We start from the raw sequence: 57,671 nt of genomic DNA, 5'->3' as shown, positions 1-57,671 counted from the left end.
CGAGCGCGGCGCGGTCGCGGATGTCGGCCTGTTCAAAGGCATAGCGCGGGCTGTCCGCGACCTCGGCCACATTGTCGAGGCAGGCCGCATAGGTCAGCGCATCCACATTGACCACCTCATGACCCGCCCGGATCGCCTGCCGCACCACCGCCGAGCCGATAAAACCCGCGCCACCCGTTACCAGTATTTTCATGGCTCAACTCCTCATCTGTTGACCTCCGCCGCCAGTGCGGCACGAGGCTCTTGGCTCTCTTACGAATAGGGGCCCGGTGCGACCCGGCCAAAGGGTTTGTGACGCAACCGCAGAAAAGGGCTTTCATAATAGCGGAAACTCAGTTCCGCCAACATCATTGTCCCACCCCAATACAGCAGCACGAACATCATGGTGTCCGGCGCCGGACCGCCATGAGCCGCCAGCAGGCTGACCACATGCAGCACCAACAGATGCAACAGGTAGATACCATAGCTGACCCGGCCGATCCGCACCAGCGGTGCCAGCCGCAGCAGCGGGTGCATCCAGCCATCTTCGCGCAGGACCAGCGTCGCCAGCAGACCGGTCATGGCCAGATGCACCAGCAGATAGGGCAGCCCCGTCAGCACCTGCGGCAGCACCGCGGCCAGCCCGCCGACACCCGCCAGCAGTACGACCGCCATTCCCCGGCCGGAAAACACCCGCCACAAGATCTCAAACCCGCGCGCGTCGTGCAACACCACCGCCAGCCCCCCGCCCAGCAGGATCGGCGCATAGGTGGCGTCCGGCAGCCGGATCCGGAACGGTCCCAGCTCGAAGGCGGACATTCCGACCACCTCCAGCGCGCCGGTCGCTGCCACCACATTCAGCACAACTCCCCCGACCAGCACCGGTCCCCAGAAACGAGGCGGCAGCCAGACCATCAGCACCGGCCAGATCAGATAGAATTGCTCTTCCACCGACAGAGACCAGGTGGGAAACAGGGTCGGGATATGATCGGTCAGGAAATTCGCAAGGAACAGGTAATACCCCGGCCAGAGCGCCGCCGCGCCGGGCATCTCCCGGATCAGCACGAAATAGCCCCCCACCCCGGTGACCAGCAGATAATACAGCGGCAGGATGCGCAAGATCCGCCGCCAGTAAAACCCCCGGAGCGAGATCCGTCCGGTCCGCGCCCGTTCGCGCAGCAAAAGCGTGGTGATCAGGAACCCCGAGAGCACAAAGAACAGATCCACCCCGAGATGGCCCCGCGACAGCATCCCCTCTGTCGTCGCCAGCGGGCTGTGATGGATCAGGACCATGAGGATCGCCAGCGCCCGCAGCCCGTCCAGCGCGCTGAAACGCGCGCCGCTCAGATAGGCGCGGTGGGCCGCGGCGGCACGGGGATCTGACATGCCCCGCCCGCTCTCAATAGTGAAAAGGGCTGTCGAAATCCGCCAGCGTCGGCGCGGCGGCATCCTTCTGCGACAGGATCGGCCTGACATCTGTGGCCTCACCGCCTGCAAACCAGTCGATGCCGCAGCTGTCCCAGCGCACGGCGCCGTCACATTCGGGCGCGTAATAGTCGGTGCATTTATACAGGATCTCGGTATCGGGCGCGCGGGAGATGAACCCATGCAGGAAGCCTTTGGGCACCAGAAGCTGGCGGCCGTTTTCCGCGGTCAGCTCGACCCCGACCCATTGCCCGTAGGTGGGCGATCCCTTGCGAATATCCACGGCCACGTCAAACAGCGCCCCCCGCCCGCAGCGCACCAGCTTGTCCTGGGCATGGGGCGGCGCCTGGAAATGCAGCCCGCGCACGGTGCCCACCTCGGCCGACAGGGAGTGATTGTCCTGCACGAAATCCAGATTGATCCCATGCGCTTCCATCCGCTGCCGGTTCCAGCTTTCCGAGAAAAAGCCACGGGCATCGCCAAACCGCGCAGGGGTCAGGATCTTCACGCCGGAGAGTTTGGTGTCTTCGATCTGCACAGGCGTTCCCTTTTTAAATACCCTTGCGCGCAGCACATACCCGGTTTTTTGTCGGCTGGAAACCACCAGCCTCCATCGCAGGAGCAGCCAGAGAGTATGTTTGACATCGAACTGGCCCGGCCCGGGATCGACATCAAACATCTAAAAAGTCATGCAATGTTCTGTGAGAAGCCCAAATATGCGGCTTCGTGCCGACTAGGCCCATGCACGGGTCGGTATTTGCGAAAATCGGGGTTGTACTGCCTCTGGTCCGGCCTTAGCAAAGGCTCAGTTTTAGGACCTTCACGATATTGATACCTTCACGATTTAGGCAAGCCCTCGTGCAATCAAGTCCACAAAAATTCATGGGACAGCCCCCTTCGGGCCCACCTAATAACCACGGATTATTTGGATAACTGAGGACTTTCATCTTGCTGAGCCCCCACAAAACAGAGCTATCAGCAAACGTAAAACCATGCTGTATGATTAAGAAAGCCCATATTGTCAGCATCCGTGAAAAGCGCCTTGGATGAAGTGGCTGCGCGAGAAGGTGCTTCTCTCGCGACAGAGAAGCCACGCCACAGAGCCGTCGATGTGTTGCGTCACCTGCCCGCTGTCAGCGTGATCTTTCTGCGTACGTGGTCTGCATCACGCTATCCCGCTGAAATGCGCCAAGGGTAATGCCTATGGGAAAACAACTCGCACGGATCGCAAGCGTTTTTTGGGGACAGGTTATTGTCGCCTTGGCCGCATTCGCGGGAATCCGAACCTATACCGAACTGATGGACAAAGTCGATTTCGGTCAAGCAATGCTCCTGGCTGGCTTGATCGCGCTTTTGGATAGCATTATCCTGATGTCGCTGAACCAGACACTCATGTCTCGTTGCGGACCTGTGGAATGCAAGGAGACGCGGCGGCATATATCTATTGGGCTGGCGCTTTATGTGGTGCGCATGGTTCTGGTTGTCATCCCCGTCGCCTGTCTTGCGGTTATGGCAGGGCTGAATTCTTTTTGGGCATTGCTTCTTTTATCGGTCGGGATCTACCTGATCTCTGAGGCCCTGAAATTCAGCGCCCTGAGCCTGATTGTGCTGGACCGCCGATATGGGATATATTCATTTTGGACGGCCGGAGAGGCCTTAATAACCCTAGCGGGGATATCACTTTCGCTCTGGTTCTGGCGCGCCGATGCGATTGGATTCGTGCTCGGCCAAACCGCTGCCCGAGCGGTGAATACGGCATTGTTCATGCTGCTTCTTGCTCCCGGTCACCTGCGGTCTGTAGACCTCAAGCTGGCGCAAAAAGAACTGGCCCCAGCCCTCGCCTATGGGCGGCCGGTCGCGCTAATGGGGCCTCTTGGCTGGATCTCGACCTATCTCGACCGCTATATTCTCGGGGCGTTTCTGGGGACCGGAGCCACGGGCGCATATGTCGCTGTCACTGGGTTAGTCGCAAGGCCATTCGCCCTGACGACATCGGTTCTGTCCAACTACTTTCGGCCGCTGTATTTCCAAGGGAGCCTGGCGTCCGAAGGCGCAAAAGGATGCTATCGTATATTGCGGACCTGGCTTTTGGCGGCCTTGGGCATCGGCCTGATGGGTGTTCTGGCCTTCTGGGTTCTGGGCGATTTCATCGTGCGCATAATGCTTGCAGCAGACTTTCGTGAAGGCGCGCACTTGTTGTTGGTGCTGTTCGGATTGTCTCAAACCTTTGCCATCGCGACCCATGCTGCTGACAATGCAATGCTGGCGCTGCGATGCAGCGGTCGCCTTTTGCAGATCCAAATTCTGCTCTCGATCGGAACACTTGTCTTGATCCCCGTGGGGATCGTGTCCTGGGGCCTTGTCGGCGGGGTTATCGGACGCATCTTTGCCGAGGCTCTCAAGCTTGGTGTGACGACCGCAATAGCCGTGAGGCTAATAAAAAAGATGGACGGCATGGCAGGTGTTCTGGACGTTGACACTGCGGAGGGTGAAGAAAAATGAAGGTAGTAATAGGCACGACTACTGGCTTCCATCTGCGCCGCCTCGCGGTGGAAATGAACCGTGCGGGGGTTGATCTGAGCTACTTCAGCTCCATGCCCAGATTTCGCTTGCGCCGCGATGGCCTCGCCGCACCATGGGCGGTCAGCTTGTTCCCGAAATTACTACCCGATTCAGCGCTCGCCCTGGCGCGGCAGCTTCCGCAGCCGATTCAGATGCGAGCGACCGAAAGAATGCTCGCTCGGGTCGATGAGGCCTTAGCGCGGCAAATGGTGCCTGCCGACATATTTATCGGCCTTTCTTCCATGGCTGTGCGCTCTGCCGCGCGCGCGCGCGAACTGGGAGCAAAGGTCATCATCGAACGAGGCTCCCGGCACGTTCTGTCGCAGAATGATATCCTTGTACAAGGCGGTGCGAAGCCTTTGAGCCAACTTTATATCGAACGTGAACTGGCCAGCTACGACGCTGCGGACATCGTCACCGTGCTATCGAGCCATGCCGCTGAGAGCTTCCTGGAGCAGGGCTTTCCACGTGAAAAACTGTTCGTCTGTCCCCTCGGCGTAGACCTGAAGGCATTCATGCCCAGCCCACGCCCCACAGGGCGGCTAAAACTGCTTTTTGTCGGACAATGGAGTCTGCGAAAGGGTGTGGATACCCTAGTCACGGCGGTGCGCCAGCGGCCAGACTGGAAGCTGACACATGTTGGATCTATGGCAGACGCGCCATTTCCCCAAGGCGACCAATTCCAAAGCTTGGGGCACCGTGACCATGGCGGCCTGGCCGAAGTGATGCACACACATCACATCTTGGTCCTACCCTCTCGGGAGGACGGGTTCGGAATGGTGCTACTCGAGGCCCTAGCGGCAGGCAGGCCGGTCGTCGCCAGCCACATGACCGGCGGCCCCGATATTCGAGAGATGATCACGACACCGGACTGGGTCGAATTGGTTGCACCGGGCGACGCAAACGACCTTCTGCGCGGACTGGAGGTAATGGCCGATCGCGAGGCTACGCTTGAAGGTGACAAAAACCGGAGCCTCCTGGAACCCGCCGACCTGGATCGGTTGAGCTGGAGCGGATATGCACAGCGTTACATGGATTTTCTTGGCATCCTTGGTACAATGAAGGGAGCGCGCACATGACGAATCCTGCATCTCGCAATTTTCCCCGCATCCTCATTATCGCAACCTGGTTCGGACCGCTGCCCGACTACTTTCCGCAGTGGATGCTCTCCTGCCGGTTCAATCCCAGCATTGATTGGCTGGTTGCAACGGATGCTGACATCTCAGATATGGAGCCCCCCCCCAACGTCCATTTCGTGCAGATATCGATGGACGATTTCGCGGCCCGCATTTCCGAGGAGGTCGGCTTTCAGGTTGCAATGGAGCGACCATACAAGGCCTGTGACCTCAGGCCGCTCTACGGGTGCCTGACCGATTTGGCTCCCGGAACGTGGGATTTCTGGGGGCATTGTGATCTCGACATGCTGTTCGGCGATATTTGCGCCTTTTTGACACCCGAGTTGTTGACCACAAATGACCGGGTTTTCGGCGTCGGACATTTCAGCCTGTACAGGAATGACGACGAGACGAATAATTTCTTCCGCAAACCCCTTGACGGCTTGGACTATCGCCAGATCCTGACGGATCCACGCCCGCGCGGCTTTGACGAACATATCGGCGTCAATCGGATCTGGAAGCATCATAACGGCAGGTTTCACGAGGATGAAAGCGTTCTCGCAGACATCGACCCGAATATCTATCGCATAAGGCGCACCTCGAACTACATCTGGGTCAAGAATATGCGCCATCAGGTTTTTGGCTTCAACCGCGGGCGCGTGATGCGCTATTGGTTGGCGTCTGGACAGGTAAAGTCAGAGGACTTCATGTATGTCCACTTCCAGAAACGCCGGTTCACATTGCCGCCGCCCCCGACTGGGTGCGAACGGTTCTGGCTGACGCCAGACGGGTTTATCCCCATGGAAGAAGACACAAACCTGACAGACAACAGCGTCACCCCCAGCATGATACGTCAGCTTAGCCCGGTCCCGCTCCTTCCTCCGCGCAAGGAAATTTCGCATCGCCTCCGACACACGATCCGCCTCCTGCGTCACCATGCAAGAGGCCTAATGCATTGAATAATAATGGGGTTTGGAGATCTCGGCAATTGGGCCTGATGGAATCGAGAGCACACGACATCCTGCGGATGTTTCTGCTTCTTCAGGTCATTTTGGGCCATATGGCGCACATAGCACTGCCCAACATGTCCCAGCTCTTCAATGATCTGGAGCAGACATGGCCCGAGGTGATGTTTCGTCTTGCTTGGCGGTTCGGACCTCAGGCTGCTTTTCTGTTTGTATTCTTGAGCGGCTTTATGGTAGCCGGTCCGCTTATTGAACATATGCAACAAGGGCGCGTTCCTGCCGCTCGGGACTTCTTCAAGAGACGGATGCTCCGCATTGCGCCAATTGCAATAGGGGCCATTCTCCTGACGGCTGGTATTGACGCGCTATCGCGGTTGGCACCTGGCGCTGAAGCCCTGTACCGCCAAGGCTATGCATACGACCTGGTCTCCACGTTCACTCTCCAGAACTTCTTTGGAAATCTGCTCTTCTTTCAGCCCATTTTCGTAGACAGCTTTGGATCCAACGGCCCCCTTTGGACGCTAGGTTATATTGTCCAATACTATATCCTGGGTTGGATTTTCTGCTGGGCATTCGCGCGCATCGGACCGAAGGCCGTGATCGGTCTCGTTGCTGCTTTGGTGCTGATGTCGCTGGTGCGGGCCGAATGGGCTGTGCTGTTCATCGCGTGGCTCGCTGGAGGGCTCACACGTGGCCTTGGGGGCCGACATTCGAAGGTCTCCCGTCTGTGCCTGATTGCAGCGGGCGTGTTATTTGTTCTCTCCAACCTCCTGCCCCCGCTGATGGCAGCGGTGGCCAGCATTCCGGTTGGCATGCTCCTAGCCGGTGGCGCTCTTCCGCACGTCAGCTTGCCCAGCTGGAGCACACCTCTCTGGCTACGCCGACTCTCGAATGAGAGCTATACAATATATGCGATTCATCACCCTGTGCTTGTTTCCACTTATGTATTGGGCTTTCAGGGACATGCTGGACAGGGCCAGGAATTTGCACTCTATGTAGCAACATCGGGGCTAGCAGTCGCACTGGTCTCTGTACTGTTGGCATGGGGCGCAAGGAAGGCTGCTATCTGGCCCCGTGACAAACAACCCTCACCGGAGGACTCCCGATGAACAACCCAAAGGTCACTGTCCTGATGCCGGTTTATAATGTCGGCATCCACCTTCACGCGGCGGCCAAGAGCATCTTGACGCAGACCTTTACTGATTTTGAATTCATAGTTGTCGACGATGGCAGTGAGGATGGGAGCCCCGAGCTGATCGAGCGCATGGCGGATCCCCGCATTCATCTCATCCGTGCACCGCACGGCGGCCTTGTCGCCGCGTTGAATTTGGGCATGTCACACGCCAAGGGAGAATACTTGGCACGGATGGACGCCGACGACATCGCGCACCCCGAGCGCCTAGCCCTGCAGGTCACGCACCTGGACGAGCGGCCCGACATAGGGCTGGTCTGCAGTAACGTGACGATCATCGACGGAGAGGGAAACGTGACCGGCAAACAGGTCGAGCCGAACTGTACCGCTGAAGCTCTGGTCGAGGGACTGCTGTATCAACGCCGGATGAAGCCGATCATCCACCCTTCCGTCATGATGCGCCGCGAGGTTTTTGAAACGCTGGGGGGCTATCGAGACTTCAAGAGCGCTGAAGATCGCGATTTTTGGCTTCGCGCAAGCGACAGCTATCGCTTCAGCCGCCTAAACCAAGCTTTGTTATCCTACCGCATTCACGCCACTGGAATATCGCGTGAAAAGGGAGCCGAGCAAGCAGTGTCCAGCGCGATGGCAGCGTTGAACTATCTCGTCTACCGCGGATCCAAAGTCGACCTGTTCCAGGATCAACCAGAGACATTTCAGGCGACGGCAAAGACGGTTCGCACAAGAATGGAAACCGAGGTTTTAGACGCCGCCGTCGCGTTTCGTGCGGCAAGAGATGAGTTCCGAAACGGAAGTCGGATCAAGGGGTGCATCGCCGGGATTGCAGCACTCTTGCGGCACGGCAGGCGCGCACTACCAAATGGGAGTGTGATGGGCACTCGGACCATCATCAATGAACTCTCGGCCGATCTGATAGGAAAATTGTTGGGGGCACAGGGCTTGCAGCAACCCCGATCCCAAAAGGTTAGCTGAGCAGCATGGAATACCTGGCTTCCTTTCTTCTATTTTTGTTATGTCTTTGGCTTTTTTTTAGAATGACACGGGCGCGAGATATCTTGGATTTCCATCTGGGAGTTATCGCGACATTTTCCATCGGATACTACTGCCTCCCGATCTGGTTCAAAGAGCTCTCACCCCTTCAGATATTTAGGTCATATGAGGTGGCGATTATCGCCTTCATGTTCCTGCTGTTTGCGGTCTGCATCACCATAGGCGTATGGGTGGGAAGACGGTCGATCCCAAAGTCTGTAGCGATCATGACGCCAACTTTGGACCGGCTGCTACATCGCCGCATGTTGGTAACAACGAGCGGCGCGTTCTTATTTTACATATACTATTACTCGACTCAAACCCTGACAAGCTATTCAGCGGACGATTTCGAAGCCTTCTTCAACAATCGAGGGCCGTTTCACGCAATATTTTCCCTGCTTTCAAAGTTCTCGCTTGCTTGGATGGCGATCGCAATTGCGCATACATGGAGTCACAACAAACGTTCTGAACTCGTTTTGTACTCTGCAATGTTCGGTTTCTGTCTGCTCATGCTACTTCTGGTCGGGCAACGGTTGGCGCTCCTCACCCCTCTTGCAATGCTGGCAGCGGCTCTTTCTCTGTCGGGACAGTCGAAACGCGCTGTATCCATGTTGGGCGTCACGGTTTTAGTCTTACTTCTGGTTAGCCCAATCGCCGTTTTTATCCGTGAAAGTCTGGCAGACAAAGAAAATGAAACCGCTCAGCATGCGTTGATGGAATTCAGTTATGGCGACGATGCATTTTCATCTATATTTCAATCCATAATTGATCGGGGCGATCTCATTTATGTCGCTGTAAGAATGAAACCACAAATTGACGCAGATCCGTTACCAGGGCCCATATATTATACCTCCGTGCTCTTGAACGCCATTCCGAGAGCATTTTTCCCAGGAGGGTTCAAACCTTATCCACTTAGCACAAACGGATTTCCTTCGGGAGAGCTGTCAATATACTCTTGGCAACATATATTAGGTGCTAGCACCGGAAGTTTAAGCGCGTTCGGTGGAATTGTTGCCTATCGTGAATTCAGCTGGGCTGGCGTTGTTTTGAACGGTATGGCCACAGGCATTTTGTTTGTGTTCTTTGCCCGGTGGCTTGGCGCCGGAGGTCTTATATTGCAGGTGCTCTATCTTCAGGTTTTTGTCGCCAATTCAATATCAAAGGTACCACCCAGCTTCTTCGAATCCCTATTGTCCTTGATGCCAATGCTTCCGTTCATTGTCGTTGCAGTTTCGATCAACTGGATTATTGCACGATTCGGAATATCTCGACGTTCGACAACATCTTCCCCTCGGGTCAGGACTCATAGCCAATAGATGACAGTTGCCGCGAGTGCGATGGCTGAGAGGAACACCTTGGGGCAGCGGTCGTATCGGGTTGCGACACGCCGCCAGTCCTTGAGCCTGCCGAACATGATTTCGATCCGGTTCCGCCGTTTGTATCTGCGCTTATCGTAATTCACGGCTTTCCTGCGCTGTTTCCGGCCTGGGATGCAGGCGCGTATCCCTTTGTCTTTCAACGCTTCTCTGAACCAGTCAGCATCATATCCTCGGTCTCCCAGCAGCCATTCCACCTTTGGCAAACTGCCCAACAACGCGCGGGCACCTATGTAATCGCTGACTTGTCCTGCCGTGACGAAGAGGTTGAGCGGTCGGCCCTGACTGTCGCAGATGGCGTGCAGCTTGGTGTTCATGCCGCCCGTTTTCGGGGGATTGGATCCCCCGGATCAAATCCTGATCCTTCAATCTCCGACCAATCAGGCGTCCGCGCCCCCTTTTTTCGCGCCCATGCTGGTCGCTGTTCGGTGTGCCTTCAGGTAGGTTACATCGATCATCACGGTCTTCTCTTCGGTATGCTCGGCCGCCAGTCCCGCCATCATCCGGGCGAAGACACCCTTGTCGCTCCACAGCTTCCAACGATTGTAGAGTGTCTTGTGCGGCCCGTAGGCGGCGGGCGCATCACGCCACCTTAAGCCATTACGATTGATGAAGATAATCCCGCTCAACACCCGCCGATCATCGAGGCGGGGCTTGCCGTGGGACTTCGGAAAGAAGGGCTCAAGGCGCGCCATCTGCGCATCTGTCAGCCAGGAAAGATCAGACATGTTCACCGCTCCATTTTCGAAGCCGTGAATCGCGCGCCTACGCGGAAATCAATGGGTCCTGACCCTAATCTTTCACTATACAACGCCCAAGCAGAAGCACTGCTTCCCCTAATTGCGAATAGAATGTCCAATTTAGAACGCCCGACCGTTTAGCTGCTGCACAATAAATACCATCCTTGACAGAGTGCTATACAAAAGGACTTGCATTTTACGTTTAAGCTCAATATTTTCGGGGGTGTCTTTGTGGTGCAAATTGTTTTCCTTCGTACGCCTAGGGTTTTTCGTTTCCACTGAGGGGGACACATAAAACTGTCATCACATTAATAATTTTGTCATTTTCATGACCAACGCCAAATTCATGCTGCGGGCAGATTTGGTGTTTCCCTGACCATTAAATAGAAAGTTGGAATACGTGAAGATTTTACGGATCATTTCCAGCGTCGACCCTGCACATGGCGGGCCTGTCGAGGGAATGCGGCAGTCGGCTCTACGCCATCGGGACCTGGGCATTGAAACAGAAGTCCTGTCGGTGGATTCACCAGACAGTCCACATGTAACGGCTTTCCCCACGAAGGTTCATGCGATGGGTCGGATCACTGAACGGTACGGTTATTCTTCAGGTCTCGGCCGCTGGATTTCCGGGCATGCGCAAGAATACGATGCGGCGGTGGTGCATGGAATGTGGAACCACGCGGCGGTGGGCGGCGGCCGCGCTCTTGTCAGGACCGGCCTTCCCTATGTCGTCTTTACCCACGGCATGATGGATCCATGGTTCAAAACGGCTTACCCGGTGAAGCACTTTGCAAAGCAGCTCTTTTTGTGGGCATTGCAGGGACGCGTCCTAACAAAAGCACAGAAGGTCCTTTTTACATCCGCCGAGGAAATGCGGTTGGCCAAGGAGGCTTTCCCAAGAATAACCTATCAAGGCCAAGTCGTCGCTTACGGATCTGCTGTTCCGGACGTTTCAGATCATACTGTTGCGGAGAAAGAGTTTCGGGCGTTTTGCCCCGATCTGGGGTCAGCGCCTTACCTTCTGTACCTATCGCGCATCCACCCCAAGAAGGGTGTTGATATTCTGCTGAAGGCCTTTGCTCAGATTACCGCGTCTCGTCCAAAGCTGCATCTCGTCGTCGCCGGCCCCGGCGAGGCGAGGCTGATGGATTCTATGCAAGCGGAAGTCCAGACTTTGGGCCTTACTGAACGAGTCCACTTTCCAGGCATTGTGACCGGTACTCCAAAATGGGGAGCATATCTTGGCGCCGAGGCTTTCGCACTCCCGTCGCATCAGGAAAATTTTGGCATCGCTGTCGCTGAGGCCTTGGGCTGCGGCACGCCCGTGATTACCACGGACAAAGTGAATATCTGGAGAGAGATCAAAGTTGCGGACGCCGGGTTCATTAGCGGCGACAATGTGGTCGATTTCACCCGCGCGCTGCAAAAGTGGGTAGACTTGGCTGATGAGCGCAAAGCCGAGATGCGCATCGCCGCTAAAGCGTGCCACACACGACAATTCTCCGCCGAGGCCGCGTCTGTTGCCCTCAAAGAAGTGCTTGAGAGCATCAGCACGCGATCCTCTCCAACTCTTTAGCTCTGCGAGTTCCATAGTGTTAGCTATATCCGCTCGCTGTCCGACCTCGCAGACCTTATTCAGGAACCATGAGACAAGTACGCCATGAAATTTCATAGAAGGGCCGAAACTTTTGTACCGTCGGCATGCGCAGGATGCACAAGTCTCCCCTACCTGACTTTCAAGGCCGCAGTGGCCAAGAAGGAGTGTCTGTGACCGAACCACTTGATGCCACTAAAGCCGACCCATTCGCCGGCGCCCCGACCTTCTCCATGCGCAATCGCCTCGAGCGGGCGGCGTTCGCTTTTGTGTGGCTGCTGCTCGCATCCTGGACCCCACCGCCGCTTCGGCGATGGCGCCTGTGGATCTTGCGCCGCTTCGGCGCCCAGCTTGCCTCCACCGCGAACGTCTACGGCAGCGCCCGCATCTGGCTGCCACGGAACCTGACGATGGCCCCTCATTCAACCCTCGGCCCCGGGGTTCAATGCTACTGCATGGCGCCAATCCGGATCGGCTGCCACGTTGTCGTGTCGCAACGCGCGCACCTGTGCTGCGGAACCCATGACATCCTCGACGCCCGCTTCCAGCTGCGCGTCCGACCAATAGAAATCGGCGATGATGCGTGGATTTGCGCAGAAACCTTCGTCGGCCCCGGGGTAAAAGTCGGTGCGGGCGCCGTTTTGGCCGCGCGCGCCGCCACGTTCATCGACCTAGATGACTGGACCGTCTATCGCGGCAACCCAGCCACAGCGGTCAAGGCCCGCCAGCAGTTTCAAAGGACCAGATAATGCCCGACATGCTTACCGCCCTGATCCTGACATACAACGAAGAGCAGCACATCGAACGCTGCATCCGCTCGCTTTCCGGTGTCACCGACCGAGTCTGCATTGTGGACAGCTTTTCGACGGATCGCACCGTGGAGCTGGCACAGGCGCTGGGGGCCGAGGTCATCCAGAACCCATGGAAGAACTACGCGACACAGTTTCAGCACGGGCTGGACAGTTTCGATATCCGCAGCGACTGGACCATGCGGATTGACGCCGATGAATATCTGGAACCCGCCTTGCAAGAGGCTCTGCGCGCATGGTTCATCGCGCCCCAGCCAAGCGTGAACGCATTGTATCTGCGCCGCAAGATCGTGTTTTTGGGACGCCCGATCCAGTACGGTTTTTTTTACCCTGCCATGATGCTGCGGGTCTGGCGCACCGGCGAGGGGCGGATCGAACGGCGCTGGATGGACGAGCATATCGTGCTTGATGCACCGATCAGTGCCACCCTGAAGGGAGACCTTGTGGACCACAACCTGAATGACCTCACGTGGTGGATCAGCAAGCACAATGGCTATGCCAGCCGCGAAGTGTACGACATGATCGAAATCCTTGAACGCAGCCGCCGCGAGAAGGATACAGGCATGGTCGCCATGTCTGGTCAAGCGGCACGCAAGCGGTTCTTGAAGGAGCAGGTTTATGCCCGGCTCCCCTCCACTCTGCGTGCAAGTTTTTACTTCTTCTACCGCTATGTCCTTGGACGTGGGTTCCTCGACGGCAAGGCCGGGTTCTTTTTTCACTTTCTGCAAGCCTACTGGTATCGCACCCTTGTCGAAGCAAAGCTACACGAATTGCAAATGCGCGCAGATGCTGTTGGTCTGACACCTTACGAACTGCTGTATAGAGAAGGGGTTTTTACTGAACCGGTGCAATCCGGTTCTACTTGACGATCAAAATTTTGGTCAGGCTTGGGATAGGCACGCGGATCAGCTCTGTGGTCAAACCTTTGCCTGTTTGCGCACCCAGCCAAGGAAGGCCGCGTCGGGTTTGCGCAGACGCGGCCCCCCGGATCTGGCCCAGACCGCGCGCCAGTCGGCCTCCAGCGCATGCACATCAACCCCCGGCATCAGACGGCGGACCTCGTCCCGGGCGGCCTCTGTCACAGTGGGGGGCGGGCCTTCGACCACCGCATGTTTCTGCGTGAACCGGATCAGATCGCCCGGCATCTCCGTCAGCGCATAATCCGGCAGCGGCTGGCTGTCGATCATGTCGCGGATCATCTTGCGAAACACCCGCCGGGGTGAGGCGGAACCGGATTTCTTCAAGAGGGTCTCGACCGAGATCTGCCAGCTGTCCTGCCGGCCGCAGTGCTTGCGGGCCAGTTCATAGATGCGCCGTTGCAGCGGTTTCCGAAGCCGGAAATAATCGCGGCTGAGCGTCAGCACCGATTTCGACAGCACCGCACGATAGAGCCAGTCCGACAGCGTCACCGCCACCGAAACCATACGCCCCCCCCGCGCCTTCCTCACGATCTCCCAGCTCTCGATCAGGCCAAAGCCCGAGGTGATCTCCTGGCCGCCGGTGACGATATTGGTGGTGATGCGCGTGCCCGCCAGCCGCTCAAACGCCTCGCGCAGGCGCCGGTAGGCATCACCGCTGGTCTCCCGGTTGCAGGCCACAAGCAGGTCATGCGCAGTGAGATGCAGCGTGCGGCTCACCTGACGGCCCGCGTTCAGGGCGGCCATCAGCTGGCTGACGCAAAAGATCAGGATGTCCTTGTCGTGGATCGTCGCCAGCCCCTTGACGCTCGGCGTCACGGTGATCTCGGCCCCGTTGTGTTCGTAATTCAGAATGCGCCGGTCGGGCCGGGTGGCCAGCGAAAACAGCGGATGCTCCATCGATGCGAGATCGTTCTTCGGCATCGCATCGAAGATATCACAGAGGAAATAAGCCCCCTGACCCTCCGGCGGATAACCGCCAGCCTCGCTCACCGCGCCCGTCATATCCTCGTCCTGCTGCTCGTGTGGTGCCCGCGTCAAAAGCGCAGATTCGTTTCGTGGTTTTGATTACACCCACCCTAGGGTTATCCACAGCCCCGCACAACGGGGGTTCAGAGTCAGCAGATCGGGGGTTCGGAGTCATTACAACGGGGTTTCAGAGTCACGGACCGTTCAAAAACGCCGGTCTTGGTCAGTAAAAAAAGGACTTTGCCACAGCACGAGGAATCCCTTAACTACAAATAACACAAATTTAACATACCAGAAATTTTTGATCTTTCCGGAACCGCCCTTCAAAGCGCCCGCCCAGCTTGATCCAACCTCTGGATTTGCTTAGAAAATTCAATCCAGGTCGTCATAATGCTTCCACCTGCTGCCTTTTGTGCTATCTTACGAAAAAGGCGATACACGGGCTTCTCAGATCAGAGGACAGATCACAGGCCTGTGCCGTGATCTGAGAAGCCCCTCCAGCATGAGGCAGTAGCAGGATGGCCAGAGATATCCACATGAAGGCAGGCAGCCCCCTGCCACCCTATTTCAATATTGACCCCGACGCAGCCGCCGCTGATCTGGATCAGGCCACCGATACCGCCCGCTTTGCCGAGATCGCCCAGGCCTGTGCCCGCGGCCGCACTGATCTGGCCAGCCGGGGCCTCAATGAGGAGGGGTCGAAATCCCTGCGCCTGTTCTCGACCTGGGAAATCACCCGCTATCTGATCCCGGTCGCCCAGGCCCATTTCCGGCGGGTGCTGAAGGCCAATCCCGATCTGCCCCAGGGCCGGTCCGAGACCGAGGGCGGCGCCAAATGGTTCACCCTCGACGAGGTGCTGCGGCTGCGGGCCTTCTTTGCCGCGCAAGGGTCGAAGGCGAAGAACTACCTGCCCTACCGCCCCGAAGGTCTGCCCGCGAAACTGGTGGCGGTGGCGAATTTCAAAGGCGGGGTCGGCAAGACCTCGACCGCGGCGCATCTGGCCATGTCGGCCGCACTCGATGGCTACAAGGTGCTGGTGATCGACCTCGACAGCCAGGGATCCATGACCTCGATTTTCGGCGGCAAGGTGGAGGACGAATGGCAGACCGCCTTCCCGCTGCTGGCCCGCCACTACGGCGATCACCTCCGGCTGGAGAACCAGCGCCGTCTCGACCGGGGCGACGCGCCGCAGCCGCTGGACGAAAGCCTCTCGGCGGCGATGGAGATGACGGCGCAGGACGTGATCCAGCCCACTCACTGGCCCAATATCGATCTGATCGGCGCGCAGCTGAACCTCTACTGGGCGGAGTTCCAGATCCCCGTCTGGCGGATGGCCGCGCGCTCGTGGAAGCTCTGGGATGCGCTCACCGACCGGCTGGAGGCGGATGGGGTGCTTGATCAATATGACGTGGTCTTCATCGACACGCCCCCGGCGCTTGGCTACCTGACCATCAACGGGCTCTCGGCCGCGGATATCCTCCTTGTGCCGATGGGGGCGTCTTTTCTGGAGTTCGACTCGACGGGGCGGTTTTTCGATATGTTGCATTCCACCTTCGCCTCCATTGAGGAGGGCGAGAACCTCGCGGCGCGGGCTCTGGGCCGGCCCGAGATCGGGTTTGAGTGGGATGCGGTGCGCGCCGTGATCACCCGCTATGACAGCGCTCAGCAGGGCGAGCTGGCGGGGTTGGTTCAGGCCTATATGGGCCCCACCCTGTCGCCGCACCGGCAGGATTTCACCGCGCTGATCGGCCAGGCCGGCGAGCAGGTCAATGGCATCTACGAGGCGGACTACCGCGATTTCAACCGCGAGACCTATGCCCGCGGCCGGGAGACCTTTGACGAGACCTATGCGGCCTTCAAGCGGCTGTTGACCGGCGTCTGGCGGCGCGAGGAGCTGGCGTTGCAGCAGGAGCGCGCGGCTTCCTGACCGGGGCCTAAGGATTTGCTGCGAGGCTGGAAGCGCGCGGCTGACGAGGAAGGACGACGACAATGGCAAAACGCAAACGGCTGACGCCTGCGCAGCCCACCTATCTGAGCGCCTCTGATGCGGCCCCAGCCCCGGCGCCGGGGCCGCTCTCCGTGGGCGCCGCGCCGATTGCGCAGGTGGCCTCTGATACCTCTGCGGCGGCGGCGCTGCAGGAACTGTCGGGCGTGTTGGAAAATGCCCGCGCCCGCGGGTTGATGATCGAAGAGTTGCCGTTGGATGCCATCGACGAGACCTATCTGGTCCGCGACCGCATTGTTCAGGACGAAGAAGACATGCAGGCGCTGATGGAATCGTTGCGCGCCCGCGGTCAGCAGACCCCGATCGAGGTGGCCCGGATTGAGGGCGCGCGCGGAGTTCTGAGCCATGGTCTGATTTCGGGATGGCGGCGGCTGACGGCGTTGCGCAGACTCTATGAAGAGACATCAGAGCCTGAATTCGCCCGGATCAAGGCGCTGGTGGTGCGCCCCGAAACTGCGGCTGACGCCTATCTGGCGATGGTGGAAGAGAACGAAATCCGGGTCAACCTCAGCCATTATGAACGGGCGCGCATTGCCATGCGGGCGCTGGCAGAGGGGGTTTACCCGGATCAGCGCAAGGCGCTGCTGGGCTTGTTCATGAATGTCCCGCGGGCCAAACGCTCCAAGATTTCCAGCTTTGTCACCGTGGTGCAGGCACTGGATGCGGTGCTGCGCTATCCGACCGCGATCCCCGAAAAGCTTGGCCTCGGGCTGGCGCGTGCCATTGAGGAAGACCCCGAGTTTGGTGCCCGTCTCGCCGAGGTGTTGCGCCAGCACCGTCCGCAGAGCGTGAGTGAGGAACTGGCGCTTTTGTCCCATGAGTTGGCCGCACAGGTTGCGGCTCTAACCCCACCTGCAGAGTCTGTTTCCAATTTTGCCGCCCCCCTGCCCTCCTCCGCTGCAGAGCCTGTCGCTTCGCCTGCGCCGTCTGCGCTGCCCCGCATTCGCAAGACCGAGCCCGTCACCGCGCCGGGCGAGCGGATCACCCTGCAGGCAGCCCCGGGGGTCCGGTTGGGCTATACGGCGGATGCGCAGAAGATCGAACTGACAGGCGACGGCGTGACGGCTGAGCTGATGGCGGAGCTGAAGGCCTGGCTCGCGACCCGCTGACTTTCCTGTTGAACTGAGAACAGCCGGTCTCCCGACCCGATCCCGATGTCACAGGCGCCCTTCGCGGCGCCTGTTTTGCTGTTTCAATGGGGGGGTAATTTAGGTAAGTAGTATTGACCTATTGTTTCGCGCGCGAAGCATTGGGTAAGTAGTGCTGAGCTATTGTTTCGCGCGCGAAGCATTGGGTAAGTAGTGCTGAGCTATTGTTTCGCGCGCGAAGCATTGGGTAAGTAGTGCTGAGCTATTGTTTCGCGCGCGAAACATTGGGTAAGTAGTGCTGACCTATTGTTTCGCGCGCGAAACAATGCGACAGGATTGCTGACCTATGAGGTCTTCTGGCGCGTATTCGAGGGGACTCGTCAGCCGCGGCCTCCCCTCTCCTGCTCAAAAAACAGGCGAAGCAGACAATGGCGAAAAAATGCTGTAAACTTCACAGGCAGAGCCTTTCAATTCGCTGTTTTTTTGGGCGGATCATGATAAGCCTTATGCATTGTGAGGTTGGAAATTGTGTTCAATAGATTGGATGTTAACAAGGTGTTCACCATTGCGTGGAGAGGTAAGGTCGCGGAATTGGAGTGCGTGAGAGAATGTTGAAATTCGTGGAGGCGCTGACGCGTCAGCAAAAGGCCACGATCTTTCTTGTCCTGGATCTGTTGCTGTTACCGGTTGCCCTGCTGTTTGCCTTTGTCCTTCAGGATATGCCTGTGTCGACAATGGTTCTGATGGGCCAGATGCTGCCGGTATTGCCCTATATCATCGTCCTGACTGCGGCCTTGTCCTATTGGCTGGGGCTGCCGCAGGTGCAGCTGATTGCCTATGAGCGGCATGCGGTCGGCCAGACGGCGATTGTTGCGATCAGCGCAGCAGCACTGGAGGCGTCGGCCTGTGCCGTCTTTGGCCCGGAGCTGCCGCCGGGAGTGCATGTGGTGTTCGGCCTCAGCTACCTGTTGATGATGGTGGCGGTGCGGACCGTGATGCTGCAGGTGGTCCTGGCCCTGTATCGCCGGGCGCGGCCGCGCAGCCGGGTGCTGATCTATGGCGCGGGCAATACCGGCACCCAGCTGGCGCAGGCATTGAAAACCCATGATGGCATCGATCCGGTGGCCTTTGTCGATGACAATAAATCGCTGCAGGGGCTGACATTGGTCGGGCTGCCGGTCTGTGCCCCGGCCCGGATTTCCGAGATGGTGCAATCGCGCGGGATCAGGCGGGTGCTGCTGGCGATGCCCTCGCAAAGCCAGCCGAAACAGGCCCAGATCATTCAGCGGATGCAGAAGCTGGGGCTGGAAGTGCAGGCGTTGCCCTCCTTTGCCCAGCTGACCGGAGAAGAGGCGCTGGTGGACAAGCTGACACCGGTGCCGCCACAGAATTTCCTCAGCCGCGACGCCTGTGACGTGCCCTTGCAGGTGGCGGCGGGATCCTATGCGGGGCGGGTCGTGCTGGTCTCGGGCGCGGGGGGCTCCATCGGGTCGGAACTCTGCCGCCAGATCGTGGCCTGCCAGCCGACCAAGCTGGTGCTCTACGAGCTGTCGGAACTGGCGCTCTATACCATCCATCAGGAGCTGTGCCAGCGGTTGGAGGGCACCGATATCGAGCTGGTGCCGGTCCTTGGTTCGGTCACCGACCCGCGCCAGGTGCGTCGGGTGCTGGAACGCCATCAGGTGCAGGTGGTGCTGCATGCGGCCGCCTATAAACACGTGCCTCTGGTCGAGGCGAACCCGCTGCCGGGGCTGGCCAATAATGTCTTTGGCACGCAGACCCTGGCACGGGCGGCGGCGGAATTCGGCGTCGAACGCTTCATTCTGATTTCCTCGGACAAGGCGGTGCGCCCGACCAATGTGATGGGGGCGTCAAAGCGCATGGCCGAGCTGATCGTGCAGGATCTTGCCACGCGGTGCGGTCTGCATAGCGACGGCACGGTGGGCGATACGATCTTTACCATGGTGCGGTTCGGCAATGTGCTGGGCTCTTCGGGATCGGTCATTCCGCTGTTTCAGGAACAGATCAGCCGCGGCGGGCCGGTGACGGTGACGGACCCGCGGGTCAAACGCTATTTCATGACCATCCGCGAGGCGGTGCAGCTGGTGCTGCAGGCCGGAGCCGAGGCGGAGGGCGGCGAAGTCTTCGTGCTGGATATGGGCGAGCCGGTCTCGATCCTGCGTCTGGCGCGGCAGGTGATCGAAAGTGCGGGCTACACGGTGCGCGATGACGCGCATCCGGAGGGCGATATTGCCATCGATCTGATCGGTTTGCGCCCGGGAGAAAAGCTCGAAGAGGAGCTGACGCTATCGACCGAGCTGGCCTCCACCGGCCATCCCAAGATCTTCTGTGCCCGCGAGGCGGTGCTGTCGGAAATCGAGGTCGCGGCTTTGTTGCGGGCGCTGCGGCAGGCGGTTGCGGCGGGCGATGACGAGGGCGCGCGGCGGGTCATTGTGCGCTGGGTCGAGGGCTATGTGCAGCCCCTGGCAGACCGCAAGACGTCCTGAGTGCCACAGGTTGCAACAAAGCCGCTTTGACCGTTGATCGGCGTCAACGGGTAGGGCAGTAAGCAAGACAACAGGTGGATATCTCCTGCTTGTCGGCTCCAGTTCGGCCAAGTTCGACTGGGTGCCGCCCGGCAGGGAAAGACCAACAACAACGATAAGACTGAGCAAGGATAGCCGCGCGTGATTTTCCCGATCCCGACCCTGTCTGGCCCGAACGGTGGCCCGAGGTTTTATCCAAGTGCAAAACCTGTGCGCATCCTCATGGCCTTGATGTTGAGTACGGGGCTTTCGGCGCTGCCGCAGGCCCTGTTGGCCGATGAGAGTACGCCGCGCGGCTTTGCCTGGCCCGAGACACCGAGCCTCAACTTTTATGGCAACCCCGGTGTGATCGACATGCCCAGTGCCGAGACGATGCCGGACGCGCAATTTGCGACCTCTGTGAGCAGCTTTGGCGGGATCACCCGTATGAACCTGCAGGTGCAGGCGCTGCCGTGGGTGTCGGTGGCCTTTCGCTATACGGAGACGCAGGATCGCAACCTGTTCAACTTTGGCGATTTCTACGACCGCAATTTCGATCTGCGATTCCGTCTCTGGCAGGAGGGGCGCTCTCGTCCGGCGGTGGCTGTGGGGCTTCAGGATCTGGCGGGCACCGGGATTTATGGCGGCGAATACATCGTCGCCACCAAGACCATCACGCCCGAGGCGCTGCCGGGTCAGTTTAAACTCTCTGCCGGTCTGGGCTGGGGGCGTCTGGGCTCCAGCGGGGCAGTGGCAACACTTGGCAACCGTTCGGGGTTTACGCCGGGCGATACCGGCGGGGAGCTGGGCGTGGACCGCTGGTTCCGCGGCGATGTGGCCCCCTTTGCTGGGATCGAGTGGCGGCACGGGCGCTGGGGCGTAAAGGCCGAATATTCCACGGATGCCTATACGCAGGAAACTCAGCAATCCAACGTCTTTGAGCGCAAATCGGATTTCAACTTCGGGGTGGAATATCAGGCCAGTCGCCAGCTCCGGCTCGGCGCCTATTATCTCTATGGCTCGGAGATCGGGGTCTCGGCCCAGATCCAGATGAACCCGCGCCATCCGCCGACTACGATGCAGGTCTCCGCCCCGACACCAGTGGTGCCGCGCAGCACCTGGGCGCAGGATGAGGCGCTCTGGAGCGAGGCTTGGGCCGACAGTCGTGGGGCGCGGGTCAAGGCCCGGGATCTTCTGGCCGAGGCGCTGAAGCAGGAGGGGCTGATCCTTGAAAGCGTGACGCTGACAGGCACCCGGGCCGAGGTGCGGATCCGCAACACCAGATACCGTTCCGTGACGTTGGCGGTGGGGCGCGCGGCGCGGGCGATGTCCCGGACGCTGCCGCCCTCGGTCGAGACATTCCGGATCGTGCCCATGTCCGGCGGGCTGGGGGTGTCGGCGGTGGAGCTGCGCCGCTCCGATCTGGAGGCGCTGGAATTCTCGCCGCAGGCCGGCGATGCGCTCTGGGCCGTGACTGCGGTGCAGGATGCAGGGCCGGTGGCGGCGGATGCCCTGTGGTCAGAAGAGCTCTACCCGGCCTTTGCCACCGCAATCAGCCCCTATACCTCGCCGTCCTATTTCGACCCTTCGGTGCCGTTCCGCCTTGATGTGGGGGTCGATCTGACCGCCAGCTACAGCCCCGCGCCGGGCTGGCGTTTCGCCGGAGCCATCCGCCAGCGGTTCCTTGGAAATATTGCCGACGGTCGGGCGAGCAGCTCTCGCCTGCCGCAGGTCCGGACCGCGGTGCGGGAGTACGCGCAGTTCGGCACCACGCTGAACCGGCTCTATGCCGAACGCCGGTGGCGGCCGGGACAGAACCTCTATGCCCGCGCCACGGTCGGCTATTTCGAGAACATGTATGGCGGCCTGTCGGGCGAGGTCCTGTGGAAACCGGTGAACAGCAGGCTGGGGCTTGGGGCGGAACTGAACTATGTGCGCCAGCGGGATTTTGACCAGCGGCTGGGCTTTCGCGATTACGATGTGCTGACCGGCCATGCCTCGGCCTATCTGGAGTTGCCGAAAAACTACCTCATGCAGGTGGATGCAGGCCGATATCTGGCCGGCGATATCGGTGCCACCGTGTCCCTGACGCGGACCTTCAACAACGGCTGGCGGCTGGGGGGCTTCTTTACCCTGACCGATGTCTCGGCCGAGGATTTCGGCGAAGGCTCCTTTGACAAGGGCATCACATTGACGGTTCCGCTGGGCTGGCTGATCGGCAAGCCGACGCGCAATGCCTATGGGCTGACGATCCGGCCCGTGCAGCGCGATGGCGGTCAGCGGGTCCACGTGCCGGGGCGGCTTTACGGGTCTGTGCGCGCGGCTCACCGCAAGAGCCTGGAAGAACAACGGGCGAGGTTCTGGGAATGAGACGCGGCAGGATGAATGGGCGGATGCGGGCGCTCGGGGTGGTGGCCATGCTGAGCCTGATGGCGGCCTGTGCCCGCGGCCCCGAAGAGACCCCGCTTGAGATCGAGATGGGCCAGATCATTCGCGACCAGATCCGGCAGCGCCGTGGCAAGGCGGCGGCACCGCAGCCGCCGGTGCTGACCCGGGCGCTGTTGGAGACCATCGAGGCCCCGCATATCGAGGTGGTGATCGAAAAGACGGATCTGCGCGATTACGTGACCCTGCAGCTGGCGCGCCGGGACGATTCTCCGGGGCGGATCGAGGTGTGGCGGACCGTGGACAACATCACCTTTGGTTTTCGTGATGGCATGCTGATCTCGATCCGGGGGCTGCGGGGCAGCCTGTTGTCGGCCGAGGTGCCTGCGGACGGGCAGGGGGCGATGGGCCCTGCCTCCGGAGGGCAGCGCAGCTATGATTTTGCTGGCGATGACAATGGCTCCTACCGGGTGCAGCTGGCCTGCGAACTGCGCGATCTGGGGCCGGAGCCGCTGGACATCGTGGAAATCACCTATGCCACCCGGCATCTGCAGGAATATTGCACCGGCCCCGAGGGCGGTGTGATTCTCAATGACTATTGGGTCGATTCCCGCAGTGGGCGCCTATGGCAGTCCCGCCAATGGGCCGGTCCGGAGGTCGGGTATATCCGCACCCGTCAGGTGGTGATCTGACCGGAACCGCCCCGTAAACGGTCTGCAAACGGCAGTTTGACGCCAAAGTAAACCAAACCTTGAGCGTTTTTTTTGCAACTGCGAAATAAAAACGAAAAATCAAGGAACTTGATGCTATTGCAAAGATTGAAATACGCGGGGCACTGACATAATGTCGCGCAAGGATCCCATATCTCCACAGGAGTTTAAGTTATGAAAAATATTATCGCAGTTTCTGCGCTGGCCATCATGGCCGCAACCGGCGCATTCGCTCAGGCAACTAGTGGTACAGCCGCTGGTGGCGCTGGCGCTGGCGCTGGCGCTGGTGCGGGCCTGGGTATCGGCGGTCTGAGTGTCGGCGTTGTCGCAGGTGGCGTTCTCGCCGCCGCTGTTGTTGCTTCCGTTATCACAAACGACGACGACGAAGTCGTCACGACCACCACAACCACAAACTAATCAGGCCTGAGATGGCCGCGTGACGACGCCGCCGTCCGCCGACTGAGTTTGATTTCAAGACGGGCCTTCTGCTGATGCGGGAGGCCCGTTTTTTGTGGCATTTGCTTGTGGCATTTGCTTGTGGCACGGGGTTTTGGATCTGCGGACCTGCGGAAAGGTTAACAGCACGCGCGCCCTGTTGTCTGGGTCTTGAGGCCGCAGAGGCAGGATCAGGGCAGTTTGGCTGCAACCGAAGGACCTGCCTCCCATGCCCCCGATTTCATCCGAAAGCTCTGACCGTCTCGATCTGCCCTATCTGATGCCTGCCCAGGCGCAGAAACATGTCACCCACAACGCGGCTCTGCAGCAACTGGATCTGGTGGTGCAGCTGGTGATGGAGACCATTGCGGCCGAGACCCCACCGGCGGATCCGGTCGCGGGGCAGGTCTTTGCGCTTGGGGCGGGGCCGACGGGGGCCTGGGCGGGCCAGGGCGGACGGCTCGCGGCCTGGAGCGATGGCGCCTGGCTGTTTCTCGACCCGGCCGAGGGGTGGCGGGCCTGGCTGCGCGAGACCGACCAGCTGGTGGTCTGGCAAGAGGGGGCCTGGGTCAGCCCGGACAGCGAGATTCGCGCTCGGCTGGGCATTGCCACCAGCCCGGATGCGCAGAACCCGCTGGCGGTCGCCGGCCCGGCCACCCTGCTGACCCATGCAGGCGCGGGCCATCAGCTGAAAATCAACAAGGCTGCGGTCGGCGAGACGGCCAGCCTACTGTTCCAGTCCGGCTGGACCGGCCATGCGGAGATGGGGCTAGCGGGCGAGACGGCGTTTTCGCTGAAAGTCAGCGCCGATGGGACCAGCTGGGTTGAGGCGATCCGGGCCGATCCCGCCAGCGGCCACCTGAGCGGCGCGGCGGTGCAGGCGACGGCGTATGACACCACGGCGGGGCGGTTGATGCGGGCAGACTGGGGCTATGGTCCGGGCAATCTGCTTGGCAGCGTCGCCCTGTCGGGAGGTCAGCCCACCGGGGCGGTTCTGGAGCAGGGGGCCACTGCCGATGGCGCCTGGCTGCGGCTGGCCGATGGCACCCAGATGGTCTGGGCAAGCCGGTCGGCGGGCAGCGTATGGACCTTTCCGCAGGCCTTTTCCGCCGCGCCTGTGCTTTCCCTGACCTCGACCGAGAGCGCCGCGCGCATGGTGGCGGCGACGACGCTCAGCGCCAGTGCGGTCACCCCGATCAGCTATGATCCGACCGGAACTGCCCAGACGGGAGACGGGCTGAGCTGCCTGGCGGTGGGCCGCTGGGACTGAGCCGCTAGGCAGCTCAGTTCAGTCGACCAGCCCGGTCCGGTTGAAGACACCGAAGAAGTTGCCGATCAGGCTCGAGATGGTCAGCGCATCATTGACCGGGCTCTCGGTGGCCATGACCAGATCGCCGGGGTGGACCAGGAAGTTGCGGGCGGAGAACAGCCCGTCGGCAGAGGTCAGATCCAGGGTGAAGACCACCCGGGTCTGGCGCGGACCGCGCACACCCGGCGCCACGGCGGTTGCCGGGTATTCGCGCAGGATTAGCAGCCCCTGGGGATCGGCTTTGCTGTCCTGGAAACCGCCGGAAATCGACAGCGCATCCATGGCAGAGACTTCATCCTTGGTAAAGATATGCAGGTCCTCGGTGCCGGTGGCACCAAAAGAGAGGAAATACCGTTCGTCCTCTTCGACAAACACCCGGTCGCCGCCGCGCAGCAACGTGTCCTTTTGTGGCGAGTTGAGCAGGCTGCCGACCGAGGTGCCAAACAGCCGCCCGCCGCGCATCAGGCGAATTTGGGGGTTGTTCAGCCCCGAGGCGATGCCGCCGCCGGCCGCGATCAGACCCATCACCGAGTAATTCCTGTCGGGCATCGGATAGGTGCCGGGGCTGATCACGCCGGAGACCAGATCGACCGAGTTGTTGCGCCCTTCCAGCACATCAAGCTGCAACTGCGCCGAGGGCACGATGGCCTCCAGCTCGGTTTGCAGCTTCTCACGCGCCAGGTCGGGGGTCAGCCCGGTGACATTCACATCCCCGACGTAGGGCAGAAAGACGCTGCCATTGGCCGAGACTCGCATGTCCTGCAATTGCACGACCTTCTGGCCGCCGGCGGTCAGAAGGGAATTGGCGTTGCTGTCCCAGACCTGCATCGACAGGCGGTCGCCCGGCTGGATGATCTGGGTCTTGGGGCCGCGGCTGGCGCCAATCCAGGACAGGTGCTGCAGGTTGCCGGTGTCGGGCCATTGGGAGACCGTCGGCAAAAAGGCGCGGTTGACCGCATACAGGGCGAAGTCGGCATCCGCATCAGCTGCGGATTTCAGGATTTCCGCGCTGGCCGGGGCGCCTCCGGGCAAGCGGGAGCAGGCGGCGGGGAGGAGTGCGACAGCGAGCGCGGCGACCAGAAGCGAAAGTTTGAGCATGAAGTCCTTGATCCCGATGGCAGTCAGGAAATCTTTGTGAGATTATTGCGTGCAACATACCGGCGGGGTCGAAACCGTCAACAATCGAAACCATGAAGAGCAACGCTGCGCATGTTTGTGACATTCCTGCTGACACCTCTCGTACTGGGCGCCTCGGGGAGGATCGGCCGCAGTCTTCGCCACAGATGGGGGCCGGATGCGGCTCTGTGGCAGGCGCGTCGGGCGCCGGGGCGGGCGCAGGAAGGACCGGGCTGGCAGATCTTCGATCCGCTGGCGGACCCGGCGGCGCTGGCGGCGGCGGCGCGGCAGAGCGGGCAGATCCTCTGCCTGGCCGGAGGAGTGCCGGGCCGGGGCGGCGATCTGGGCGATAATCTGCGCCTGGCCGAGGCGGCCATCCATGCCGCCGCCGAAGCCGGGATACGAGTGATTTTGGCCTCCTCGGCGGCGGTCTACGGGGCCCGGGGCGGCGCGCTGCACGAGGATCTCACGCTGACGCCGACCCATCCCTATGGGCAGGCCAAGGCCGATATGGAAGCGCAGGCCGCCCGTCTCGGGGCCGAGCTGGGGGTTTCGGTCTGTGCGCTTCGGATCGGCAATGTGGCCGGGTTCGACGCGGTGCTGGGCGGCTGGCGGCCCGGGTTCCGGCTGGATCAGTTCCCCGATGGCCGCAGCCCGCGGCGCAGCTATATCGGCCCGGCCACCCTGGCGGATGTGATCGCCGCGCTGCTGGCGGCGCCGCGGCTGCCGGAGGTCTTGAACATTGCCCAGCCCGGCCCGGTGGAGATGGCCGTCCTGCTGCGGGCGGCGGGGCGGGACTATGCAACAGTTCCGGCACCGGAGACCGCGATTGCGGAGGTGGAGCTTGACGTGGCGCGCCTGGCGGCGTTTCTGGCGCCACACCAGCCCCTGCCTGTGGCCGACCCCACAGAGATGCTGGCCGAAATCGCCATGTTAGAGCCACATATAAAGGATGGATCACACGGATGACCTGGGACAAACGCCTGTTTGACCTCTTTTTTGTCACGCTTTTGATCGTGATCCTCGGACCCATCCTGCTGGGGCTGTTGATCTGGTTGCTGCTGAAAGAGGGCCGCCCGATCTTCTATGTGGCCGAGCGGATGAAAGGGGTGGATCAGCCCTTCTTGCTGTGGAAGTTGCGGACCATGACTGTGGTGGACACCGACAGCGGAGTCTCCGGCGGCGACAAGGCGGCCCGTGTCACCCCCACCGGGGCCTGGCTGCGCTCCAAGCGGCTCGACGAGTTTCCGCAGCTGTGGAACATCCTGCGCGGCGACCTGAGCTTTGTCGGCCCGCGCCCGCCGCTGCGCCAATATGTGGAGGCCAATCCCGAGATCTACAGCCAGGTGCTGAAATCGCGCCCCGGGGTCACCGGCATTGCCTCCATCGTGTATCACAGGCATGAGGCGGCGCTGCTGGCGCGCTGCGACACCCCGGCCGAAACCGATGCGGTCTATTCCCGTACCTGCGTGCCGACCAAGGCGCGGCTGGACCTGATCTATCAGCGCCACCAGAACATGTGTTATGATTTCGACCTGGTGTTCCAGACCATTGGCAACCTGTTCCGTCGCGACCGCTGAGGCGGGACGGCTGGCTGGCCACCTTGGCTGACTGGGTCGGGACGGTCCCCGCTCCGGTGGCGCTCAGAAGATCTCGATATCCGCGGCCAGCCCGTCGAGGCTCTGGAGGTTGGAGAACAGGATCCGGTCGCCGTGGCCAAAATCCAGGACTGCACCCAGATTGGTGACCTCGCCAAAGGCCGAGATCAGCGCTTGGGCGCTGTCATGCCCGCTGAGAAGAGACCGGGACAGGTGCAACTCGTCCTGACCGAGCCTGAAATCCTCGATTTCGTCGCCGTCGTGACCGCGGGTAAAGATGAAACTGTCCGCCAGGGTGCCGCCGCGCAGCAGGTCATTTCCGGGGCCGCCCTCCAGTACATCGACGCCCTGGTTGCCATAAAGACTGTCATCGCCGCCGCCGCCCACCAGCGTGTCGTCGCCGGTGCCGCCCAGCAGCAGATCCTGATCGCTGCCGCCAGAGAGCCGGTCGGCCCCGAAGTTGCCATAGAGCGTGTCATTGCCGGAGTTGCCGTAGATCTGATCCGAGGCCGAGCCGCCCGAGACCCAGTCATTGCCGGAGCCGCCGTTCAGCAGGTCGTCGCCCTCACTGCCATAAAGCAGGTCGTCGCCGTCGCCACCGTTCAGGCTGTCCCAGCCGGAGCGGCCGAAGATGGTGTCATTGCCGGCCTCGCCGTCGACGTAATCGACGCCATCGCCGGAGGAGATGTAATCGTTGCCTGCGCCGCCGTAGATGGTGTCGAGCGCGGTATTGCCGAACAGGTGGTCATTGCCGTCGCCGCCATAAAGCGTGTCGTCCCCGGTGCCGCCGACGAGGCTGTCGTTGCCGATCCCACCCAGCAGGAGGTCGGTGGAACTGTCGCCATGCAAGGTGTCATGGCCCGCGTCGCCCATCAGCGTATCGGCCCCGGTGCCACCGGTCAGACTGTCGTCGCCCGCGCCGCCGGCCAGGTGGTCATGACCGTTGCCGCCATCCATGATGTCATTGCCGTCTTCGCCATAAAGCAGGTCATTGTCGTCGCCGGCCTGCATCGTGTCATGGCCAAGCCCGCCCCAGAGGGTGTCCCGCCCGCCCGCGCCCAGGAGCTGGTCGTCGCCGTCCTGGCCAAACAGGATGTCGGCGCTGCCGCGCCCGCTCAGCCGGTCTTCGCCGTTGTTGCCCACCAGCTGGCCCGATCCGGTCTGGACCACCGGCGCCTGCACCTCCGGCTGCGGCCGATAAAGCCCCAGCAGGTCGTGGCGCAGGAAATCGGCGATGTCGAGGCTGCTGCCATCGGCGGTATAAAGGCGCAGGGTCTCGGTGCCGTAGCGCAGTTCCGCGCCGTCGCCGCGGGATTGGATCTCCAGCTGGTCGACCGAGTGCAGCCCGCTCCAGGCGCTGAGGTCAACCCGGTCCCGGGCGGTGTCAAAGGCGCGGATCTCGTCGCGATCGCCATCCTGGGCCAGTACGAAGACATCGGCGCCCGCACCGCCGGTCAGCCGGTCGTTGCCGCCACCGTCCAGCAGGATGCCGCCGCTGCTGGCAGCCCGAATCCGGTCGGCGCCACCGCCGCCTGCCTGCACCGCGGTTCCGGCCAGCGTCACGCTGGCATGGGTCAGCCCCGCCTCGGTCTCGGAGGTGGCAAAGACATGCAGGGTATCGCCCTGCATCTGCATCGCCAGCCCGTTGACATTGTCGAGGCCCAGGTCGGTGCTGTCGCTCAGGCTGTCGAGCACCAGCAGGCGGCCACCGGGCAGGAGCGCAAACAGGGTCAGCCCGTCGTCCCCGCCGCCGGCCACCACATAGGTCTGGCCGCCATGGGTGATCGTTTCCATCACGGTCACGGCACCGAACCGGGTGGCCAGCGTGTCGGTCTGATGGTCCAGCAGGTCCAGCTGCCCGTCATAGCCGATGCCCAGCACCGAGATCGAGCTGCTGCCCGCCGCCGCCAACAGAAGCACCGGGCGGCCGTCGATTTCCGTGGTCAGCAGGGCGCTGGGAGCGTTGACCCCAAGGCCTTCGCGGGCGCCGAGACTGTCCAGATGGCGAAGCCGCCCGGCGCTGTCGAGCCGATAGGCGCTGACGCCGGCCTCGAACCCGGAGGCGGCAAAGACAAATTGCTGTTCGTTGACCACGGCGCCGGCCATCATCTGCACGTCGCCGAGGTAGGTGCTGCTGCTGGCGCTGCGGCTGCTCAGCTGGCTGAAGCTGCCATCGCCATTGCGCAAAAGGGTCACCAGACCGGATTGATCCGGCCCGGCAGCCACCAGGATTTCCGGACCCGCGCCGGTGGTGGCCAGCAGGCTGAAGCGATCCCCAGCAAAGCCGCTGTGGTCGTCAAAGAAGGCGGTGCTGCGCGCATGGGGCATCGCGGTGGCAAAGAGATCCTCCAGCGCGGTGTTGTCCAGCGTGACCCGGACGCCGCCCAGCGACAGGTCGGTTTCCTCGCCGCTTTCGCTGGCGCTCTGGCGATAGCGGAGGTCGTCGTTGGCAAGACGGAAGTGATGCACCTGCGCACCGGCGCCCATATGCAGCGCCACCTCCAGCTGGCTGCCGCCCTGCGCAATCGTCAGCCGTGGTGCGGTGGCGGCATGTTGCCCGCTTGTGATGTGAACGAATTGCGATGTCGTGAAGTTTGTCATGCCCTGGCCCACCCCGGCCTGTCGTTGATCTCGGGGGCAATCTGCGAGAGCAGGGCGGTTTGGCTGTGTCTGATATGTGGCCAAAACTGGGACAGTCTTGTGGATTGTTTCCAATTTTTGCGGACAGAACACGATGGCCTGCAACTGGAGCACAACCGAGGGCGCTGGCGGGGCACAACAGGGGGTAACAGGGGGCGGCAGGCAGGGGCAGTACGCCCCGGCTATCAGCGGCTGCGCTTCATGTTTTTGACGTGCAGGCCGATGGCCTCTTCGACATCGTCGAAATAGGTGACCTCGCCGTTTTCCAGCACCGCCCCCGAATTACAGAGGTTGCGCACCTCGATGAGCGAATGGGTCACCACGATGGCGGAGGAATTCTGCATTCTCGCCTTGAAGATCGCGGCGCTCTTGCGGCGAAAGGCACTGTCGCCGACAGAGGTCACCTCGTCGACCAGATAGGTGTCGAAATGCAGCGCCATGGAAATGCCGAAGGCCAGCCGCGAGCGCATGCCGGAGGAATAGGTGCGCACGGGCATGTGAAGATGGCCGCCAAGGGCTGCGAAATCGGCCACGAAGTTCAGCATATCGTCGGTATCCACCCCGTAGATGCGGGCCACGAACCGGGCGTTTTGCGCCCCGGTCAGGTCGCGGTGGAAAGAGCCGGCAAACCCGACCGGAAAGGAGACCGATCCACTGGACAGGATGCGGCCCGAATCCGGGTTCATGTTGCCGGAAATCATCCGCAATATGGTGGATTTCCCGGCGCCGTTGCGCCCGAGCAGGGCCATCGCCTTGCCGTTGGGAATCGTCAGGTTGACATCGCGGGCGACGTATTTGCGCCCGTTCGGGGTGGCAAAGCTCTTGGTGAGGTTTTCCAGCACGATCATGGCGGCACCTCCTTCAGCGGCGGTCCCTGAGCGAATACAGGATCAGCCCCAGGGTCGACCAGGCGATCAGCAGGAACAGAGCGGTCAGGCCAAACAGCAGGAGGCGGCGCGGATATTCCGGGCTCTGGGCGCGGGTGGGATTCAGATAGGCGGCCAGATAGCGGCTTTGACGCTGGGCTTCGGCCTGGGCGATATCGTAATTCTGCAATGCGCCCTTGTATTTCTGCTCGGCAAACTCCCGGTCGACGCTGAGCCGTTCGAAATCGGCCACCAGGGTGGCGTAATCCGCACCGCCGGAGTCGGAGGCGCCGCCGCCGAATTTGTCGCGCTCCTGGCGGACACGGTCCCGGATGGCGTTGATGCGCTGTTGCGATTGCTGCAGGCGGGGGTCGCCCTCCTGTACGCTGGTCAGCAACAGGTCGTAATTGATCAGCTCGGTGCCAAGCTGCTGCTGCAGGGTGTTCAGCAACCCCATCTGTAGCTGGATATCGGCGCTGGGGTCGACGATCTGGGTGCGCGATCGGAAGGCGGTCATCGCCTGGCGGGCGACCTTCAGCTGCTCCACCGACACCTCAAGCTCTTCGCGGGCGTAGCGCATGGCGTCTTCACGGGCGATCGCCGAGAGCTGGTTGATCATCCGCGAGCTTTCTTCAAAGATCACTTCGGCGATGTCATGGGCTTCTTCGGCGGTGAAGGCCTTGACTTTGACCTCGATGAGACCGGTGCCCGGCGCGTAGGAGATCAGCACCATCTTCTGCCAGTATGCGACCAGATCCTCGATCGAACTGTCGCGGGCCAGGGTGAAGATCGGATCAATGGGATAGTGACGGGTGTATTGCGCGCGCAGGTCCAGACGGGCATCGACCCGTTCGACCAGTTCCTGGGACTGGATGTATTCATAGAGAATATCGCTGTCCGACGAGGAGGTGCTGGAAAGATTGGTGAGACCGCCGAGAATATCGACGGCAGAGGGCGCTTCCTCGCGGCGGACGGTAAAGCCGAGGCTGGAGGTATATTGGTCCACCGCCCGGGTCCACAGGTAGGTGGCGGTGACACAGAGGGGGGCCCCGACGCACAGCAGGAAGCTGATCAACAGCAACCAGTGGCGCGGTTTGGCACTGGCCGTGCGAGCCGGCGCATAGACCGGCTGGGCCGCGGCGGCCGCGGGCTTTGGAGCCGATTTGGGCTTGGCTTCGGCCTTCGGCTTGGCGGCCGGTTTGGGCTTGGCCTTGGGCTTTGCCTTTGCCGCGGGCGCGTCTTTTGGGGTGGGCTCGGATTTCCCGCTTTGGGCATCCGTGTCCGCTGTCCCGGGATTTGATTGATTGTCCGCCAAGTTTATGGTCCAAACAGTTGCTCGCAAAACACCTTCTCTGATTTCACACGACAAGCGAAAGTACCAGTCCTAATGACACAGGCCCCTGTTCTTGAGCCCCTTCGTCCGGCAGCGCAGCCACAGTTGCGGTTCCGCGGCGCCCGGGCCATCGTGGCCTTGATCCTGCGAGAGATGTCCACCAGCTATGGGCGCAGCCCCGGGGGCTATGTCTGGGCGGTGCTGCAACCGCTGGCGATGATCGCGCTCATGACGCTGGCCTTCTCGGTGCTGCTGCGGTCGCCGTCTCTGGGCACCAGTTTCCTGCTGTTTTATGCCACCGGGTTTCTCGTCTTGCGCATGTTCCAGGAAGTCAGCATCGCTGTGGGCGGGGCGATCGGGTTCAATCAGGCGCTGCTGGCCTATCCGCGCGTGACCTATGTCGACACGCTTGTGGCCCGTGGCGTGCTGGCGGTGCTGACTCAGGTCATGGTCTGCGCCATCGTCTTTGCAACCGTGTTCACGCTCGAAGACATCCGGGTGATCATGAATTTCACCCCGGTGCTGCAAACATTTGGCGCCGTTGTGCTGTTGGCGACGGGGGTGGGCACGTTCAACGCCTACATGAGCTTTTCCTTCCCGCTCTACAAGACGATCTGGGGGGTGGCGACCCGGCCGCTGATGCTGGTGTCGGGGATCTTCTACATCTACGAGGACCTGCCGACATTTGCCCAGAACATCCTGTGGTACAATCCGCTGGTCCACCTGACCGGGCTGATTCGCACCGGATTCTACGCCAGCTATGATCCGAATTACATCTCGCTGATCTATGTTTGCCTCTGGGGGGCGATCCCGATGTTCTTCGGGGTGTTGCTGCTGCGCCGGTTCAGCAAGGACATTCTCTACAAGTAATCCAGGCCAGGACAGGTCAGTCCAGATCCGGGGGCCAGATTCCGGGGGCGGATGGTGGGGACTGGCGGCGATAAAAAGCGGCGATAAAAAAGGGCCGCACCGGATGGATGCGGCCCTGATGATCTGTCTTCGGCGACGCGGGGCTTATTCAGCGGCAGACGCGTGCTCTTCCTTGACCCATTTCAGCTTGTCGCGCTGAACCTGCTCCACCGGCAGGATGTCTTGGCCTTTGTAGGCCAGCGCCATGTCGACATTCTTCAGGTCGCGACACAGGCGACGCAGCCCGTCGGGCTCGAGGCTGGCGGCGTGGTCTGTGCCTTTCCAGGTGCGATCAAGGGTGAAGTGACGTTCGATATGTGTGAATTTACCCTTGCCGTCCGCTTCCATGGCGCGGCCCACGGCCAGTGCCGCCACATCGGCGGAAATGCCCAAGTGGTGCCCTGAGAAGCCGATACCTTTGACGGTGGCGCCGAATTTTTCCATCAGGTTGCGGATCTCGAAGAGGCAGATATCTTCGAAGGCGACCGGATAGCCGGAGGTGCAGGAATAGACCACGAGGTCCTTGGCGCGGCCCCGCTCGGCGTAGAAATTCACCAGATCGACGATTTCCTGGCCGGTGGACATGCCGGTGGAGACATGGATCTCGCCTGCGTAGTTCTCGCAGAGGTAGCCCTGCAGGTCATAGTGCTGGTTGGTCGCCGAGGGGATCTTCAGCAGCGGTGGGTTCAGGCCGGCCATTTCCTTGGCCGAGGTCAGGTCCCAGACGCTGGTGGAATAGGCGATGCCGTTTTCTTCACAGCACTGGATCAGTTCCTTGTGCTGGTCTGTATCCATCTCGAGGAATTCGCGATGCGCCCCGTAGGTGTCGCCATAAGCGTTTTCCGGAACCGGGTGCGGCGTGTCGTATTGTTCCGGGGTCAGCAGCTCACGGTTGTGGCGCTTCTGGAACTTGGCGATATCTGCCTTGCAGACATGGGCCGCGACACGGATCAGTTCCTTGGCAATCTCCAGGTCGCCTTTGTGGTTGCACCCGATCTCGGCAATTACTTTGACGGGGGTTTTGTCTTCGCTCATGTTCTGTCGTCCAATGCGTTGGAGAATATCTCTGGGCTCGTTGCGAGCCGGTGGCTGTCTCTGTATGAGACCTATATGAGAGCCTTGTAAACTGACAGGCCAGCGCGGGCAAACTATAAAAGAAATCGCATGACACACGCTAACGAGCAACATTTCCTTGCCCCTGCGGTCTCTGTCATCTTGCCGGTCTACAATGCGCAGGCCACGCTGGAGCGATCGGTTGCCTCGGTGCTGGGGCAAAGCTTTGAAGACTGGGAGCTGCTGCTGATCGAAGATGGATCGCAGGACGGGTCGGCGGAACTGTGCGCGCGGCTGGCAGTCGAGGAGCCCCGCATCCGTCTTTTGCGCCAAGAGGCGAACACCGGCGCCGCTGCTGCCCGCAACGCCGGGCTGCGGCAGGCGCGGGGGCGCTACGTGGCCTTTCTGGATGCCGATGACATCTGGTTGCCCGAAAAGCTGCAAAAGCAGATCGGTTTCATGCAGGAGACCGGGACGGTGTTCAGCTACACCGGATTCTGGCGCCAACAGGCGGGTGGGTCTGCGGATCAGACCCTGGTCTCGCGGCATCGGGTGCGGGTGCCTGCCGCGGTGACACGGGCACAGCTGCTGCGGGGGAATGTCATCGGCTGTCTGACAGCGGTCTATGACCAGACCTATTTCGGCCCGCTGGAGATGCCGCCGCTGCGGATGCGGCAGGATTTTGCATTTTGGCTGTTGCTGTTGTCGCGCTGCCCTGAGGCCCGGGGCATGGACGAGCCGCTGGCGGTCCATTATGTCACGCCTCATTCGCTCAGCTCAGCGAAGGGACGGGCGATGCGGGCGACCTGGGATCTTTATCGTCGCCATCTCGGGCTGCCTGCGGGGCAGGCGCTCTGGTACATGTCCAGCCATTTGTTGCGCCGTCTGTTGCGCGGGTAGGGGCGCTTGGCATTGCCACCGCACCGGGCTAAGACCGGGTGCTGAAACCGGGACGAAAGCTGAGCGCAGATGACTATTAAACGACGCCTTTGGGCAGCTTATCATGGTTTCCGCACGCCGGATCGCCTTTTCAGTCAGGCGACTGCGGAGCGGATACGGCAGGCGGATGAAGAACGCCTGGCCTGGCGCGATGAGGTGCCGCGCTGGGAGCGGATCCGCCCGATTGCAGAGGACGCGCTGCAACAGGCAGGCTGCACCGGTGGCACGATGCTGGAAATCGGCGGCCGCCTCAATCCGCGCAATACGGATTTCCCGGCCTTCGACTATCACGCGTTGGACCTGAGAGAGATGCCCGACTCCGAGGTCACGGTGGCGGTGGGGGATATCACCAACTGCCCGCATATTGCCGATGAAAGCTATGATTTCATCTTCAGTTTCGACGTCTTCGAACATATCGACAAACCCTGGCTGGCAGCACAGGAAATCCAGCGGTTGCTGAAACCCGGTGGGGTGACGATGCACAGCACCCTGTTTGCTTGGCGCTACCACCCTTGTCCGATCGACTACTGGCGTTTTTCGGCGGAAGGGTTGAAATCCCTGTTCGACGGGCTGGACTGCGTGCATGCGGATTTCGATTACAGCGAGCGCCGCCGGGATCTGCGCGGTCGCGACGGCAATCTGGTGGAAAGCGATGCGCTGGGGGGCTGGCGCGAGAACGTGCGGGTGAATTACGCGGGCATCAAACCCCGGCGATGACGGCGTCCGCGACCTCCCTGTCCGTGACGGTTGCGATCTCCACTCTGGGGGCGGGCCTGGAGCGTATCCGCCTGCCGGCCCCGAGGGCGGGGCTGGATTATCTGATCCTGTTGCAGAGGCCCCAGGAGGCGCCGGCCCCGGAGCAGGCTCTGCTGGCAGGGCGCGGCGATGTGACGTTGGTGCCGTTGGACAGCCTTGGCCTGTCCAACAGCCGCAATGCGGCGCTGGACCTGGCCTGCGGGGATCTGCTGCTGTTCTCCGACGATGATGTGACGCTTGATCCCGCTGGTATCCTGGCGCTGCGCGATCGTTTTGCGGTCCTGCCCGATTTGGTGCTGGCCGCGGGCTGGCGGGCGGAGCGCCTGCCCAAGGGCGCCCGGGAACAGGCGCTCAGCCGGTTCAACAGTGGCCGTATCTGCGCGCCGGAATTCATGGTGCGCCGGGAGGCGACGGCGGCGCTTGGGGTGCGGTTTGATCCGGCCTTCGGTCTGGGCGCGCGCCATGGGGTCGGCGAGGATTATGTCTTTGTGACCGATATCCTGCGCGCGGGCGGACGCGGGCGCGCGGTGCCGGTGACCGTCGGCGCGCACCCTCATGAAAGCACCGGTGACCGCTGGGATGACCCGGCGCTGCTGGCGGCGCGCCGGGCGGTGATCGACCGGGTCTTCGGGCCGGTCGGTCCCGGAATCTGGGCGCTGTTCCTGCTGCGGCACCGTCGGCGGTTCGACGCTGCCCTGCCCTGGTTGCGCGCGATGTTCAGGCTCTGACGCCGGGGGGCGGGGGCGTCTCAGCCCCCGCCCGTTGCCATCCAGATGCTGGACAGCTGCTCTACCTGTGCCGGATTGTCGATACAGATCATCGTTGTGCCCAATGTCTGCATGTCGCTGTCGTTGAAGCAGTCGGAGACCCGGAAACTGCCGTCCTCCAGCTCCGCGGCGTCCAGCACCGGATGGCCCTGAACCTCTATCCCGCGGGCACTTCGGGTGAAGCACAGCGAAGCTTGACCTGTCAGACCTATGACTTTGTCGGCCTCCGGTGCCTTGACCAGAAGGGCCGGCAGGGACTCGTCCCCGATGTCGCAGGCGAGAACGGGGTCGGAGAGATGCGCCCCATTGTGCAGCATCAGCAGCCGGGACTGACTGCGCCCCCGCACCAGCAGCGGTGTCAGGCCCTTGGGCCTGATCCTGGCGGGGATCAGCACGGTGTCGGTCGGCATGACCACATGGCGGGCCTGGGTCGCAAGAGTGAGCTTTTCGATGGCGAAACCGATGTCGGGGCTGCCGCGGAACAGGGAGGATTTCTTGTCCGTGCCCTGCTGGGTGAGCAGCTCCAGCTGGATCGTGCCGGGGGCCCGCGGCACGAAGGTGATCAACAGGCGCGACCGCCGGTCCGAGGTGACGTCGCAGGTCAGGAAGAGGCTGCCCATGGCGTCGTGCACCTCATGATTGTCTTGCTGGTCGCAATCAAAGCGCAAGTCGAGCTTGCGCTTGCGCCCCGCCGCTTCGGAGACCCGCAGGCGAAACACGCTGCGGCCTTCGCTGACCAGGCCAAGGAGGCCGACAAAGGCACGGCTCACGTCATGGCTGCCGAGATCGACCCGGTGCAAACCCTTTGGCGCGTTTTCCCGAAAGCGGTCCGTGATCGCGTAGAGTTCGTTCTCGGGCGGCAGATGGACCATGTTCTCCCCGGCCTTGGCGACCAGTTGCACGGGATGCGATGCGGGACTGACCTCGCTGGGCAGGGGTTTGCTGTGGGCATCGGCGCGGTTGAACCAGGCGGCGTTCCAGCGGCCTGCCTTCAGGCCGATCACGCCAGGATTGTGCAGGATGTTGTCCTGAATGACGCTCTGGACATGCTCCGCCCGCCCTCTGTCGGTGAAATAGCTCTCGGAGGGAACGGCGACACATATGTCGGTGTCGCAGTCGCGGAACAGCCGGGCAAAATTGTCCACCACGGTGGAGCCGAAGGCGATGATCGACGACGGGCGCGTATGCGTGCTGAGCGCATGCTGCTCGATGCCGAATTCCGTGGGGTGGATCTGGATATCCAGATCCCGGCGCAGGCGCTCCAGCTTGTCGCCGTCTTCGCGCCGGTGCGGGAAATAGATCACCTTGCGATCAGGGAACCAGGAGCGGACACTGCTGACCGCCTGCATGTATTCCTCCATATGGGCGATATTGGCCTCGGCGTGATTGGCGCCGATGATCCAGATGTCCTCGGTGCGGGTCCAATCGGTCCGGGCCGCGAGACGCTCGTAGTAGTCGTTGTAGATAAACGTGTCGGTCTCGATGGTTTGCTGATCATCGTAGATCGAGAAGAAGGTAAGCGATTCCGGCTCGTGGTAGATGAAGGGATCCTGGGGCGCCAGCTGCTTGGGGATGTGGCGCAGGATTTCATCGGACCGGGCATTGCCGGCCCGGAACCGGATGGCATGGCGGGTCGCGGAGCCGTCATCGACCAAGGCGACAGAAGTGTTGGCGGAGAGATATTCGGCCATGACCAGACGGAAGCTGATCGGACGGTAATCGCCCAAGACAATCGTCTCCGGGGGCGTGTCGAACCGGGGCAGGATGGTCCTGACCATATAGGCGTAGGCCTGGCGGACCGCCAGTTCGCCCTGGTCCCGAGCGCCGTCGGAGACCCGCCTGAAGCGTTTCTTGTTGTCCTCGGCGATGGCCTCGTTGCAGTCTTCGAGCAGCTTGCGCTGCTGGCCCCGGGTCCAGAAGGCATTCATGAGGGCGTGTCGCAGGCCGCGCCCCGGTGGCGGCAGGAGCGTGTCGCGGCAGCGAAAGCGCCGCCCCCAGGTGGCCTGAAACGCGTGCTGATCGGGGCGGTAGGAGACAAAATGCGGCAGCGATTGCACCTGCCCCCAGTCGTTCCTAGCAATGGTGTTGCGGGACAGGTCGTTGTCGGTTTCCTTGCCGGAGAGCACATGCACCAACATGCAATCCCGGAATGACAGGCCGAGATGCTCGATGTAGAGACCGATATTTATGATCTGCGCCGGCGAGGTTGCAATGGCAACGAGCTTCATGTCTTCTCGACCTCGTTCTGGGCATTTTTCAACATTGTATCATAGACTTGAAGATACTGTTTCGCGATGATTTCGGAAGAATAGAGCTTGGCTTGCTCCAGGGCATTCTGCCTCAGGTCGGCGTATTGTGCGTCATCGAGCGCGGCGCCCCAGGCCAGGGCGCCCATGATTTCCTGCGGCTGGCCGGGGTCGAACAGGTAGCCGCAGCTGTCGGAGATCACCTCGGCACCGCCGCCTCGTTTGGAGGCCAGAACCGGAACCCCATAGGCCAGGGATTCGACATAGATCCGTCCGAAGGGTTCATACCAGATGGAGGGCACCACGCAGAAACGGACCTTGGAGAAAAACTCGCTGCGGTCGATGTAACCGGGGAAGCTGGCGTCCAGATCCTTGAATCGCGTCTTGAGGTAATGGTCATAAGCGGGGTTGCCGGTGCCGGCGACCAGGACCTTGAGCCGCCGCCCCGTTTTCTCCTGCTGGCGTTTCACCGCGTCCAGGAACTCCTCGATGCCCTTGGTGCGATGCAGGCGGCCGATATAGCCGAAATCGAACTCTCTCTGAGGGGCGTTGCCGATCTTGGCGGCCATCTCGGGATCCGCGTCATAGCTGTTGGCGATGACATGGGCGGATCCGACATCCGCAAACCAGCCCGCCTCCCGGTAGGTCTTCAGGATGTGGTTGCTGATGCCGATGATGGCCTGGATCTGACTGGAAGAATCGCGCGCGTTGCGGCGCCCCTTGGGCGCAGTGCAATCCCGGCATTGCCGGATGCAGGGGTGCGATGCGCGCAGCATGCGATGCGAGCAGATCATCGAGTAGCTGCGCAAAGTATGCGCCACCGGGATCCGACGCTTGTTGCCGTATTTCCAGATCTCGCGCAGCCGACCGATGACATTGGTATGCATGATATCGGGCGAAAAATCCTCGATCGCGTCGTTCAGGCGCTGTTCAAACGGGGGCAGGCGGTGGGAGCCACGTTTTTGAATCCGAATTGCAATGGATTCATCGTAGATATTGGGCCCGAATCCGTCCTCGTTGGGCAGGCGGACCACATCGATCCCGTCGATCGTTTCGCGCTCTAGAGTGTTTTGGGTGTTCTCGGTAATGACCTGAACGGAATGGCCGAGGTCCACCAGTCCCTTTCCCAGATAATAGGTCGACATTTCCGACCCACCGATCCCAAGGGGCGGAAACAGGGAATTAAACAGTGCAACCTTCATTGCGTGTCATTTTCACAGAAGTTCGCTTCAAAGAGCGTCATGATTTCATGAACCGCTTCTTCGGTGATGTGGCGGTTGTCGTCTTTCCAGGGCGCGTCGAGGAAATACTTCACCAGTTCGTAAGAGGGGAAATAGAACAGGTTCTTGTCGTCGATCCACTCGGAACAGAACTCGTCCAGAGCGACGCGCAGGCGGGATTTGGACACTTCGTTGGCCGGGTAGATGGCCTTGCCGGAATAGGTGCCCAGCAGCGGGATCGGGGAGAGGGTGAAGACGATCCTGGCATCCGGGCGATTGTCCCGGATCAGCCGGTAGATCTTTTCGATATTCTCCCGGTTCTCGGCATAGGGGATGGTCTTGTTGACGTAACGGCTGCTGTCCAGCTTCTTGTGGGGAACGAATTTCCACAGGTAGCATTCTTCCTGCTTGTCGTACCAGGCTTCGGTCAGGCCGTAAGTCACGATGAAGACATCGGAATTGACGATGATATCGCGCATCTCGTCTTCTTCGTGGTAGGACTTCAGCTCTTCGCTCTTGTTGTCGACGATCACATTCGACAGCGGCTTGCCGTTGAAGGCCCATTCGAACTGCGCCAGCAGAGACGGGGTATGGACCATGATTTCGTCGATCCGGATCAGGTCCGAATTGGCGTGTTTCCAATGGTGGGCGTTCACCTCGTATCCGCGCTGGTGCAGGTATCGGGAGACATTGCCGGCAAAGCAGGACCCAAATGCGGTGATCCGGTCGGTTTTCTTGATGACGGGCTGCTCCGGGCAGAAACCATGCAGAAAGAACTCTGCCGCTGCGTCCTCGCGTTCCATTTTTTTAAAACTTGGCCATCGTGAAATGCCTTGGAAACCATGCTTTTCAAGAACGGTCATTTTTTGGGCCATGCTATGGTCTCCAATAGCTTGAAGTTTATGGGTATATTCTGACATATTCAGATTGTGCCTACCTTGGGATATTTGCCGGGCGTGTCAACGGAGGAGTGCACCTGCGGCACATGTAAGAGAGCGACCGTGTGTTTACGACCAAAATCCGGGAGGGCGGCCAGCGTCAGGGCCTTTGGGACGGCGCGATCTGAAACGGTCGCGTGTTGAACCGCTCCAGCATTCCCAGCACGCGGGTGCCCAGATCGCGGTCGCAGAACATGTCGGCCACCCAGTCGGGGTCGGGGGGCGTGGCGCGGCGGTTCAGCATGTCGTCCAGCGAGGTGATCACCCCGCTTTTGGCAAAGAGCTTGCGCATCGGTTTGACCAGCGGATCGAGATAGGCGTCGACAAAATCCAGATGCACCATGCAGGGCACGCCCGCGCGCAGCACGTCGATGGCCGCGGTGGAGGTGCAGGTGATGCCAAGCGCGGCTGTGGCCAGCGCCTCGTCCATGGTGCAGGCGGTCAGCTTCAGGTTGGCGGGGGCGTCCGGCAGATCGGCCACCAGGCCCGGGTAGTCGTGTTTCTCCAGATGTAGATGCTGCTGGTTCTCCGTCGGCAGGTGACGCAGCTTGATCCAGACGGTGTGGTCCGGGTTGGCGCGGGCGATCGCTGCCATGGCGCGCAACATATGCATCCGCCCACGCCGGGTGGAGGGCGACAGCGCCTGGGTGAAGAAGTAGATATCGCGCCGCGTGGCGAGACTGCCGGGCGCGGGCTGCTCCGGCCGCAGGAAGGAGGGGTGGCCAAAGCCGACCTCCTGCCACATGCGATCGGGCCAGGAGGCGGCTTGGCGTTCTAGCACCTTGATCTCGCTCTTGGGGAAGATAAAGATCCCATCGCAGTTGCGGCGGCGGAAGTAGCCGTTTTCCGGGAAGAAATCCAATCCCCCCAGGAAGGCGATCACGCAGGGGCGATCAGCGGTGACATGGGTGACCACCTGCCGCATCTGCGCCCCGAGCGCACTATAGACCCGGCTGGTCAGGATTGCCTTGTGGCTGCGCGCCCCAAGCAGACCCGCAAAGGCGGTCTTGCCGTGCAGGGCCATGTCAGGGCCTTCTGGCAGAAATTGCTCCATCTGCCGGAACGACAGCGCGTTCTCGGTGGCGACCCAGCCCATCTCGATCTTCAGCTCCGGGTCGGTGGCGCGCAAACAGTCGCGCATGCGCAGAGCAAAGAACAGGGTGGAATCGTCGCTGAACAACAGCAGCACCGGCCGGTCGTGAAAGGGCAGCGGCGGGGCGAGGGGGACGGCATCCTCCGGCCAGGAGGCATGGGCGCTCATGAATGGGGTCCGGACTTAGAGATCCGGGCCTCGAACCGGGCCAGGATGGCGGCTTGGGTCCGGTTGTGACGCCGGTTGGCGGGCGCCAGATGGGCGGGCTGGATGGCTTCGTTCTGCAGGGCGGCGGCGCTCCAGCGCAGGGGCCCCCCGAAAGAGCTGCGCGACAGGCGATAGAGTGTCTTTCCGAAAGCCGTCTGCTTGAGTTTTGCGATCATCTGGATTTGGTTCGCCTAGTTGGTGCGCTTGGTTGGTCCGTCGGTCTGAAAGTCCTTGCGGGATTTACACAAGCAGGTGAGCTTTGTAAACGATGGGGCCATCCTCGGTGTGCTCCGGTGGGGTCTGTGACCTGTCGTTGAGCAGATTTTTGAAACAGACAAGACGGAAAGACCCAGCATGCCTGCAGCAGCTTCTGACACCCCGGCCGACACGGCTTGCATCATTCTGGCCCGCGGCGGCTCCAGGGGGGTGCCGGGCAAGAACCTGCGTCCCGTGGGAGGCGTTTCGCTGATCGGCCGGGCGGTGCGCGCGGGCCGGGCGGCGGATGCGGTGGCTGCGGTCTATGTCTCCACCGACGATGCCGCCATCGCCGCCGAGGCAGCGCTGCATGGTGCCCGAATCATCGACCGTCCGGCGGAACTTGCCGGCGATACCGCCAGTTCCGAAGCGGGTTGGCTGCATGCGGTGCCGCTGATCCGCGCTGACCTGCCCGGGCTGGACAAGCTGGTCTTCCTGCAATGCACCTCGCCCTTCATCTCCGGGCCCGATATCGACGGCTGCCTCGCCGAGATGACCGCGCGCGAGACCGACTGCGCCCTGTCGGTGACCGAGGATCACTCCTTTCTGTGGGGGCTGGACGCCGCGGGGCGGGGCGTGGGGCTCAACCACGATGAACGCAAGCAGCGCCAGCGCCGCCAGGACCTGGCACCGCAATATTGCGAAAGCGGTGCGATCTACTGCGTCCGGCTGGACCCCTTCCTGCGCACGGGCCAGCGGTTTTGCGGCTCCGTGGCGCTGTATCCCGTCGATCACCCGCCGCTCGAGATCGACACGTTGCAGGATCTCGCCCTGTGTTCGCAGATCGCCCAGGCGGGGGGGCACAGCGGGATCGCGGCCGAGCGTCTGGCCCGGGTCAAGGCGATCGTGATGGATTTCGACGGGGTCCATACCGACAATCTGGTGACCACCGATCAGAACGGCGTCGAAAGCGTGCGCACCTCGCGCGGGGACGGTATGGGGGTTTCGGCGCTGCGCGACAGCGGGCGCTACCAGATGATGATCCTGTCAAAAGAGCGCAACCCGGTGGTGTTGAAGCGGGCCGAGAAGCTGAAGCTGGAGGTCTATCACAGCGTCGATGACAAGGTCGCCGCGCTGGAAGACTGGCTGGCGGCGTGTGGTCTCGGCTGGGCGGATCTGCTGTATGTGGGCAATGACATCAATGACCGGGACGCGATGGCGCAGGCGGGGCTGTCGGCCTGCCCGTCGGATTCCCATCCTTCGATCCTTGGCATGGCGGACTGGATCTTGCCGCTGCCGGGGGGCAAGGGCGCGTTGCGGGCCATGTCCGACATCCTGATCAGCAACAAGGCCGGCTGATAGATGCCGATGCGTGATCGCCCGGTTGTCGTGGCCGGGAACGGGGCCTCGCTGGCTCAGCTGCCTGTAGGGCGCATTCTGGCGGATGACTTCATCATCCGGACCAATAACTTCTTCTTCGAGCCGCGCTTTTATCTGGGGCGTCGGGTGGATTTGGCCTTTATGGGGGGCGACCCGCGGGTCGCCCCCTTCATGTTCGAAACGCTGCACCGGTGTCGCCGGGATTATGACCTGCGCAGCTGGAGCAGTCAGAACCGGCGTGTGCAACGGGCAGGCCGGCGCCGTTTCGCGTCCCTGTTTCAGCCTATGCGCTACCGGGACGCGACGCTTGAGAGGCAGGTGCAGGCGCTTATCTCCCGCTATGGGCGCCACCCCACGACGGGGATCTACGCGGCGCTGATGGCGCATGGGTTGGGGGCAGGCCGGATTATCCTGGCGGGGATGGATTTCTACGGCACACCCAAACGCTACCCGTTCGAGCCGGGACCGCATTACCGGGCCTTGATGGGGCAGGATCTGGGGCGGCGCGGGTTGGACCGTCATTTGCACGATCTTGATCTGGATCATGCTATCCTGCGCCTGTTGCGGGCGCGAGAAGACGTGCAATTGCTGCGCGTTGGCGACAGCCCGCTGCTTCGTGACGTGGCCGATGCGGCCCCGGACCGGGGCGGGCCGCGGCTGGAGCAGTCAAGATCCGCCCCCCCCACCGATTGGGCCGGGCGGGCCGGTGTCTACCCGATCGAGGTGTTGAAAGTGTTGCGCAAGGGCAGCGCCGCCCTGCGTGGAATTCGAAAAAGGAAATTACTCTGATGCTGAGCGAAGAATTTCAAACGCGATTGCCGCAGTGGCTGAAGGATCAGGCCCTGCCGTTGTGGACGGGGGCAGGGCTGGACCCGGCCACGGGGACGGTCTGGGAGGCGCTGGATCACGACGGGGCGCCCCGCGCCGACATGCAGCGCCGCCTGCGGGTGCAGGTGCGCCAGGCCTATTGCTTTGCCATGTCCGACGTGTCGGCGCACCGGGATCTGGCCTTGCAGCTGTTTCGCTTTGCCATGGATCACGGCTTTGACCCGGAGACCGGAAATCTGGCCGCACGGCTGGCACCGGACGCCTCTATCCTGACGGCCCCGCATGACCTTTATGATGTAGCTTTCATGCTGTTGGCGGCCTCGGCGCTGATCGGGGCGGGGTTTGACATCGCTGCCGACCTGGCGCGGCTGGAAACGGAGCTGGCCAAGCTGAAGGCGCCGCGCGGCTGGTATGAGAATGCCACCCGCGATCTGCCCCGGCGCCAGAACCCGCATATGCATATGTTCGAAACCTCCACTGCCCTGTTCGCCGCCACCGGCGCGACCCGGTTTCGTGACATGGCCGAGGAATGCCTTGGCCTGTTCCGCGAGGTCTTCCTGGCCGAAGACTGCCGGGTGCTGGAATATTTTGCCGAGGACTGGACCCCGCTTGTCGGGGACGTGCAGGTGATCGAGCCGGGGCACATGGCGGAATGGGTCTATCTGATCGACCGGTTCGAGGTGGTCTGCGACCGACCCGCCGAGGTGCCGATGGGGCGGCTCTATGAGGCGGTGCTGGCGCGCCGCGATGACTCCGGGTTGTTGCCCGACCGGTCCGAACCCCTGACCGAGACCCGCCGCATGTGGCCGCAGACCGAGCTGCTGAAAGCCTCCGTTGCAATGGCCCGCCGCGGCGAGACCCCGGCCCAAGGCCCGGCTCCGGAACAGGTGCTGAGCCTGATGTGGGATCAATATCTTGACACGCCGGTGCCCGGGGGCTGGTACGACAAGCGCAGCACCGACGGGGCCTTGCTGTCGGACAACATGCCGGCCTCGACCTTCTATCATATCCTGGTGGCGTTCCGCTTCTACCTATCCGGCGGGGTTTCGGTCTGACCACAGGCCCGTCTCGTCTTCGCAGGCCCGTTCCCACCCCTGTCGCGACGGCGCGAATGCAGATCGGCCCGCCACGTTTTGCCGTGGCGTTCCGATTTTCGGTATAGGGAACGGGCGGATGGTGCCCCCGGGTCAGAAGCTCAGGATATCATCCGACAGGCCGACAAGGCTGGTCAGGTTCGACAGGGTGATCTGATCGCCATCGCCGAAGTCGAAGACAACCGCCCCGCCGGAGACGCTGGCAAAGGTCGAGACGATCGTCGCGCCATCGGTCAGGCCGTTCGTAAGCGATTCCGACAGGCTTAGCCGGTCCTGGCCAACTTCGAAGTCCGTGATCTCATCCGCGTCATGGCCGGTGTCGAACAGAAACGTATCGGCGAGGGTGCCACCGCGCAGCAGATCGTTGCCCGAGCCACCGGTGAGCTGATCAACGCCCTGGTTGCCATAGAGGCTGTCATTGCCGGAATAGCCGCGCAGGGTGTCATCGCCGGTGCCGCCGTAGATCTGGTCATGGCCCGCGCCGCCGGAGATCACATCGGAGCCGTAGTTGCCATAAAGCGTGTCGTCGCCGTCATTGCCGAAGATCACATCCCAGGCCGAGCCGGCCGAGATCCAGTCATTGCCGGAGCCGCCGTTCAGCAGGTCGTCGCCCTCACTGCCATAAAGCAGGTCGTCGCCGTCGCCACCGTTCAGGCTGTCCCAGCCGGAGCGGCCGAAGATGGTGTCATTGCCGGCCTCGCCGTCGACGTAATCGACGCCATCGCCGGAGGAGATGTAATCGTTGCCTGCGCCGCCGTAGATGGTGTCGAGCGCGGTATTGCCGAACAGGTGGTCATTGCCGTCGCCGCCATAAAGCGTGTCGTCCCCGGTGCCGCCGACGAGGCTGTCGTTGCCAGCGTCGCCGCGCAGGATATCGGTGGAGCTTTCGCCAAGCAGGGTGTCGTTCCCATCCTGTCCCATCAGGCTGTCGGCGTCGGTGCCGCCATCGATGCTGTCGTCGCCGTCGCCGCCACGGACGGTGTCATGCCCGGCGCCGGCCAGGATGATGTCATTGCCCGAATTGGCCCAGATCGTGTTGCTTTCTGCATTGCCGGTAATGGTGTCATGGCCGCTGCCCGCGGTCAGGTTCTCGAGCAGGGTGCCGCTAGCAATCCCGACATTGCCGATCAGCCCGGCGACGTTGGAATAGGTGCCGCCGTTCATGTTGATCCGGTCGCTGGTGGTATTGTTGCTGAGATCGATGGTATCGATGCCGCCCTGATCATAGACGGTGAAGGCGAAATTCTCGCCGCTGTTGATCACCGAGGAGCTGCGCCCGTCCAGGGCTGCGAAAGCCTCGGCGAAATAGCTGCCGGTCAGGGTTGTATTGGCGCCCCAAACGGTATTGCCTGCGGTTTCGCTGCTGGTCCCGGCGACCCCGTAAAGGGCCTGGATGGCTGCGATATCCGCCATCATCGGAGAGATCACATAGGCCTCCGAGGCGGTGATCGAGGTGTTGTCGCTCTGGCTGAAATAGGACATCACCGACACCTGCCAGCTGTCGTTCACGAAGGTTTCATCCGACCCGTAGCTGGCGCTGCCGTTGTAGTTGCCCTGATGCCCCAGTCCCAGCGCGTGGCCGATCTCGTGGATATAGGTCTGGAACGCATAGCTGTTGAGCGCGGTCGAGCGGCTCAGCCAGGCGGTGCCGACGTTGACCTCCGAGGACAGGATGGTGCCGCCGCTGATCGATGAGGACGCATAAGCGCTGTTGGTGTCGCGGTCGTCGAAAGTGATGTCGGCATAGGATGATGCGGTTTCCAGGAAGCTGAGGTCCGCCACCCGTTCCCAGGCGTCCAAGGCCCAGCGGGCCAGGCGCTGACCATCGGCCGTCAGGGCGTTGATGTTCACCGTGATCTGATTGTCCGCGGAGGTGTCGAAATGGCGTTCGGACCAGCCGTAAGCGCCCCAATAGCCATTGGTCAGGAAGGTGGCCAGATCGGACAGGTTGCTGACGTCCGAGCCTCCTTCCGGTGTCGGCGTGGGGGTCGGGGTTGGCGTCGGGGTGCCGTTGCCGCTGGCCGAAATCCTGTAGCTGCCGGTGCTGATGTCCGCAAAGGCGCCGGCGGCGATGTAATAGGTGCCGCTGCCGGACGCGGTGAAGCTCAGGGCGGATTCGAGCCCGTTGCCGCCATCGTCATTGAGGTTGAGCAGGTTGCCGACGCTGTCATAGACCCGGAGATAGGGGTCCCGCAGCGTGCCATGTCCCGAGGCGCTGCCGGTCAGGTCGATTTCATATGCTTCGCCGGCCACCAGCGAGATCCCCACCCAGTCGCGATCGCCGCTATAGCCAAGGGTGCCGCTGAAGGTGTCGCCCACCGACATCGTATAGCCGGTGGCGGTGGAGCCCGCAGCATCCGTGGTCTCTGTCAGGGCGGCAAAATCGCCGATCCCGTCCGGGCCATGTCGAAGTGGGTCAAATGTCTGGGTCGCATTGCAGAGGAAACACATGGGCAGGCCGTTCACTTTGTCATGATTGAAGGGAAAAATACGTAAAGGAATGGTCTAGGAGTGAGAGATCGATACAGGGTTCGATCCTGTGAGCAATCCTGTGATCGGTTCGGGGCTTCGGCGTACAGGGCCACGCCGGCCTTGCCATTCCGGCAGGCTGACTGGGCGGACTGTCAGGACTGGGCTGTGGGCGGACTGGGCACTGCAACGCCCCCGATGGTGTTTCGCGCTCGTCTCCGGATGCCGGGGCGACCATGGCAAAGTTCGCCCGGCTCGCGGTTCCCGACCCGGCAAGCACAGGGGGACAGAGAATTGCCATCTGGGCGCTGTAGCGCTGTGTCATAAAGTCATCCCACCTTCATCCTACACATGCAGCCGCAGTTCACACCCCGGGGCACCTGTTCCCGATTCCCAATGTTGCAGAAAATGAGATATCAGTGGAAATGCGCAATTTCATGGCCATCATGCCTTTATCCTGGCTCTCAAACGGTAAAGTTCGTGCAAGTTAATTCGACTTTGGGAGAATAGAGCAGGTCGCCTTACAACCTGTTGCCTTTGCAGCGACGTTCTGTCCCGCCCTCGGCACCCGCGAGGGTGTTGGCCTGGCGATGAAAGCCTGCTGGTCCTTCCCGAACTCGGGCTTGTCTAAGTCAAATCCACCGCCGCCCAAAGCACGCTGAGCGGCAGAGTTAAGTTGCCATCCCCCATGGTCAGCTTTTCCTGACCAAGATAGAACACGATCCCTACGGTGCTGCGCCCTTCTCCCGGCCCATCTTTGGCGAACCATTTCAGGTGCTTGAAATCCTCGGCGGCAACCGTGGTGGCCGCCTTGACCTCGACCCCGACCAGCCGGTGGCCGCCATCGATCACAATATCGATCTCCCGACGATCCGCGCTGCGCCAATGATAGAGACGATAGTCTTCGCCCTGCATCGGCAGCCGACGTTGCGAACGGATACCCATGATGTATCCAACCAGCAGGATCCGGATCATCAGTTCGGGATCAACCGACGGTCGCCCGATGGGGCTGTAGAGCGGTGCCAGATGCTGCCGGATCCCGGCCAGATCGACAAATCGGTCCACCGCCCGGAGCATGTGGTCGGCCGGGACATGTGTCTCGATCGTGAACGCGTAGAACAGAGCGCTCTGCGCTTCCTGCCGGGTGCCCATCATCGCTGCTCACCTCCACCTGTCTCAAGTGAATCAGCGCTCAGGGCTTCAGACAGGCAGAGTTTTTCAACATGGCGTAATCATCATCCCACCTTTTGAAACCGCGGTAAGGTTGGGATCTTACGTCATTTTGAGGAGCTGGGAGATGGAACATTTTGCAGGATTGGATGTCTCTATGGAAGAGACACACATATGCGTTTTGGATCGCGAAGGTGCTTTGATCCGAGAAGGAAAGACTGCGACGTCCCCAAAGGCAATCAGAGATTTTCTCGCTTTTGGGCCGGAGTGCAAAGGTGTTGTATTTGAGACTGGCAGGATGGCCCCGATGCTCTACCACGGCCTTGTCGAACTCGGCATTTCTGTTCAGTGCATTGAGAGCAGGCAGGCCTATCAGGGCTTAAAGTCCTTGGCGAGGCACAAGACAGATCGCAATGACGCACGTGGTCTGGCACATCTGGCGCGGACCGGGTTCTATAAACCGACACATGTCAAATCGCTGTCTGCGCATGCCGTCCGCTCGCTCATTGCGGCACGCAAAAAGCTGGTTGGGCAGCGTGTCACTATCGACACTCAAATCCGCGGGCTGGTTGTCGTATTTGGGGTGCGCTTACCACGTGCCTTGTCGCCAGCATTCAAAGACGCAGCCTTGGCTGTGAGTGACGGTGTGCCCGGCCTCCATGCCGCACTCTGTGGGTTGTTTTCAGCACGCGAAACCATTCCGACGGCCGTTGCTGCGATTGATGGAGATATCAAGAAGATGACCCGTAGATCCAAAGTCTGTCAGCGCCTGATGACAGTACCTGGCGTCGGTCCGGTCACGGCATTGGCCTTTGCCGCAGCAATTGATGATCCGCATCGATTTAAGAAATCACGCGACGTGGGAGCCTATCTCGGGCTGGTGCCACAACGACATCAATCTGGCGAGATCGACTACACTGGGAGCATCTCGAAACGAGGTGATGTCAAAGTTCGAACGCTCCTTTACGAGGCCGCAAATGTCATGCTGACCAGATATGCCGCGCCGCTCAAGCTAAAATCATGGGCGCTGGCAATCGCTGCCCGGTCTACGATGCGAAAGGCGCGCGTGGCTTCGGCCAGATTGCAGTTTCAACCTTGCCGACCTACCTCCAGCCAACCCCATCCTGAGCCCCGGAGCTCGAAGAGAACCTCAGACATCGACAGCAATTGGAAAAGCACATTGACAGATTAGAGAACAAAATAAGACCATAGCGGGCAACCGGCTGGAGATAGGCGGTGACCGATGTCGGCTCTGTTGATGGCGTGGATGCCCCTCCCAATTTTGTTCAAGACCTGCAGAGGGCCGTGACGGCGCAGGCGATGACAACCGTACCTAAGGCCCCGGAGCTGTCCGGGAATTACTGCAATTCGTGTCCGGGAATCGGCGAAACCCGCACCCCTTTCCCGGGCACACTTATCCTGCGTCCTCGTACGGCAAGGGCGGTGGAGGCGTGCGCCTGACGGTGGGCGGGGGCGAGCGGCTCAAACATTATCCCGTGCCCACAAAACGGTCAGGACGCAGACCGGTTACCATGTGCCGAAATGCGATCGTTTGAAATATTCCGAATTTTCCTGCCAGTTCCCGGTGTGAACACGTTTCGTTTCGCCGGAGCTAGGCCTTCAGGCGGGGCCGATGTTGTGACGATGTTGGAATAATGTGGATAACTCCGCCGCCTGGTGCGTCGGAGACCCGTGTTGCTATCGCCCTCATCGAGAACCTCGGTCAGAATTGCGGTCACAGGGAATGATTATAGAAGGATGCTCCCATGCCCAAGTTCCAGATTCGTGAGGCCGCCGACCGTTCCATCGCGCTCCACGTGCATTTCAAGGACAGCGAGAAGTCGATCTTTAACTTTACGCAGTGGTGCTCGCGCGAAGAGGTGTGGACGGCCCGCTGGCAGTCGCGCGAGAGCATCGCAGGTTGGCTTGAGAACGATGGCCTGCAGGGAGAAGAGATCGACGACTACGACATCGAGTGCTTCCGGCACAGCCTTGTCAGCCCGCATGCGCTGGCGGCAGAAGGGGAGGAAGTTCTGGAGGAGCTCGAACGCATCACCGGTGTGCCCTCCCATCAGATGGAATGGCTGCTGGATGACCTGTCCGGCTGGACAGCCGCCACCAAAGAAGCTGTGTCCGAAAACGCATTGGAGTGTCCGGGTGAAGAGACGCAGCGGCTTCTGAACGCGCTGCTGAGAAACGCTCTGGAGCGCACCGTGGCGATGATCGACGGAAAGCTGGATCTTGAGTTCGAGGGGACGCCCGTCGTGCCCGTAACGCGGCTCCGCCTGAACTGATCGCCGTCTTCAGTCGCCCGGTCTACGATGCGCCGACCGGGGCTGACCTTCAAGCATGTCGCGCGCCGCGTGCTAGGCCCGGTCGGGGCAGAGGAGAGGGTCCTCCCTCCATGAGGCCGCCCGTCAGATTGAACGTGGGCGGATGAGCCTGCGTGGGCTCGGCCGTCTTGCCGCGGTGATCGCGGCCCTGCGCACGCGCCCCGTGCTGCACTGAGAAAGTCCGACATGATACCGACATGTGACCCTGACTAGAACGCTTGTTCTGCGTTTCGCTCAACTCGGCGCAGTCGGCATGATCATCATTGGCATGGCCGGCGCCTTGTTCGTGTTGCCCCAGCTGAACGGTGGAAAACCAAGCCTGATCTGGTCGATCACCGGGATCCTCTTTGCGCTCCTGTGGGGCGACCTAGTCCTGAGGCCGGCGGAAGAAACCGGGGCATCGGTTCGACCCCGCCCTGTTTTCCATGGCGATCTCGATGTACCTGCAAATGGTCAAGGTGCTCGTATTGGTCGTCCTCCAGGGCATGACACTTCTATTGTCATTGCCCGTGGTCGGAACTGGTGGGATGGTGCTGCAGGAGGTCTCCCTCCTGCTGATCAGCAGGGCCCTGTAACGGCCCTTTCCGGGTTTATCAGGCTCGATAATATGGGATCAGCCGGTTTGATCCTTATTATCGAACCTTGCTGGAGGCCTGCGCAGGCACGGATTCCATAGACCCGGATACGTTGCTTGCGCACGCCGGAAAGCGCGAACTGGCGGCTGTTTCGCTCGCCTCTTGGCTCCAGGTAGCCTGCAGCTTCCAGCTTTTCCGCTGCGCGCTTGGCGTCTTGGCCTCGGTGAATTGTGTCAAACGTCGGCTTGAGCATGTAGAAGTAATCATCGTTCCGATATCCTGCCGCCTCTTGGCTGCGCGCAGCAGGTGCTTCGGCGGGGGCGTCTGCGCCCTGGCGAAGAAGGCCGAAACGGCTGTCTCCGAACTGCAGCAGATAATCCCTCGTCCGCTCGACGGCTGAGTTCTGCTCTGTCGGTTTGTCTGCGCCGCTCTGTTCGAACCACTTGGCTGCCATGACCATGACCGCCGCAGACGCCGTTCCTGTCGGCCAACCCGTGATCTGACGCTGGGTGGCGAACTCCCCCGCCACCGCGACAAGTGCGAACCGGTCCAGCACCCGCAGGGTCTCGTTGCGGGCGGTTCGGGAATCCAGACGAAGCTGCGCCAAAAGCTTTGAAAGCTCAATCTCATGCCGACTCTCGATGGTGGACCGGATCGACTGGTCTTGGTCCGACAGAATAAGCTCGCGGATCAGGTTAGCCCCGGCATGACCGCAGTCCCTCGAAGCGATGGTTTCGATCCTGCGGCAAAAGCCTTTGACGTCGCGTGACCGTGAAGCTCGTTGAAGATACCATGCGCCATGCCCATGACAGGGAGGTCGATCATTCGGACGACTTGGCCACATCGCAGGGCCGGGCCCAGATCCCGCAAGACCTGGCGAACAGGGGCCTCACCGGTCGACAGGACCGGATCCCGCCACTGCTGGCGCTGTTCTTGCCGGCCCCATTCGCAGCAGCATAGATGTCATCTCCGAAGCCGACATGGCGGCTCACCGGGCAATTCATCAAGGCCCAGGAATGTGTCGTTCGCCTGGGCCAGCGACCCCTCCAGGCCCGCGCTGGTTGTTCGCCATGTCACCTCGGTTCCAGCGGAGGGCCAGACCGTATTCCCGACCGTGAGCGCCTTGGTCTTGCCAACCGAATTTTCGCCATAGACATGGAAAATCGCTCCAGTTCGATTGGTCAGGCCCAGGAAGGGTCCGCTGAGCGCGAGGCTGATGCCGAAGATCAGGTATGGATTACCAAGGGCAAGTGCCGCCACACCTGACCCACGCCAATGGGCATGGCGAGCGGAAGGTGGTGCTTGAGATGACAATCGGCACTCCCTGGCTCGATCCAGCGACTAACGCTTGGGGCAGACAAGGGATACGACAGCGCCGACTTCATTACCAAGCTCAGGCGCATGGTTATGACACCGCATGTCGCACAGAAGGCCCGACATTCCGCCATCGACGGCCGGTCCACCCACCATCCCGGCTACGCCTTGTCCCAAAGGTGCCGGCAGAAGATCGAGGAACCATTCGGCTGGGCCCAGACCTTTCACCGTGACCTCGACAAGGACCGCGCGTAGTTCACCATGAACATGGCAGCCTGCAACCTCGCGAGGCTGCCGAAACTATTGACGGCCTGACGAAAGGGGCTGCCCAGACCCAGGGTCCGTTGCCGCGAAGATCCGCCTTAGAACCGTAGTGGCAGGAACAGAGTCCTTCCAATCTCTCTTTTTCAGCAGCCTGTTAAAAGAATAACTCCTGCCAGGTGGCAACAAAGCGAGGGGCTCAAAGAATAACAAAATTGGCCTTCCGGTAGATAAATCAGACTGTGATCGCGTTCTCGCAGCCCCGACAGTCAAGGCACGGGACAGCGTATCTTGTTGGGGTGAGGGCGACTGCGCCTGAGTGAATAAGTTTATATCTCGCTGCGTAGCGAGACGGTCAGGCGCAGGAGGGAGGGGCGTAAAGCCGACGTCCTGCCACATGCGACTAGGCTAGGAAACGGCCTAACGTTCGATCACATCTATCCCGCTCTTGGGGAGATAAAGATCTCGTCGCAGGGACTATCAACGGTACATGAGTGACCATCTGTAGCATCTGCTCCCCGAGTGCGGCATAGCCCTTGCTGGTCGGAATCGTATCGATTTCAGATATGTCAGCCGAATTTTGGCGCAACGTTGCTTGGCTGGGTGGACTGCCAGCTGTGCAATGCGCTCGCAGATCTGACGGATGAATACGAAATGAGCAGAGATGTGAAGATTTGGCAATGAGGGCGGCCGCAGGGTTGCCAAATCCGAGTGATCGACTAGGAGAGAAGAGTTCATCTCGAATGAGTTGTAGATAATGTTGATTACTCCGGTCATTCTCTGCGGTGGTTCTGGCACGCGTTTGTGGCCATTGTCGCGCAAGAGCTATCCCAAGCAGTTTGTCCCCCTGATGGGTGAGGAAACATTGTTTCAGGCTTCGGCCCGGCGGTTGTCGGGCGGGGGGGGCGCGTTTTCCTTCGCGGCGCCCATGGTTCTGACCAACTCTGATTTCCGCTTCATCGTGACGGAACAGCTGCAGGCGGCAGGTATCGATCCCGGCGCGGTGCTGATCGAACCCGAAGGGCGCAATACTGCCCCCGCGATTCTGGCCGCGGCCCTACGTGCCCAGGCCGAAGATCCCGAAGCGGTGCTGCTGGTGGCCCCCTCCGATCATGTGGTGCCGGATGTGGCCGCCTTTCACGCGGCGGTGACGCTAGGGCTGGATGCGGTGGCCCGGGGCCAGATGGTGACCTTCGGGATCACCCCGACCCATGCGGAAACCGCTTATGGCTATCTGGAGCTGGACAGCGTGCCCGATGCCAGTGGCAATCCGGTGGCGCTGAAGCAATTTGTCGAGAAACCCGATGCCCTGCGCGCGGCCGAGATGCTGGCGGCGGGCAATTTCAAATGGAACGCGGGCATTTTCTTGTTCCGCGCCACCGACATGATTTCCGCCTTTTCCGCCTTTAGCCCGGGCCTGATGGAACCGGTCCAGGCGGCGCTGGACCAGGCGCAGCCGGACCTTGGCTTTCTGCGTCTGGCGCCGGAGCCCTGGGCCAGGGCCGAGGAGATTTCCATCGATTACGCGGTGATGGAAAAGGCCGAGAATCTGTCAGTGGTGCCCTTTGATGCGGCCTGGTCCGATCTGGGCGGCTGGGATGCGGTCTGGCGCGAATCCGGGCCGGACGAAAACGGTGTTGTCGTCGGCACCCGCGCCACAGCGATTGAGTGCCGTGACACGTTGTTGCGCTCGGACAGTGACAGGCTGGAGGTCGTGGGCATCGGCCTAGACGGCATCATGGCGGTTGCGATGAATGACGCGGTGCTGGTGGCGGATAAGTCCCGCGCTCAGGACGTGAAGCTTGCGGTGGCGGCGCTGAAGAAAAAAGGCGCGGCCCAGGCCACCGCCTTTCCGAAGGATCACCGCCCCTGGGGCTGGTTCGAAAGCCTGGTGACCAGCGACCGTTTCCAGGTGAAGCGCATCCTGGTGCATCCGGGGGCCAGCCTGTCGCTGCAAAGCCACGTCCACCGGTCCGAACATTGGGTTGTCGTGGCGGGCACCGCACGGGTGACCCTGGACGACACGGTGCAGCTGGTGACCGAAAACCAGTCCGTCTACATTCCGCTGGGCGCGGTGCATCGGCTGGAGAACCCGGGCAAGGTGGCGATGGTGCTGATCGAGATCCAGACCGGGGCCTATGTCGGCGAAGACGATATCACCCGTTATGACGATCTATATGCAAGGGACTGATGCATGAGACGCGCTGTGTCAAAGACGATCTGCCCCATATTGGCGCTGCTGATGCTGCCTCAGGTTGCCGTGGCAGAAGACCGCTCCCAGCTCTTCAGCAGGCAACAGGGTTATCTGATCCAGACCGGCCTGTCGCTGGCGGCGCTGCCGCTGACCGACGATGACAAGTTGCAGCATGTGGCCGTCGGTTCCGCGATTTCGGCGTTGGTGACCTACAAGACCGGACGCTTCTGGAAAGGATGCGGCGCGGCGCTGGCGGTTGGCTTGCTGAAGGAAATCTATGACGAGCTGAGCGACACCGGGCGGTTCGAGGCGATCGATGCGGGCTATACGCTTGCGGGTTGCAGTTTTACGGTGAGGTTCTAACACGTCAGCTGCGCCAGCGCCGCGCGGAACCTGGACATGAAATTTCACAGAGCCCTTGTGGGGGGGCTTGCGGCGATAGAGACACGGGCGGTCGCCGCACCATTGAATTAGGAGTTTATCGATGAAGATTGCAATTGCCGGACTTGGGTATGTCGGCCTTTCCAACGCAGTTTTGCTGGCCCAGAACCATCAGGTGACGGCGGTCGATATCTCCGATTCCCGGGTGGAGATGGTCAACAACGGGATATGTCCGATCGTCGACGCGGAACTGGAAGACTTTCTGGCCAACCGCAAGCTGACCCTGACCGCAACGACTGATCCCGCGCTTGCCTATCGCGATGCGGATTATGTGATCGTGGCGACGCCGACCAACTATGACCCCAAGAGCAATTATTTCGACACCTCCAGTGTCGAGACGGTGATCGCTCAGGTTCTGGCGGTGAACACATCGGCCACCATCGTGATCAAATCGACGATCCCGGTGGGATATGTCACCGATCTGCGCGCCCGGCTGGACACCGAACAGGTGATCTTTTCCCCGGAATTCCTGCGCGAGGGGCGGGCGCTTTACGACAACCTGCATCCCAGCCGGATCGTCGTCGGAGAGCGATCGGAGCGGGCGCGCATCTTTGCCGATCTGCTGCTGGAGGGCGCGGAAGAGACGGATGTGGCAATGCTCTTCACCGATCCGAAAGAGGCAGAGGCGATCAAGCTCTTTGCCAA

Annotated in this window: 49 protein-coding genes and 2 pseudogenes (1 of these 51 running past the window's edge); 31 read left to right on the top strand and 20 right to left on the bottom strand. The window is 61.2% G+C overall.

The genetic code is table 11. The annotated features are described in order from the left end of the window. The 3 genes in view from rfbB to rfbC are tightly spaced (at most 59 nt apart) and all read right to left on the bottom strand, a layout consistent with a single transcriptional unit that may run on beyond the window. Positions 1-193 carry the 5' portion of a dTDP-glucose 4,6-dehydratase gene (gene rfbB / locus FGE21_RS15855; RefSeq protein WP_139664404.1) on the bottom strand. Its footprint begins 860 nt before the window's first position, so 193 of the gene's 1,053 nt are visible here — the first part of the coding sequence; the start codon lies at positions 191-193; the stop codon falls past the left edge of the window. A gap of 59 nt (positions 194-252) precedes the next feature. Next, positions 253-1,365 (bottom strand): acyltransferase, encoded by a 1,113-nt coding sequence (locus FGE21_RS15850; RefSeq protein WP_139664403.1) that lies wholly within the window; start codon positions 1,363-1,365, stop codon positions 253-255. A gap of 13 nt (positions 1,366-1,378) precedes the next feature. After that, positions 1,379-1,942, bottom strand: coding sequence for a dTDP-4-dehydrorhamnose 3,5-epimerase (gene rfbC, locus FGE21_RS15845; protein WP_139664402.1), 564 nt, complete (start codon positions 1,940-1,942; stop codon positions 1,379-1,381). Positions 1,943-2,607: 665 nt separating this feature from the next. Between rfbC and FGE21_RS15840 the strand changes: the two genes are divergently transcribed. The 6 genes from FGE21_RS15840 to wzy are packed head-to-tail and all read left to right on the top strand — an operon-like array spanning position 2,608 to position 9,544. Further along, complete coding sequence (locus FGE21_RS15840; RefSeq protein ID WP_176695461.1) at positions 2,608-3,906, top strand: lipopolysaccharide biosynthesis protein; 1,299 nt, start codon at positions 2,608-2,610, stop codon at positions 3,904-3,906. After that, complete coding sequence (locus tag FGE21_RS15835; RefSeq protein WP_139664400.1) at positions 3,903-5,045, top strand: glycosyltransferase; 1,143 nt, start codon at positions 3,903-3,905, stop codon at positions 5,043-5,045. Before FGE21_RS15840 ends, FGE21_RS15835 begins: the two co-directional genes overlap by 4 nt. Then, entirely contained in the window at positions 5,042-6,040 is a 999-nt protein-coding gene (locus FGE21_RS15830; protein WP_139664399.1) for a DUF6625 family protein, read from the top strand. The genes FGE21_RS15835 and FGE21_RS15830 overlap by 4 nt, the downstream gene beginning before the upstream one ends. 38 nt (positions 6,041-6,078) lie before the next feature. After that, positions 6,079-7,155: an acyltransferase gene (locus FGE21_RS15825; RefSeq protein ID WP_255731624.1), complete on the top strand. Its 1,077-nt coding sequence runs from the start codon at positions 6,079-6,081 to the stop codon at positions 7,153-7,155. Continuing rightward, on the top strand, positions 7,152-8,171 hold the full coding sequence (locus FGE21_RS15820) for a glycosyltransferase (protein ID WP_139664397.1): 1,020 nt from the start codon (positions 7,152-7,154) through the stop codon (positions 8,169-8,171). The genes FGE21_RS15825 and FGE21_RS15820 overlap by 4 nt, the downstream gene beginning before the upstream one ends. Before the next feature lie 5 nt (positions 8,172-8,176). Then, on the top strand, positions 8,177-9,544 hold the full coding sequence (gene wzy / locus FGE21_RS15815) for an O-antigen polysaccharide polymerase Wzy (protein ID WP_139664396.1): 1,368 nt from the start codon (positions 8,177-8,179) through the stop codon (positions 9,542-9,544). Here the strand turns inward: wzy and FGE21_RS15810 are convergent. Further along, a pseudogene (locus FGE21_RS15810) lies at positions 9,532-10,332 on the bottom strand (IS5 family transposase). The gene wzy and the pseudogene FGE21_RS15810 sit on opposite strands and share 13 nt — an antisense overlap. Before the next feature lie 412 nt (positions 10,333-10,744). On the opposite strand from FGE21_RS15810, the gene FGE21_RS15805 reads away from it, so the two are divergent. The 3 genes from FGE21_RS15805 (at position 10,745) to FGE21_RS15795 (ending at position 13,613) form a co-directional block, all read left to right on the top strand. Beyond that, a complete protein-coding gene (locus FGE21_RS15805; RefSeq protein ID WP_139664395.1) occupies positions 10,745-11,920 on the top strand; it encodes a glycosyltransferase in 1,176 nt (391 codons plus the stop codon). Positions 11,921-12,111: 191 nt separating this feature from the next. Continuing rightward, positions 12,112-12,687, top strand: coding sequence for an acetyltransferase (locus FGE21_RS15800; protein ID WP_218062782.1), 576 nt, complete (start codon positions 12,112-12,114; stop codon positions 12,685-12,687). Continuing rightward, positions 12,687-13,613, top strand: a complete 927-nt coding sequence (locus FGE21_RS15795; RefSeq protein ID WP_139664393.1) for a glycosyltransferase family 2 protein — start codon at positions 12,687-12,689, stop codon at positions 13,611-13,613. Before FGE21_RS15800 ends, FGE21_RS15795 begins: the two co-directional genes overlap by 1 nt. A 51-nt stretch (positions 13,614-13,664) precedes the next feature. Here FGE21_RS15795 and FGE21_RS15790 read toward each other — a convergent pair whose 3' ends face one another. After that, a complete protein-coding gene (locus FGE21_RS15790) occupies positions 13,665-14,669 on the bottom strand; it encodes a replication initiator protein A (protein ID WP_139664392.1) in 1,005 nt (334 codons plus the stop codon). A 482-nt stretch (positions 14,670-15,151) separates the two neighbouring features. Here FGE21_RS15790 and FGE21_RS15785 point away from each other — a divergent pair, with 482 nt between their 5' ends. From FGE21_RS15785 to FGE21_RS15755, 7 genes are all read left to right on the top strand, one after another. Further along, on the top strand, positions 15,152-16,561 hold the full coding sequence (locus tag FGE21_RS15785; protein ID WP_139664391.1) for an AAA family ATPase: 1,410 nt from the start codon (positions 15,152-15,154) through the stop codon (positions 16,559-16,561). Between the two features lie 62 nt (positions 16,562-16,623). Beyond that, the gene (locus tag FGE21_RS15780) at positions 16,624-17,748 is read left to right on the top strand and encodes a ParB N-terminal domain-containing protein (protein WP_139664390.1); all 1,125 of its coding nucleotides are present in this window, start codon (positions 16,624-16,626) and stop codon (positions 17,746-17,748) included. A gap of 587 nt (positions 17,749-18,335) precedes the next feature. Next, the gene (locus FGE21_RS15775; protein ID WP_139664389.1) at positions 18,336-20,234 is read left to right on the top strand and encodes a nucleoside-diphosphate sugar epimerase/dehydratase; all 1,899 of its coding nucleotides are present in this window, start codon (positions 18,336-18,338) and stop codon (positions 20,232-20,234) included. A 180-nt stretch (positions 20,235-20,414) separates the two neighbouring features. Continuing rightward, complete coding sequence (locus tag FGE21_RS15770) at positions 20,415-22,622, top strand: YjbH domain-containing protein (protein ID WP_139664388.1); 2,208 nt, start codon at positions 20,415-20,417, stop codon at positions 22,620-22,622. Next, a complete protein-coding gene (locus FGE21_RS15765) occupies positions 22,619-23,329 on the top strand; it encodes a YjbF family lipoprotein (RefSeq protein ID WP_255731620.1) in 711 nt (236 codons plus the stop codon). The genes FGE21_RS15770 and FGE21_RS15765 overlap by 4 nt, the downstream gene beginning before the upstream one ends. Positions 23,330-23,521: 192 nt before the next feature. Next, on the top strand, positions 23,522-23,764 hold the full coding sequence (locus FGE21_RS15760) for a hypothetical protein (protein ID WP_139664387.1): 243 nt from the start codon (positions 23,522-23,524) through the stop codon (positions 23,762-23,764). A gap of 247 nt (positions 23,765-24,011) precedes the next feature. Further along, on the top strand, positions 24,012-25,052 hold the full coding sequence (locus FGE21_RS15755; RefSeq protein WP_139664386.1) for a DUF2793 domain-containing protein: 1,041 nt from the start codon (positions 24,012-24,014) through the stop codon (positions 25,050-25,052). 18 nt (positions 25,053-25,070) lie between these two features. On the opposite strand, the gene FGE21_RS15750 is transcribed toward FGE21_RS15755, so the two are convergent. Further along, entirely contained in the window at positions 25,071-26,189 is a 1,119-nt protein-coding gene (locus tag FGE21_RS15750; RefSeq protein WP_139664385.1) for a polysaccharide biosynthesis/export family protein, read from the bottom strand. A gap of 111 nt (positions 26,190-26,300) precedes the next feature. On the opposite strand from FGE21_RS15750, the gene FGE21_RS15745 reads away from it, so the two are divergent. Together FGE21_RS15745 and FGE21_RS15740 are read left to right on the top strand one after the other, a co-directional pair. After that, positions 26,301-27,176: an NAD(P)-dependent oxidoreductase gene (locus FGE21_RS15745; RefSeq protein ID WP_139664384.1), complete on the top strand. Its 876-nt coding sequence runs from the start codon at positions 26,301-26,303 to the stop codon at positions 27,174-27,176. After that, positions 27,173-27,787: a sugar transferase gene (locus FGE21_RS15740; RefSeq protein WP_139664383.1), complete on the top strand. Its 615-nt coding sequence runs from the start codon at positions 27,173-27,175 to the stop codon at positions 27,785-27,787. The genes FGE21_RS15745 and FGE21_RS15740 overlap by 4 nt, the downstream gene beginning before the upstream one ends. 63 nt (positions 27,788-27,850) lie before the next feature. Here the strand turns inward: FGE21_RS15740 and FGE21_RS15735 are convergent, their stop codons facing one another. The 3 genes from FGE21_RS15735 to FGE21_RS15725 form a co-directional block, all read right to left on the bottom strand. Beyond that, on the bottom strand, positions 27,851-30,406 hold the full coding sequence (locus tag FGE21_RS15735; RefSeq protein ID WP_139664382.1) for a calcium-binding protein: 2,556 nt from the start codon (positions 30,404-30,406) through the stop codon (positions 27,851-27,853). Between the two features lie 224 nt (positions 30,407-30,630). Then, complete coding sequence (locus tag FGE21_RS15730; protein WP_139664381.1) at positions 30,631-31,293, bottom strand: ABC transporter ATP-binding protein; 663 nt, start codon at positions 31,291-31,293, stop codon at positions 30,631-30,633. 13 nt (positions 31,294-31,306) lie between these two features. Beyond that, positions 31,307-32,626: a sugar transporter gene (locus tag FGE21_RS15725; RefSeq protein ID WP_176695460.1), complete on the bottom strand. Its 1,320-nt coding sequence runs from the start codon at positions 32,624-32,626 to the stop codon at positions 31,307-31,309. Between the two features lie 72 nt (positions 32,627-32,698). Between FGE21_RS15725 and FGE21_RS15720 the strand changes: the two genes are divergently transcribed. Beyond that, on the top strand, positions 32,699-33,514 hold the full coding sequence (locus FGE21_RS15720; RefSeq protein WP_139664380.1) for an ABC transporter permease: 816 nt from the start codon (positions 32,699-32,701) through the stop codon (positions 33,512-33,514). Positions 33,515-33,658: 144 nt separating this feature from the next. On the opposite strand, the gene FGE21_RS15715 is transcribed toward FGE21_RS15720, so the two are convergent. Next, positions 33,659-34,588 (bottom strand): N-acetylneuraminate synthase family protein, encoded by a 930-nt coding sequence (locus FGE21_RS15715; protein ID WP_139664379.1) that lies wholly within the window; start codon positions 34,586-34,588, stop codon positions 33,659-33,661. 129 nt (positions 34,589-34,717) lie between these two features. On the opposite strand from FGE21_RS15715, the gene FGE21_RS15710 reads away from it, so the two are divergent. From FGE21_RS15710 to FGE21_RS15700, 3 genes are all read left to right on the top strand, one after another. After that, positions 34,718-35,506: a glycosyltransferase family 2 protein gene (locus tag FGE21_RS15710; RefSeq protein ID WP_139664378.1), complete on the top strand. Its 789-nt coding sequence runs from the start codon at positions 34,718-34,720 to the stop codon at positions 35,504-35,506. Positions 35,507-35,575: 69 nt separating this feature from the next. Beyond that, positions 35,576-36,262 carry a bifunctional 2-polyprenyl-6-hydroxyphenol methylase/3-demethylubiquinol 3-O-methyltransferase UbiG gene (locus FGE21_RS15705; RefSeq protein ID WP_139664377.1) on the top strand — a complete coding sequence of 229 codons (687 nt, stop codon included), beginning with the start codon at positions 35,576-35,578 and terminating at the stop codon, positions 36,260-36,262. Continuing rightward, a complete protein-coding gene (locus FGE21_RS15700; protein ID WP_139664376.1) occupies positions 36,259-37,029 on the top strand; it encodes a glycosyltransferase family 2 protein in 771 nt (256 codons plus the stop codon). The genes FGE21_RS15705 and FGE21_RS15700 overlap by 4 nt, the downstream gene beginning before the upstream one ends. Before the next feature lie 20 nt (positions 37,030-37,049). Here FGE21_RS15700 and FGE21_RS15695 read toward each other — a convergent pair whose 3' ends face one another. The 5 genes from FGE21_RS15695 to FGE21_RS15675 all read right to left on the bottom strand — a co-directional run bounded on the left by FGE21_RS15695 (position 37,050) and on the right by FGE21_RS15675 (position 42,948). After that, positions 37,050-39,296 carry a hypothetical protein gene (locus FGE21_RS15695; RefSeq protein ID WP_139664375.1) on the bottom strand — a complete coding sequence of 749 codons (2,247 nt, stop codon included), beginning with the start codon at positions 39,294-39,296 and terminating at the stop codon, positions 37,050-37,052. After that, complete coding sequence (locus FGE21_RS15690; protein WP_139664374.1) at positions 39,293-40,516, bottom strand: glycosyltransferase; 1,224 nt, start codon at positions 40,514-40,516, stop codon at positions 39,293-39,295. Before FGE21_RS15690 ends, FGE21_RS15695 begins: the two co-directional genes overlap by 4 nt. After that, positions 40,513-41,337 (bottom strand): GSCFA domain-containing protein, encoded by an 825-nt coding sequence (locus FGE21_RS15685; protein WP_176695459.1) that lies wholly within the window; start codon positions 41,335-41,337, stop codon positions 40,513-40,515. Before FGE21_RS15685 ends, FGE21_RS15690 begins: the two co-directional genes overlap by 4 nt. Before the next feature lie 235 nt (positions 41,338-41,572). Beyond that, entirely contained in the window at positions 41,573-42,733 is a 1,161-nt protein-coding gene (locus FGE21_RS15680) for a DUF6716 putative glycosyltransferase (RefSeq protein WP_139664372.1), read from the bottom strand. Beyond that, positions 42,730-42,948, bottom strand: coding sequence for a hypothetical protein (locus FGE21_RS15675; RefSeq protein WP_139664371.1), 219 nt, complete (start codon positions 42,946-42,948; stop codon positions 42,730-42,732). The genes FGE21_RS15680 and FGE21_RS15675 overlap by 4 nt, the downstream gene beginning before the upstream one ends. Before the next feature lie 178 nt (positions 42,949-43,126). Between FGE21_RS15675 and FGE21_RS15670 the strand changes: the two genes are divergently transcribed. Genes FGE21_RS15670 through FGE21_RS15660 form a run of 3 tightly spaced genes read left to right on the top strand, consistent with a single transcriptional unit; the run spans position 43,127 to position 46,230 of the window. After that, positions 43,127-44,326 (top strand): acylneuraminate cytidylyltransferase, encoded by a 1,200-nt coding sequence (locus tag FGE21_RS15670; RefSeq protein ID WP_139664370.1) that lies wholly within the window; start codon positions 43,127-43,129, stop codon positions 44,324-44,326. A 3-nt stretch (positions 44,327-44,329) separates the two neighbouring features. Then, complete coding sequence (locus tag FGE21_RS15665; protein WP_255731619.1) at positions 44,330-45,136, top strand: alpha-2,3-sialyltransferase; 807 nt, start codon at positions 44,330-44,332, stop codon at positions 45,134-45,136. After that, complete coding sequence (locus tag FGE21_RS15660; protein WP_139664369.1) at positions 45,136-46,230, top strand: AGE family epimerase/isomerase; 1,095 nt, start codon at positions 45,136-45,138, stop codon at positions 46,228-46,230. Before FGE21_RS15665 ends, FGE21_RS15660 begins: the two co-directional genes overlap by 1 nt. 132 nt (positions 46,231-46,362) lie before the next feature. On the opposite strand, the gene FGE21_RS15655 is transcribed toward FGE21_RS15660, so the two are convergent. Next, a complete protein-coding gene (locus FGE21_RS15655; protein ID WP_139664368.1) occupies positions 46,363-48,735 on the bottom strand; it encodes a M10 family metallopeptidase in 2,373 nt (790 codons plus the stop codon). Between the two features lie 630 nt (positions 48,736-49,365). After that, positions 49,366-49,893 (bottom strand): DUF4143 domain-containing protein, encoded by a 528-nt coding sequence (locus tag FGE21_RS20650; RefSeq protein ID WP_370285752.1) that lies wholly within the window; start codon positions 49,891-49,893, stop codon positions 49,366-49,368. Between the two features lie 142 nt (positions 49,894-50,035). Between FGE21_RS20650 and FGE21_RS15645 the strand changes: the two genes are divergently transcribed. Together FGE21_RS15645 and FGE21_RS15640 are read left to right on the top strand one after the other, a co-directional pair. Beyond that, complete coding sequence (locus tag FGE21_RS15645; RefSeq protein WP_255731618.1) at positions 50,036-51,100, top strand: IS110 family transposase; 1,065 nt, start codon at positions 50,036-50,038, stop codon at positions 51,098-51,100. 574 nt (positions 51,101-51,674) lie between these two features. Continuing rightward, complete coding sequence (locus FGE21_RS15640) at positions 51,675-52,202, top strand: hypothetical protein (RefSeq protein WP_139664367.1); 528 nt, start codon at positions 51,675-51,677, stop codon at positions 52,200-52,202. Between the two features lie 597 nt (positions 52,203-52,799). On the opposite strand, the gene FGE21_RS15635 is transcribed toward FGE21_RS15640, so the two are convergent. The 3 genes from FGE21_RS15635 to FGE21_RS15630 all read right to left on the bottom strand — a co-directional run bounded on the left by FGE21_RS15635 (position 52,800) and on the right by FGE21_RS15630 (position 54,076). After that, entirely contained in the window at positions 52,800-53,372 is a 573-nt protein-coding gene (locus FGE21_RS15635; protein ID WP_139664366.1) for a hypothetical protein, read from the bottom strand. A gap of 134 nt (positions 53,373-53,506) precedes the next feature. After that, complete coding sequence (locus tag FGE21_RS20455) at positions 53,507-53,641, bottom strand: hypothetical protein (RefSeq protein ID WP_255731617.1); 135 nt, start codon at positions 53,639-53,641, stop codon at positions 53,507-53,509. A 138-nt stretch (positions 53,642-53,779) separates the two neighbouring features. Beyond that, complete coding sequence (locus FGE21_RS15630; protein WP_176695458.1) at positions 53,780-54,076, bottom strand: DUF927 domain-containing protein; 297 nt, start codon at positions 54,074-54,076, stop codon at positions 53,780-53,782. Here FGE21_RS15630 and FGE21_RS20450 point away from each other — a divergent pair. From FGE21_RS20450 to FGE21_RS15615, 4 genes and pseudogenes are all read left to right on the top strand, one after another. Continuing rightward, positions 54,067-54,385 (top strand): annotated as a pseudogene (locus FGE21_RS20450) (IS5/IS1182 family transposase); the annotation flags it as partial. The gene FGE21_RS15630 and the pseudogene FGE21_RS20450 overlap by 10 nt on opposite strands. A gap of 763 nt (positions 54,386-55,148) precedes the next feature. Next, positions 55,149-56,582 (top strand): mannose-1-phosphate guanylyltransferase/mannose-6-phosphate isomerase, encoded by a 1,434-nt coding sequence (locus tag FGE21_RS15625; protein ID WP_139664364.1) that lies wholly within the window; start codon positions 55,149-55,151, stop codon positions 56,580-56,582. Between the two features lie 3 nt (positions 56,583-56,585). Next, a complete protein-coding gene (locus FGE21_RS15620) occupies positions 56,586-56,948 on the top strand; it encodes a hypothetical protein (RefSeq protein ID WP_139664363.1) in 363 nt (120 codons plus the stop codon). Between the two features lie 121 nt (positions 56,949-57,069). Continuing rightward, positions 57,070-57,671: 3-hydroxyacyl-CoA dehydrogenase NAD-binding domain-containing protein (locus FGE21_RS15615; protein WP_255731616.1), on the top strand; the 602-nt coding region annotated here is incomplete at its 3' end.

Source organism: Phaeobacter sp. B1627, from assembly GCF_006265095.1.
GTDB lineage: Bacteria > Pseudomonadota > Alphaproteobacteria > Rhodobacterales > Rhodobacteraceae > Epibacterium.
This window is presented reverse-complemented; position numbering and strand designations above follow the sequence as displayed.

What these genes read in the sequence shown, in the direction of transcription:
- FGE21_RS15850 (WP_139664403.1), bottom strand. Translation starts at nt 1,365, where the DNA reads ATGTCAGATCCCCGTGCCGCCGCGGCCCACCGCGCCTATCTGAGCGGC.
- FGE21_RS15710 (WP_139664378.1), top strand. Translation starts at nt 34,718, where the DNA reads ATGACACACGCTAACGAGCAACATTTCCTTGCCCCTGCGGTCTCTGTC.
- FGE21_RS15750 (WP_139664385.1), bottom strand. Translation starts at nt 26,189, where the DNA reads ATGCTCAAACTTTCGCTTCTGGTCGCCGCGCTCGCTGTCGCACTCCTC.
- FGE21_RS15735 (WP_139664382.1), bottom strand. Translation starts at nt 30,406, where the DNA reads ATGACAAACTTCACGACATCGCAATTCGTTCACATCACAAGCGGGCAA.
- FGE21_RS15830 (WP_139664399.1), top strand. Translation starts at nt 5,042, where the DNA reads ATGACGAATCCTGCATCTCGCAATTTTCCCCGCATCCTCATTATCGCA.
- FGE21_RS15820 (WP_139664397.1), top strand. Translation starts at nt 7,152, where the DNA reads ATGAACAACCCAAAGGTCACTGTCCTGATGCCGGTTTATAATGTCGGC.
- FGE21_RS15825 (WP_255731624.1), top strand. Translation starts at nt 6,079, where the DNA reads ATGGAATCGAGAGCACACGACATCCTGCGGATGTTTCTGCTTCTTCAG.
- FGE21_RS15715 (WP_139664379.1), bottom strand. Translation starts at nt 34,588, where the DNA reads ATGAGCGAAGACAAAACCCCCGTCAAAGTAATTGCCGAGATCGGGTGC.
- FGE21_RS20455 (WP_255731617.1), bottom strand. Translation starts at nt 53,641, where the DNA reads ATGATCGACCTCCCTGTCATGGGCATGGCGCATGGTATCTTCAACGAG.
- FGE21_RS15670 (WP_139664370.1), top strand. Translation starts at nt 43,127, where the DNA reads ATGCCTGCAGCAGCTTCTGACACCCCGGCCGACACGGCTTGCATCATT.
- FGE21_RS15740 (WP_139664383.1), top strand. Translation starts at nt 27,173, where the DNA reads ATGACCTGGGACAAACGCCTGTTTGACCTCTTTTTTGTCACGCTTTTG.
- FGE21_RS15795 (WP_139664393.1), top strand. Translation starts at nt 12,687, where the DNA reads ATGCCCGACATGCTTACCGCCCTGATCCTGACATACAACGAAGAGCAG.
- FGE21_RS15745 (WP_139664384.1), top strand. Translation starts at nt 26,301, where the DNA reads ATGTTTGTGACATTCCTGCTGACACCTCTCGTACTGGGCGCCTCGGGG.
- FGE21_RS15780 (WP_139664390.1), top strand. Translation starts at nt 16,624, where the DNA reads ATGGCAAAACGCAAACGGCTGACGCCTGCGCAGCCCACCTATCTGAGC.
- FGE21_RS15700 (WP_139664376.1), top strand. Translation starts at nt 36,259, where the DNA reads ATGACGGCGTCCGCGACCTCCCTGTCCGTGACGGTTGCGATCTCCACT.
- FGE21_RS15775 (WP_139664389.1), top strand. Translation starts at nt 18,336, where the DNA reads ATGTTGAAATTCGTGGAGGCGCTGACGCGTCAGCAAAAGGCCACGATC.
- FGE21_RS15660 (WP_139664369.1), top strand. Translation starts at nt 45,136, where the DNA reads ATGCTGAGCGAAGAATTTCAAACGCGATTGCCGCAGTGGCTGAAGGAT.
- FGE21_RS15730 (WP_139664381.1), bottom strand. Translation starts at nt 31,293, where the DNA reads ATGATCGTGCTGGAAAACCTCACCAAGAGCTTTGCCACCCCGAACGGG.
- FGE21_RS15625 (WP_139664364.1), top strand. Translation starts at nt 55,149, where the DNA reads ATGTTGATTACTCCGGTCATTCTCTGCGGTGGTTCTGGCACGCGTTTG.
- FGE21_RS15785 (WP_139664391.1), top strand. Translation starts at nt 15,152, where the DNA reads ATGGCCAGAGATATCCACATGAAGGCAGGCAGCCCCCTGCCACCCTAT.
- FGE21_RS15690 (WP_139664374.1), bottom strand. Translation starts at nt 40,516, where the DNA reads ATGAAGGTTGCACTGTTTAATTCCCTGTTTCCGCCCCTTGGGATCGGT.
- FGE21_RS15640 (WP_139664367.1), top strand. Translation starts at nt 51,675, where the DNA reads ATGCCCAAGTTCCAGATTCGTGAGGCCGCCGACCGTTCCATCGCGCTC.
- FGE21_RS15645 (WP_255731618.1), top strand. Translation starts at nt 50,036, where the DNA reads ATGGAACATTTTGCAGGATTGGATGTCTCTATGGAAGAGACACACATA.
- FGE21_RS15705 (WP_139664377.1), top strand. Translation starts at nt 35,576, where the DNA reads ATGACTATTAAACGACGCCTTTGGGCAGCTTATCATGGTTTCCGCACG.
- FGE21_RS15620 (WP_139664363.1), top strand. Translation starts at nt 56,586, where the DNA reads ATGAGACGCGCTGTGTCAAAGACGATCTGCCCCATATTGGCGCTGCTG.
- wzy (WP_139664396.1), top strand. Translation starts at nt 8,177, where the DNA reads ATGGAATACCTGGCTTCCTTTCTTCTATTTTTGTTATGTCTTTGGCTT.
- FGE21_RS15840 (WP_176695461.1), top strand. Translation starts at nt 2,608, where the DNA reads ATGGGAAAACAACTCGCACGGATCGCAAGCGTTTTTTGGGGACAGGTT.
- FGE21_RS20650 (WP_370285752.1), bottom strand. Translation starts at nt 49,893, where the DNA reads ATGATGGGCACCCGGCAGGAAGCGCAGAGCGCTCTGTTCTACGCGTTC.
- FGE21_RS15675 (WP_139664371.1), bottom strand. Translation starts at nt 42,948, where the DNA reads ATGATCGCAAAACTCAAGCAGACGGCTTTCGGAAAGACACTCTATCGC.
- FGE21_RS15790 (WP_139664392.1), bottom strand. Translation starts at nt 14,669, where the DNA reads ATGACGGGCGCGGTGAGCGAGGCTGGCGGTTATCCGCCGGAGGGTCAG.
- FGE21_RS15720 (WP_139664380.1), top strand. Translation starts at nt 32,699, where the DNA reads ATGACACAGGCCCCTGTTCTTGAGCCCCTTCGTCCGGCAGCGCAGCCA.
- FGE21_RS15755 (WP_139664386.1), top strand. Translation starts at nt 24,012, where the DNA reads ATGCCCCCGATTTCATCCGAAAGCTCTGACCGTCTCGATCTGCCCTAT.
- FGE21_RS15760 (WP_139664387.1), top strand. Translation starts at nt 23,522, where the DNA reads ATGAAAAATATTATCGCAGTTTCTGCGCTGGCCATCATGGCCGCAACC.
- FGE21_RS15680 (WP_139664372.1), bottom strand. Translation starts at nt 42,733, where the DNA reads ATGAGCGCCCATGCCTCCTGGCCGGAGGATGCCGTCCCCCTCGCCCCG.
- FGE21_RS15765 (WP_255731620.1), top strand. Translation starts at nt 22,619, where the DNA reads ATGAGACGCGGCAGGATGAATGGGCGGATGCGGGCGCTCGGGGTGGTG.
- FGE21_RS15665 (WP_255731619.1), top strand. Translation starts at nt 44,330, where the DNA reads ATGCCGATGCGTGATCGCCCGGTTGTCGTGGCCGGGAACGGGGCCTCG.
- FGE21_RS15695 (WP_139664375.1), bottom strand. Translation starts at nt 39,296, where the DNA reads ATGAAGCTCGTTGCCATTGCAACCTCGCCGGCGCAGATCATAAATATC.
- FGE21_RS15685 (WP_176695459.1), bottom strand. Translation starts at nt 41,337, where the DNA reads ATGGAACGCGAGGACGCAGCGGCAGAGTTCTTTCTGCATGGTTTCTGC.
- FGE21_RS15835 (WP_139664400.1), top strand. Translation starts at nt 3,903, where the DNA reads ATGAAGGTAGTAATAGGCACGACTACTGGCTTCCATCTGCGCCGCCTC.